The sequence below is a fragment of the Piscinibacter gummiphilus genome, assembly GCF_002116905.1.
In the GTDB taxonomy this organism is placed as follows: Bacteria; Pseudomonadota; Gammaproteobacteria; order Burkholderiales; family Burkholderiaceae_C; genus Rhizobacter; species Rhizobacter gummiphilus.
Map to the genome: position 1 here is coordinate 2478179 of NZ_CP015118.1, position 55987 is coordinate 2534165.

The following is a 55987-nucleotide window of genomic DNA, read 5'->3' on the forward strand; positions in this document are numbered from 1 at the left end:
CTGGGCCCTTCGACGATCACGACGCGGCGGGTCGACAGCGCCTTGTCCATGTCGCCCAGTTCGCGTTCGCGCTGCAGCAGCGGTCGCGGCGCCGGGCTGTCGGCCGGCGCGCCGTGGTCGTCGCGCACACGCAGGATCGAGCGGTGCAGCGCGGTGGTCTGCGGGTCTGGCGCGGTCCCCAGGTGTTCCTTGAGTTCGCGGCGGCAGCGTTCGAAGGCGGCGAGGGCACCTGCGCGGTCGCCGCGTTCGACGTGGATGCGCATCTGCTCGCGGTAGCCGATCTCGCCGAGCGGGTCGATCGACACGAGCGACTCCGCCACCGCCGCCGCCCGCGCCAGATGTTCCGAACCGCGGTGGGTCTCGAGCCACGCGACGTGGCAGCGAACGACGCGCTGCTCGAGTTGGCGCCGCGCGTCCGACAGCCAGCGGCTGGCCTCGGGCAGGTCCGCCATGTCGACCCCGCCCAGCAGCCCGACGTTCGACGGTCCGAGGTCCAGGCAGCGGTCGACGAGGTCGGCATCGCTGCCCGCGAGGTCGACGGTCACGTGCGGCAGCAGCGTCAGGCGGTCGCCCGGCGCGAAGAGCCGCCCACCCATCGCGTGTTGCACGCGGTGCAGCAGCACGCGCAGGTTCGTGCGGGCCTTGCCCTCCGAACGCGGCCAGAAGATCTCCGCGGCGCGGGTGCGCGGCAGCGGGCCGTCGAGCACGATCATCGCGACGAGCACGGCGGCCCGCGGATCCGCGATGGGGGCGAACGAACCGTCCACGGCCCAGCCGGGGGTGCCGAGCAGGCGGATGTCGAGGGTGTCCGTCGTCATGGCGAACTCGCGAGGCCTTCACGCACGAGGCGCAGCAGCGCCCGGCGCGTGAGCGAATGGGAGCGGCCGCCGGCATCGTCCTCGAACGTGAAGAGGCTGCTGGTGGTGTCGATCGACGTGACGCGGGCTTCGAACCAGGCGCCGAGCAGGAACAGCTCGACGACGGTACCGACGCGCAACGAGTCGATCCAGTGCAGGGCGTCGCCGGCCGGGATCGCCGACGTCAGCCCGGTGGTGGACGGCCCCGCGTCGGACGGTTCGTGCGCTTCACCGCGTACGCTCCAGTAGGCCCGGCGCGAGGTCGCGCGCGCGTCGCCGCCCGTGGCCGGCACGTGCAGCTCGCTGTCGGCCCAGTCGCGCACCGCGGGGCGTTGCAGCGCGGACGCGAGTTCGTGTTTCTCGACACTGGGCATCGCGACACTCGCCATCCCGCGCTCGAGCACGGCCAGCAGCGGCTGCACGTCCTCCGGCGTGGCGGGGCCGCGCCCGCCGGGTTCGCCGCCGCTGCGCATGCGGTCGATCACGCGGCGTGCGGCGTGCAGGTATTCGGCGTACGCGCCCGAATCGGGACCTTCGGCGAGTTCGGTGCGCGCGAGCACCTCGGCCCAGTCGGCCAGCAGGAACTGGCGAAGGCGGAAGGGCATGTCGGTGCCGCCGATGGCTTCGCTGATGCGCTCGCGGTGCCGGTTCAGCGCGACGCCGAGGATCTTGCGGCGGCTGTTCTCCAGCCGCGCGAAGTGCTGCATCGCGGTGTGTTCGTTCTCGATCAGCTGCTCGGAGCGCGTCTGCGTGAAACGGTCGAACGATTCGAGGTGCGGCCGGAGGTCCCACACCGCCTTCTCGTCGAGCTGCATCAGCGTGCGGATCTTGTCGTCGGCGAACAGCACGAAGTCGTCGTGCGCGAGCCGGTCGCGCACGCAGTGGTTCAGCGCGTACTCGGCGAGCGTGCGCACGACGGACCAGATCGGGTGGTCCGGGGCGTAGAGGATCTCGGGCGAACCGAGCGCGAAGCGCATCGTCGCCATCTGCAGGCCGCTCAGCACGCGCTTGAGTTCGGGCGTGAGCCGCGGGTCGCTCAGCACGCGCTCGATGTTGGCGATCACGCCCTGGAACACATGGTCGCGCGCCTGCAGCGCCGGCGGTTCGGCCGTCAGGGCGGCCGGGGTGGTCTGCGCGAAGAGGGCGGCGGGGACGGTGTCGGGCGAGGTGTCCAGCGACACGTCGACGGGGATGGCCGTCGACGCCATCGCCTCGCTGCGCTTGATGACGAACGACGAGGACGCACTCAGGCCGCCGCTCCAGCGCGTGGCGCAGGCGTAGGTCGTCCGGGCGAACTCGGCGATGGACGACAGCCCGGCGCGCAGGCACGCGGCACGTTCTTCCGGGTTGAGCAGGATGTCCTCGGTCAGGCGCCACACGGCACGGGCGAAGGCTTCCGGATGGAACGGGCTCGACCGTTCACCGTGGACCGCCTGGCCCAGCTGGCGGGACAGGGCGTCCTCGGCCGCCCGGATCTCCCATTCGGCGTCGAGCTGGATGCGGCCCACGATGCGGGAGACCTCGATCGACTCGTTGACCACGTCGTCGTCGACCAGGGCCATCTCGTCGGGGGTGGCGCGGCGGCGCCGCACGGGCGGTGTGCCGCCGGCCCGCTCGATCATGCTGAACTCGAGCAGCTGCACCAGGCGCCGGCGCAGGAAAGGCTGGGCGCGGTCGAGCGCACGCTGGGCGTGGAAGAGCCGGCTGGCGGACTGCAGGCTGTCGGCCGCGGTCTGGGCCGCGTCCAGTTCCGCGATGGTTTCCTGCCGCCACCGCTCCGCGGCGTCCTCGAGTTCGGCCCGGTGCGTGTCGAACAAGTGGCTCAGGAACTTCCCGTCATCCATGCGAATCGGTCCGGACCTTCCAGTCCGATCAAAAGGGGGCGCCGGCGGCGAAAGGGGGGACTGTGCCTCAAGACCGTTACGAGGGGGTTTCCCAGGATGCCGGAACCGGTCCGCGGATGCCCAAATCCGTCACTTGTTGGCACTCCTTCGGCCGGGTTCTGTAACGGTCGGGTAACGCCGGCCCCGAACAATCCGCCCACTTGAAACGATCGCCCCGCCGGCCGTCCGACGCGCATGCCCGTGACCAAACCGACCCCGTTCACCGCCCTCGGCCGGCTGGCCCTCGCCACGGTCAAGCTCGCCCGGGCGCCGTTCGCCCGGCGCGAGGATGGTGGCGGCCCGGAGCAGGGATTCGGGTTCCTGCCGACGGTGCCCAGCGGCCGGTCCGTGCCGCTGCCGGTGCTGGCCCTGACGCGGCTGCTCGACCAGCACCCGTCGGCCCGCCACCGCCTGAAGCACCTCGCGCTGATCGAAACCTCGTGCCGCCTGTCCCCGGGCGACCCGCTGGCACACGTGCCGCCGCGCACGCTCGAGATCGCGATCCGCCAGCTGGAGCCGGTGGTGGACCAGCACCACGGCCTGCACGTGCTGCGGCTGCAGCTGGAGCGCCGTCTGCAGCACCACCGCGCCCGGGTGGATGCGGCCTTGGCCCTCGACGACCGCCGCTGGCGCCCTGACGCTGCGGCCAGCACCTTCGGTCCGCTCGAACTCGACGGCAACGGCCAGCTGGCCTTCGCCGAAACGTTGCCCCTCGAGACCACCGCCCGCGGCTGACCGGTCAGGGCGGGGTCTGCTCCCGGGCCTGACGCAGGGCGTCGTCCATCTGGCGGCTGGACCACTCGGCCTCGGCGAGCAGGTCGCCCACCAGCCGCGACATCTCGGCCGGGCTGATGGTCTCCTCACCCGGCTTGGCCGCCTGGAACAGGCGCAGCGAGATGCGCTCCTGGAGGCGTTTCAGGAACGCGGGGGGCAGGAAGGGGTGGGCCTAGTCGAGCAGCTGCTGGGTCCGGATCACCTCGCTCGCCCGTGCCAGCGAGTCGGAGCCGGCGCGCTTGCCCGCCATCGCGCGGTGCCACTGCAGCGCCGCGGACTCGAGGTCGCTCCGGTAGGCCTGGAACATCTCGTGGACCAGGCGGCCGTCGTTCAGTCGGATCATCTCAGCCCGGATCGGAGAGGGTGTCCGCGAACGCGGGATGGAAGTCCGACAGCCTCACGCCGTTGTCGGCCGGCGGCAACTCCGCGAGCAGGATGGCGTCGACCAGCGCGTCGAGGAGGCGCAGGCACATCTCCATCGAGGCATCGGGCACGGCCAGGCACAACTGGCGGACCTCGAGTGCGTACTCGGCGTTGCGGGCGAGCCAGTCGACATCGATCTGGCGGTGGTACGCCGCCAGCCGGGCCTGCACGTGAACGGCGGCGTCGATCCGGGCGGTGAGGGTCATCGTCTCTCCAGGGCGGGCACGTGAAACGCGCACTGTGCCGCAGGGGCGTTTCCCTGGTGTTTCATGCATCGGCCGTCTCGACCGACCACACGGGTCCCTCCCTGCCCAATCCTGTCGGTCAGGTGACCGTTAACGTCAACTTTTTCGCGATTCGAAGACCCGCTGCAGCACGCAGAAGGCGAAGAGCAGGGCGCCGATCACGATCTTGGTCCACCACGAGCTGAGCGTGCCGTCGAACATGATGAGCGTCTGGATGACCCCGAGGATCAGCACGCCGAACAGCGTCCCGGCGAGGTAGCCCACGCCGCCGGTCAGCAGCGTGCCGCCGATCACGACGGCCGCGATGGCGTCCAGCTCCAGCCCCACGGCGTGCAGCCCGTAGCCGGACAGCATGTAGAAGGTCAGCACGACCCCGGACAGCGCCGAGCAGAAGCCGCTGAGCGTGTAGACGCCGATCACGGTGCCGCGCACCGGCAGGCCCATCAGCACCGCGGAGTGTTCGCTGCCGCCCACCGCGTACACGGTGCGGCCGAACTGCGTGCAGTGGGCGACGAAGATGCCGATGGCCACGACCCCGAGCGCGATCACCGCGCCGATGGACACCGAGGCGTCGCCCCACACCGGGATGCGCAGCTGCGCGAGTTCCGAGTAGCCCGGCTCGGTGATGCTGATGGAGTCGATGCTGATGAGGTAGCACAGGCCCCGCGCGAGGAACATGCCGGCCAGGGTCACGATGAACGGCTGCAACCGGAAGCGCTGGATCAGGAAACCCATCAGCGCGCCGAAGGAGGTGCCCATCAGCAGCACGAGCGGGATCGCGACCCACGGGCTCCAGTGCTGCCGCTCGATGGCCCATGCGAGCACCATCGTGGTCAGCGCGATCACCGATCCCACCGACAGGTCGATCCCGCCGGACAGGATCACGAAGGTCATGCCAACCGCGACGATGCACAGGAACGCGTTGTCGATGAGCAGGTTGAGGAACACCTGCAGCGAGAAGAAGCCGGTGTACGAGACCGAGCCCATCGTGGCCATCGCGACGAAGAGCGAGATGGTGACGGCGAGCGGCAGGTACTTGCGGTCGAAGCGCCAGGCGGCGGGCCTGGCCGGCGGAGCGGGCGTGGCGTCGAGGCTCATGGGGGTGGCGGCCGTGTTCATGCGGAGGCTCCTCCCACCGGCGGACGCTGCACCAGCTGGCGGAGGCTCGCGCGGAACTCGGCCGACTGCAGCAGCATCACCGCGAACACCACCGCGGCCTTGACCACGAGGTTGACCTCGGGCGGCACGCCCAGCGAGTAGATCGCGTAGGTGAGGGTCTGGATGATCAGCGCGCCGATCACGCTGCCGGCGAGGCTGAAGCGACCGCCGGTGAGCAGCGTGCCGCCGAGCGTGACCGCGAGGATGGCGTCGAGTTCGAGCAGCTGGCCCGCGTTGTTGCCGTCCGCGCTCTTGACGTTCGAGCTGATCAGCAGCCCGGCCACGCCGGCGCACACGCCGCAGAACGCGTACACCCACACCGTGATGCTGCGGGCCTTGACCCCGGCCACGCGCGCGGCCGCCGGGTTGATGCCCACCGACTGGATGAACAGGCCGAGCGCCGTGCGCGACATCGCGAGCGACACCAGCAGGTAGACGGCCGCGACGATGAACACCGAGAACGGCAACCCGAGCAGGTAGCCGCTGCCGATGAAGAAGTAGGGCCCGTAGTAGATCGTGATGATCTGGCCGTTGGTGATCAGCTGTGCGATGCCGCGGCCGGCCACCATCAGGATCAGCGTGGCGATGATGGGCTGCATACCCACCTTCGCCACGAGGAACCCGTTCCACACGCCACACACCAGCGCGACGCCGAGCGCCGCGGCGATGGCCACGGGCATGGGGAAGCGGCTCACGTGCGTGGCCACGCCGTCGTTCACGACGAGCGTGCCGCCGATCATCCAGGCGGCCAGCGCCGCGGAGATGGCGACCACCGCGCCCACGGAGATGTCGATGCCCCGCGTGGCGATCACGAGCGTCATGCCCAGCGACACGAGCACGAGCGGTGCGGCGCGGTTGAGGATGTCGATCAGGCTGCCGTAGAGGTGGCCGTCGCGCCAGGACAGGTGCAGGAACTGCGGGTTGAACGTGGCGTTGATGGCCAGCAGCAGCACGAGCGTGACGATCGGCCACACGAGCCGGTGTTTCATCAGCGAGTTCATGGGGTCTCTTCGGCGATCAGGTGGTACACGGCGTGTTCGCCGCTGCCGGCGGGCAGTTCGCCCACCTTGGCGCGGTCGCGCAGCACGGCGATGCGATGCGACACCCGCACCACCTCGGCCATCTCGGACGAGATGAACAGCACCGCCATGCCCTCCTGGGCGAGGCGCAGGATCTCGTCCATGATCTCCTGCTTGGCCGCCACGTCGATGCCGCGGGTGGGTTCGTCGAGGATCAGCACCGACGGTCCGGTGGCCAGCCAGCGCGCGAGCAGCGCCTTCTGCTGGTTGCCGCCGGACAGCAGGCCGATGGGGGTGTCGATGTCGGCCGTCTTGATGCCGAGCGCCTTCACGTACTTGTCGGCCAGCGCGCGTTCCTGGGCCGCCGACAGGCAGCGCTTGAGGCCGGTGCGGGCCTGCAGCGCGAGCACGATGTTCTCGCGCACCGACAGTTCGGCCACGATGCCGTCGGTCTTTCGGTCTTCCGGACACAGCGCGAGGCCGTGGGCCACGGCGTCGGCCGGGGAGTCGAGCTTGACCGCCTTGCCGCGCATGCGCAGTTCGCCCGAGTCGGGCGTGGCCAGGCCGAACAGCAGCCGGGCGAGTTCGGTGCGGCCGGAGCCGAGCAGGCCGCCCAGGCCCACCACCTCGCCCGCGCGCAGCGCCAGGTCGAGCGGCTTGAGCTGGCCGCGCTGGCCGAGGCCGCGGGCCTCGAGCACGGGCTCGCCGTCGGCCGCGGGCACCTGGTCGGGGTCGGCGGTGGCGGCGTCCGCCAGTTCCCGGCCCACCATCGCGGCGATCAACGCCTTCGGTCCCAGGTCTTCCACGCGGTACTCGCCCACGAGGCTGCCATTGCGCAGCACCGTGATGCGGTCGGAGATGGCGTAGACCTGGTCGAGGAAGTGGGTGACGAAGAGGATGGCGAGGCCCTCCTCGCGCAGCCGGCGCAGCACGTCGAACAGCTGCTGCACCTCGCCGGTGTCGAGGCTCGACGTGGGCTCGTCGAGGATCAGCACGCGCGACTCGACGCTGAGCGCGCGGGCGATGGCCACCATCTGCTGCACGGCCACCGGGAACGTGGACAGCGTGCGGGTGACGTCGATGTCGAGGTTCAACCGGCCGAGCAGGTCACGGGCGCGCCGGTTCATGCCGGCCCAGTCGATGCGCCACGCGCCCAGCGGGCCGAGGCGGGGGTAGCGCCCCGCGAAGATGTTCTCGGCCACCGACAGGTTGGGGCAGAGGTTGACCTCCTGGTACACCGTGCTGATGCCGAGCGCCTGGGCCTGCTCCGGCGAGGCCGGCCGCACCGGCTGGCCCGCGAGGGTCATCGCCCCCGCGTCGGCCGCGTACACGCCCGTCAGCACCTTGATGAGGGTGGACTTGCCGGCGCCGTTCTGGCCCATGAGCGCGTGCACCTCGCCCGCGCGCAGGCACAGGCCGGCCTGCTTCAGCACGGGCACGCCGAAGAACTGCTTGTCGATGCCGGAGAGTTCCAGCAGCACGGGGAAGGTGGCGATGGTCATTTGTTCTTGTTGTACACGTCGACGAACACCGCGGCCAGGAGGACCAACCCCTTGATGACCTGCTGGTAGTCGATGCCGATGCCGAGGATGGACATGCCGTTGTTCATCACGCCCATCACGAAGGCGCCGATCACCGCACCCATCACCTTGCCCACGCCGCCCGAGGCCGACGCGCCGCCGATGAAGCAGGCCGCGATGACGTCCAGCTCGAAGCCCACGCCGGCCTTCGGCGTGGCCGTGTTGAGGCGCGCGGCGAACACGAGACCGGCCAGTGCCGCCAGCACGCCCATGTTCACGAAGGTGAGGAAGGACAGGCGTTTCGTGTCGATGCCCGACAGGCGCGCGGCCTTCTCGTTGCCGCCCAGCGCGTAGATGCGCCGGCCGATCGTGGTGCGGCTCGTGACGAAGTCGTAGGCGAGCATCAGCACGGCCATCACGATCAGCACGTTGGGCAGCCCGCGGTACGACGACAGGATCCAGCTGATCAGCACGATCAGCGCGGCGAACACCAGCGTGCGGCCGAGGAAGAAGAAGTAGGGCTCCTCCTCCATGCCGTGCTTGTTCTGGCGGGCCCGGCTGCGCACCTTCGCGGCCACCCAGGCCAGCGCGGCCAGCACGCCGATCGCGAGCGACAGCACGCGCACCGACTCGCCGCCGAACGGGTCGGGCAGGAAACCCGAGCTGATGCGCTGGAAGCCCTCGGGGAACGGACCCACCGACTGGCCCTGCAGCAGCGCGAGGGTGAGGCCCTTGAACACCAGCATGCCCGCGAGCGTGACGATGAACGACGGGATGCGGAAGTACGCGACGAACGCGCCTTGTGCGCCGCCGATCAGTGCGCCGGCCAGCACGCTCAGCACGATGGTGACGAGGAAGTGCACGTGGTACTCGACCATCAGCACCGCGGCGAGCGCGCCGACGAAGCCGACCACCGACCCCACCGACAGGTCGATGTGGCCGGCGACGATCACGAGCAGCATGCCGAGCGCCATGATCACGATGTAGCTGTTCTGCAGGATCAGGTTCGTGAGGTTCAGCGGGCGCATCAGCGTGCCGTCGGTCATGAACTGGAAGAAGCCCATGATGACGATCAGCGACGCGAGCATGCCGTACTCGCGGAAGTTGTTCTTCAGGAAGCCGGCGTAGGAGCGCGCGGGCGGCTGCTGCGCGGGGGAAGGGGAGGGGATGGCGTTGTCCATGATGTCAGTGGCTCGAGGTGACGATCGCGCGCATGATCTTTTCCTGGGTGGCTTCGGCCGCGGGGAATTCGCCCACGAACCGGCCCTCGTTCATCACGCAGATCCGGTCGCACATGCCGAGCAGCTCGGGCATCTCCGACGAGATCATCACGATGCATTTGCCCTGCGCGGCAAGCTCGGCCACGAGGGAGTAGATCTCGTACTTGGCGCCCACGTCGATGCCGCGCGTGGGCTCGTCGAGGATGAGCACCTCCGGCGTGGTGAACAGCCACTTGCCGAGCACCACCTTCTGCTGGTTGCCGCCCGACAGGTTCACCACCTTCTGCATCACGCTCGCGCAGCGGATGCGCAGGCTGCGCTTGTAGTCCTGGGCCACGCCGAACTCGCGGGCCGCGTCCACCACGCCGTGGCGCGACACGCCGGAGAGGTTCGCGAGGCTGATGTTCTCGCGGATGGGTTCCTCGAGCACGAGGCCGAGGCCCTTGCGGTCTTCGGTGACGTAGGCGATGCCGTGCTGGATGGCCTTGCGCACGGTGGAGACGTCGATGACCTGGCCGCCCAGCCGCACCTCGCCCGTGATGTGCTGGCCGTACGAACGGCCGAACACGCTCATCGCGAACTCGGTGCGCCCGGCGCCCATCAGGCCGGCGATGCCCACGATCTCGCCGCGGCGTGCGTGGAAGTCCACGCCGCGGATCACCTCGCGGTCGGCGTGCACCTCGTGGAACACGCGCCAGTCGCTGACCTCGAACACGACGTCGCCGACGTTCGGGGTGCGCTTCGGATAGCGGTCGGCCATCTCGCGGCCCACCATGCTGCGGATCACGTGGTCCTCGCTCGCGGGGGCCTCGCGGCAGTCGATGGCGTCCACCGTGCGGCCGTCGCGCAGCACGGTGATCGAGTCGGCCACCTTGGCGATCTCGTTGAGCTTGTGCGAGATCAGGATGCAGGAGATGCCCTGGGACTTCAGGCCCAGCAGCAGCGCGAGCAGCGCGTCGCTGTCGCTTTCGTTGAGGCTCGCGGTGGGTTCGTCGAGGATGAGCAGGCGCACGTCCTTCGACAGCGCCTTCGCGATCTCGACCAGCTGCTGCTTGCCCACGCCCAGTTGCGTGACCGGCGTGGCGGGCGACTCGGCCAGGCCCACCTTGCGCAGCAGGTCGCGGGTGCGGGAGAAGGTGGCCTCGGCGTCGATCACGCCGTACCGCTGTTGTTCGTTGCCGAGGAACAGGTTCTCGGCGATGGACAGGAGCGGCACGAGCGCCAGCTCCTGGTGGATGATGATGATGCCGAGGGCTTCGCTCTCGGCGATGTCGCGGAAGTGGCGGTCCTGGCCGTCGAAGCGGATCTCGCCGCTGAAGCTGCCGCTGGGGTAGACGCCGCTCAGCACCTTCATCAGCGTGGACTTGCCCGCGCCGTTTTCGCCGACCACGGCGTGGATCTCGCCGGGCTGCACGCGCAAGTCCACCCCGTCCAGCGCCTTGACGCCGGGGAAGGTCTTGCGGATGTCCCGCATCTCGAGCAGGGCTTCGGTCATCTCGCCTCGGGGTCCTTCGATGAGGGGCTTCTGGAAAAAAGCCCGCCCGCGCGGGGGCGCGGAGCGGGCATGTGGAACACGGTTACTTCAGTTGGCTTTCCGTGTAGTAACCGCTTCCCACCAGCACTTGCTTGTAGTTGGCGACGTCCACGCTCACCGGCTTGAGCAGGTACGACGGCACGACCTTGACCCCGTTGTTGTAGGTCTTCGTGTCGTTGATGGGCACCGTCTTGCCGGTCAGCATCGCGTCCACCATCTGCGCCGCCACCTTCGCGAGCTCGCGGGTGTCCTTGAACACCGTGGCCCGCTGTTCACCGCGGAGCATCGACTTCACCGAGGCGATCTCCGCGTCCTGCCCGGTCACCACCGGGAACGGCTGCTGCGGCGTGCCGTAGCCCACGCCCTTGAGCGACGACAGGATGCCGATGCTCAGGCCGTCGTACGGCGACAGCACGGCGTCCACGCGGCCCTTGGTGTAGAAGGCGCTCAGGATGTTGTCCATGCGCGCCTGCGCCACCGCGCCGTCCCAGCGCAGCGTCGACACCTTCTGCATGCCGACCTGCTTGCTGCCGACGACGAGCTTGCCGCTGTCGATGTAGGGTTTCAGAACCGACATCGCGCCGTCGTAGAAGAAGAAGGCGTTGTTGTCGTCCGGCGAGCCGCCGAACAGCTCGATGTTGAACGGACCCTTCTTGTTCTTCAGGTCGAGCGCGTGTTCGATGTAGCCGGCCTGCAGCACGCCCACCTGGAAGTTGTCGAACGTGGCGTAGTAGTCCACGTTCTTCGACCCCTTGATGAGCCGGTCGTACGAGACGACCTTGATGCCGCGGTCGGCCGCCTTCTGCAGCGCGTCCGACAGCGTGGTGCCGTCGATGGCGGCGATCACCAGGACCTTCACGCCCTTGGTGATCATGTTCTCCACCTGGGCCAGCTGGTTCGGGATGTCGTCGTCGGCGTACTGCAGGTCGGCCTTGTAGCCCTTTTCCTTCAGGGCCTTGACCATGCTGTCGCCGTCGGCGATCCAGCGGGCGGAGGACTTGGTGGGCATGGACACGCCGATCGTGCCCTTGTCCTGGGCCGCGGCCGGCAGGCTCGCGGCGCCGAAGGCGAGCACGAGCGCGGCCAGCGCGGTGCGGCGCTGAAACTTCTTCATGATGATCTCTCTCCAGGGATGCTCAGTACTTGCGCTTCGGGAACTCGCGGGCGGCCACTTCCATCGGGAAGATGGTCTCCTCGGTCACGATGCGCTTCGGCAGCGACTTGCCGGCCACGAGGTCCTTCGTGGCGCTCATCAGCTGCGGGCCCAGCAGCGGGCTGCATTCGACGGTGACGTCGAGCTTGCCCGCCATCATGGCCTCGAAGGCGCCCTTGACGGCGTCGATCGAGATGATGGTGATGTCCTTCGACGGCTTCATGCCGGCTTCCTCGATGGCCTGGATGGCCCCGATCGCCATGTCGTCGTTGTGCGCGTAGAGCACGTTGATCTTCTTGCCCTCGGCCTTCAGGAAGGCTTCCATCACCTCCTTGCCCTTGGCGCGGGTGAAGTCACCGGTCTGCGAGCGGATGATCTTGATGCGCGGGTCGGCCTTGATGGCTTCCTCGAAGCCCTTCTTGCGGTCGATGGCCGGCGCGGAACCCACGGTGCCCTGCAGCTCGACGACGTTCACGTCACCGGTCTTGCCCTTGACCTTCTCGACGAGCCAGCGGCCCGCCTTGCGGCCTTCCTCGATGAAGTCCGAACCCATGAACGTCACGTACAGCGACGTGTCCTTGCTGTCGACGGCGCGGTCGGTGAGGATCACCGGGATCTTCGCGGCCTTGGCTTCACGCAGCACGGTGTCCCAGCCCGACTCCACCACCGGCGAGAAGGCGATCACGTCGACCTTCTGCGCGATGAACGAGCGGATCGCCTTGATCTGGTTCTCCTGCTTCTGCTGCGCGTCGGAGAACTTCAGCTCGATGCCCGCTTCCTTGGCCGCGGCCTTGATGGATTCGGTGTTGGCGGTGCGCCATTCGCTCTCGGCGCCGATCTGACTGAAACCAAGCACGATCTTCTTCTGCGCGAAGCCAGTCAGGGGCCACGCGGTGGTCAACGAAGCAGCGGCGAGCGCTGCAAACAGGGTGCGTCTTTGGAATTTCATGGAAGTCCTCGCAAGGGTTTGGATGGCCTGCGGTCTCGTGCCGCAGTGTCGAACGGGGTCGGGGGTGGGGCTCTCTCCTTCGTGAACGGAAAACGGGTCGCGCGTCAGGCCAGGGTGTAGGCCGTCTTCACGGTGGTGTAGAACTCGGCCGCGTAGCGGCCCTGCTCGCGCGACCCGTGGCTGGACTCCTTGCGTCCGCCGAAGGGCACGTGATGGTCGACGCCAGCGGTGGGGAGGTTGACCATCGTCATCCCCACTTGTGCATGGCGCTTGAAATGCGTTGCGTGTTTCAGCGACGTGGTGCAGATGCCGGCGCACAGACCGAACGGGGTGTCGTTGGCGAGGGCCAGCGCATGCTCGTAGCCTTCCGCTCGGATCACGCAGGCGACGGGGCCGAAGATCTCCTCGCGCGCCACGCGGTGTTGCGGCTGGGCGAGGAAGAGGGCCGGGCTCATGTAGTGGCCGCGCGTCTGGCGCTGCAGCGTGTCGCCGCCCACGAGGTGTTCGGCGCCTTCCTCGCGGGCGATGGCGAGGTAGCCGAGGTTCTGCTCGAGCTGGTGTTCGTCCGCCACCGGGCCGATCTGCGTGTCGCGGTGCAGCGCGTGGCCCACCTTGAGGGCGGCGGTGCGTTCGCGCAGGCGGGTGACGAAGCGGTCGTGGATGGGGGCGTCGACGATCAGGCGGCTCGACGCCGTGCAGCGCTGGCCGGTCGAGAAGAAGGCGCCCTGCAGCGCGCAGTCCACCGCCTGTTCCAGGTCGGCATCGGCCATCACGACGAGCGGGTTCTTGCCGCCCATCTCGAGCTGCACCTTCGCACCGCGTTCGGCCGTGCCCTTGAGGATCTGGCGGCCCGTGCCCACCGAGCCGGTGAAGCTGATGGCGTCGACCAGCGGACTGTCGACGAGCGCCTGGCCCACCTGGCGGCCGCTGCCCATCACGAGGTTGAACACACCGGCCGGCAGCGATGCGCGGCTGATGATCTCGGCCAGCGCCCAGCCGCAGGCAGGCACCAGTTCGGCCGGTTTGAAGACCACGCTGTTGCCGAAGGCCAGCGCCGGGGCGATCTTCCAGGCGGGGATCGCGAAGGGGAAGTTCCACGGGGCGATGATCCCGACCACGCCCACGGGCTCGCGGGTCACCTCCACGTCGACGCCGGGGCGCACCGACGGCAGCCGCTCGCCACCCAGCCGCAGGGCCTCGCCGGCGAAGAACTTGAAGATGTTGCCCGCGCGGGCCACTTCGCCGATGCCTTCCGGCAGTGTCTTGCCTTCCTCGCGCGCCAGCAGTTCGCCGAGTTCGGTGCGGCGCGCGAGCAGTTCGGTGCCGATCTGGTCGAGCGCGTCGGCGCGGCGCTGCGGCGTGCTGAGTGCCCACGAGGCGAGCGCGTCGGCCGCGGCGCGGATCGCGTTGTCGGTCTGGCTGCGGTCGGCCCGCGCGTACTCGGCCACCACCTCGTCGAGGTCCGACGGGTTCGTGCTGATGCCGGTGGTGACCCCGGTCTCCCAGCGGCCGTTGAAGTAGTTCTTGCAGGCGAGGGTGGCCATGGTCGGCTCGCTCAGAGGGCCTTCACGCCGCCGATGCCGAACCCGGCGTCGGCCACGGCCAGCGGATTCACGAGCGCGGCGCCCAGGTCGGGCAGGTCGATCTCGAAGCGGTCGCCCGGTTCGACGCGGATGCCGTCGGCGAAGCTCAGCGTCGAGGTGCCGAAGAAGTGCAGGTGCACGTCGCCGGGGCGGCGGTGGGCCGCGTACTTGAAGTGGTGGTACTCCAGGTTGGCGATCGTGTGGCTCATGTTCGCCTCGCCGGTCAGGAAGGCCTTCTCCCAGACCACGATGTCGCCGCGGCGCACGCGGCTGGTGCCGGCCAGGTGGTCGGGCAGGGCGCCGGTGCGAAGTTCGGGGCCCACGGCGCAGGCGCGCAGCTTCGAATGGGCGAGGTAGAGGTAGTTCTGGCGTTCGGTGACGTGGTCGGAGAACTCGTTGCCGATGGCGAAGCCGAGGCGGTGCGGCGTGCCGTCGGCGCCGATCACGTACAGGCCCACGAGTTCGGGCTCCTCGCCGCCGTCGAGTGCGAACGACGGGCTCTCGAGCGGGGCGCCGGGGGCGGCGACGATCTGGCCGTCGCCCTTGTAGAACCACTCGGGCTGCACGCCGGGCTCGCCCCCCTTGGGCTTGCCGCCGTCGAGGCCCCACTTGAACATGCGCATCGAGTCGGACAGCGTCGTCTCGTCGGAGGACAGCTTGTGGTGCATCGCGTCGCGGGTGGCGGCGCTGCCGAGGTGGGTGAGGCCGGTGCCGGTGACGAGGCAGTGGGCCGGGTCGCGGTGGGTGAGGGGCGGCAGCACGCGGCCGTCGGCCAGCAGGCGGGTGTAAGGCAGTTCGCCGCCGGCCGTTTCGGTCACGGCCTCGAGCGTGGTGCCGCGGGCCAGGGCCGCCATGGCCAGGTCGTAGGTGCTGCGGTGGTGGGCGACACGCCGCAGGGACCGGCCGGACGTGTCCACCTGTCCGAGGTTCGGGGCGCCGTCGTCGTCGATGAACTGGATCAGTCGCATGGGGTTCGGGAAAGCCATCAGATCAAGGTGGCGCATCGTACGAACCGCTGGGATATCTTTCTAATAGAAATTTGCTCGCTTCCGATATACGATCTTGAATCGACGTAAACCCTTATGACGAACTACACCCACTGGTTCATCCGTGCCCGCCTCAAGACGCGCCAACTGCTGCTGCTCGTGGCCCTGGCGGAGGAGGGCAACATCCATCGCGCCGCCCAGGTGCTGAACATGACCCAGCCGGCGGCCTCCAAGCTGCTGAAGGACCTGGAGGACGTGCTCGAGGTGTCGCTCTTCGAGCGGCTGCCGCGCGGCATGCGGCCCACCTGGTACGGGGAAACCATGATCCGGCACGCCCGCGTCGCGCTCGCGAGCCTGAACCAGGCCCACGACGAGGTCGAGGCGCTGAAGGCGGGGCGGTTCGGGCAGGTGAGCGTCGGGTCCATCACGGCGCCGGGGCTCGTGCTGCTGCCGCCGGCGGTGGCGCTGGTCAAGCAGGAGCATCCGAGCCTGCGGGTGTCGCTGCAGATCGAGACCAGCGACGTGCTGATGGAGCGGCTGGTGCACGGCAAGCTCGACATGCTGGTGTCGCGCCTCTTCGCCCAGCACGACAAGAGCGACCTGCGCTACGAGGTGCTGACCGAGGAGCCCGTGAGCGCCATCACCCGGCCGGGCCACCCGCTGCTGAACGTGGCCAACCTGACGCTGCGCGACGCGTTGAGCGCCGGCTGGATCGTGCCGCCGGTGGGCAGCATCCTGCGCCATCGGTTCGAGCTGATGTTCCAGGAGGTGGGGCTCGAGCCGCCCATCAACGTCATCGAGACGTCGGCCCTGCTGTTCACCACGAAGATGCTGCAGCAGAGCGACATGATCGGTGTCGTGGCCACCGACGTGGCGCGCTACTACGCGGCGCACGGCATCGTCTCCATCCTCCCGATGGAGCTGCCGTGCCACATGGACACCTTCGGCATCATCACCCGCACCGACAAGCTGCTGTCACCCGCGGCGAAGGTGATGCTCAAGGCGCTGAAGACCACCGCCACGAGCGTGTACGGCAGCCGGTTCGATCCGCTGTCGGTGGACTGAGCCGGCTCAGCTCCAGCCCGCGTCCACCTTGAACTCCTGCGCGGTGCACATCGCCGCGTCGTCGGAGGCCAGGAACAGCACCATGCGTGCGACGTCGGAAGGTTGCAGCTTGTCGGGCAGGCACTGGTTGCGCGCCAGGGCGGCCTCGCCCTCGGCGTCGAGCCACAGCTTGACCTGCCGCTCCGTCATGACCCAGCCCGGCGACACCGTGTTGACGCGGATGCGGTCTGCCCCCAGGCTCGCGGCGAGCCCGCGCGTGAGCCCGTTCACCGACGACTTCGCGATCGCGTAGCAGGGGTAGCCGCCGCTCTTGGTCTGCCAGCCGGTCGAGCCGAGGTTGATGACGGAGCCGCCGCCCAGGCGCCTCATGCCGGGCGCCACCGCCTGGATCGCGAAGAAGGCCGGGCGTTCGTTGATGGCGACCCGCTCGTCGTAGTACGCCGGCGTGACCGATTCCAGCGTGTGCCGGTCGTCGCTCGCGACGTTGTTCACCAGCGCGGCGAAGTCGCCGCCCAGCGCGGCTGCGCCATCGGTCACCGCCTGCTGCAGCGCGGTGACGTCGCGCACGTCGCACACGCGCCACCACGGGGCGGGATGCCCGGCGACGGCGAGGGATGCCGCCAGGTCGCGGCTCGGTGCCTCGGCGATGTCGACGAACGCGACGTGAGCACCCTGCTCGGCGAAGGCGGACACCATGGCGGCGCCGATGCCGGTGCCGCCCCCGGTGATGAACACGCGGCGGCCCTGCAGGCTGGGGTACCGGGCGAGGCTGGAAGTGAGGTTCGAGGCCATGAAATCCTGTAGCTATTGCAAAGTAGGTATGTCAGGGTGTTAATTTCTTATTTTTCTATCATCAATGTGCCTTGCTAGGATCCGCCGCGTCAAGGGGCTTGTGAATGTGAGCCGCCGCCCACCGATCCGAAGGACACGCACGCAATGGATTCCCAGAAGCCCAAGCCCAAGTACCCGTTCCGCCGCAGCCAGGCCTGGTTCGGCAAGCAGGACCGCGACGGGTTCATGCACCGCAGCTGGATCAAGAACCAGGGTTACCCGCACGACGAATTCGATGGCCGTCCGGTCATCGGCATCTGCAACACCTGGAGTGAACTGACCCCCTGCAACGGCCATTTCCGCCAGCTGGCCGAGTTCGTCAAGCGCGGCGTCTACGAGGCCGGCGGGTTCCCGCTCGAGTTCCCGGTGATGTCGCTCGGCGAGACGCAGCTGCGTCCCACCGCGATGCTGTTCCGCAACCTCGCGAGCATGGACGTCGAGGAGTCGATCCGCGGCAACCCGATCGACGGCGTCGTGTTGCTGATGGGCTGCGACAAGACCACGCCGTCGCTGATGATGGGCGCCGCCAGCTGCGACCTGCCCACCATCGGCCTGTCGGGCGGGCCCATGCTCAACGGCAAGTTCCGGGGCAAGGACATCGGCTCGGGCACCGGGGTGTGGCAGATGTCGGAGATGGTGCGGGCCGGCGAGATGACGATGGACGAATTCACCGCGGCGGAGTCGTGCATGCACCGTTCGAGCGGAACCTGCATGACAATGGGAACCGCTTCCACCATGGCCAGCATGGTGGAAGCGCTCGGGATGTCGCTGCCGGAAAACGCGGCGATCCCGGCCGCCGACACCCGGCGCAACCGCCTGGCGCAACTCACGGGTCGCAGAATCGTCGAGATGGTCAACGAAGATCTCCGCATGTCGAAGATCCTGACGCGTCAGGCCTTCGAGAACGCCATCCGCACCAATGCGGCCATCGGCGGATCGACCAATGCGGTGATCCACCTGCTGGCCATCGCGGGCCGCATCGGCGTGAAGCTCACGCTCGACGACTTCGACCGCCTCGGCGCCGAGGTGCCGTGCCTGCTGAACCTGCAGCCATCGGGCAAGTACCTGATGGAAGACTTCTACTACGCGGGCGGCCTGCCCGCGGTGCTGCGCGACATCACGCCGCTGCTGCACACCGAGGCGCTCACGGTCAACGGTCACACGATCGGCGAGAACATCGCCGACGCGCCGAACTACAACCGCGAGGTGATCCAGTCGCCCGAGTCGCCCTTCATGCCGGCGGCCGGCATCGCCGTGCTGCGCGGCAACCTCGCGCCCGACGGCGCGGTGATCAAACCGTCGGCGGCATCCGCCCACCTGCTCAAGCACCGAGGCCGCGCCGTGGTGTTCGAGAACGCGGAAGACTTCCACGCGCGCATCGACGACGAGGAACTCGACGTCGACGAACACTGCGTGCTGGTGCTGAAGAACTGCGGCCCGAAGGGCTACCCCGGCATGGCCGAAGTGGGCAACATGCCGCTGCCACCGAAGGTGCTGCGCAAGGGCATCACCGACATGGTCCGCATCTCCGACGCCCGCATGAGCGGCACGGCGTACGGCACCGTGGTGCTGCACACGTCGCCCGAAGCCGCGGCCGGCGGGCCGCTCGCGCTCGTGCGCAACGGCGACATGATCGAACTCGACGTGGCGGCGCGACGGCTGCACGTCGAGGTCTCCGACGAGGAGTTCGCGCGCCGGCGTGCCGAGTGGGTCGCCCCCGAGGTGCCCAAGCGCGGCTGGTACAAGCTCTACGTCGAACACGTCCAGCAGGCCCACCTGGGCGCCGACCTCGATTTCCTGGTTGGCGGCAGCGGGGCCGGCGTTCCCAGGGAATCTCATTGAACACGCCTCTCTCCTCCCCGAATATTCTCGGCGCCGTGCGGTGCCTGTGGCCCGCCGGCGCGACGCTCGGCGAGGGCACGATGTGGTCGCCCGGCGAGCAATCGCTCTACTGGGTCGACATCCTCGAACGCACGCTGTACCGGTACCACCCGGCCACCGGCGCGCGCGCGAGCTGGAAGTTCGAGGAGGAGATCTCGGCGCTGGCCGAACGTGCGAACGCGCCGGGCCTGATCGTCACGCTGCGTCGTGGTTTCGCGTTCTTCGATCCGTCCACCGAGCGGTTGACGAGGCTGCACGAACCCGAGCCGGACCGGGTGGGCAACCGCTTCAATGACGGCAAGTGCGATGCCCAGGGCCGCTTCTGGGCCGGCACGATGGACTTCGGCGCGACCCATCCCACCGGTGCGATGTATCGCTACGAGGCCGATGGTTCGTGCACGCGGCTCGACGACGGCTACGCGGTGTCGAACGGTCCCACGTGGTCGGCCGACGGCCGCACGATGTACTTCAACGACACGGTCCACCAGCAGGTCAACGCGTTCGACCTCGACCCGGCCACCGGCGCGGTGTCGAACAAGCGGCCCTGGCTGAAGTTCGGCCCGGGGGAGGGCTATCCCGACGGCATGACCACCGATGCGGCGGGCCGCCTCTGGATCTGCCACTGGGGCGGGTCGCGCGTGACGTGCCATGATCCCGTGACCGCGCAGGAGCTCGCCCGCGTGGACCTGCCGACGGCCCACATCACCAACGTCGCGTTCGGCGGCCCTGACTTCCGCACCCTGTTCATCACCAGTGCCCGGTACGAACTGACCGAGGCGCAGCTCGCCGAGCAGCCGCTGGCGGGTTCCCTGTTCGCCGTCGAGATCGACAGCCCGGGGCAGGCGCCCCATCGTTTCGCGGGTTGATCCCGCGGGGAGGTTCCCTGTCATGTTCGCCACTGCCGAGCCGCGCCACGACGCGGCGTCCGACACCGCCGCGTCCCGCCACGAGACCGTGTGGCTCCACCACGCCGGACAGCGCCTGGGCCTCGTCCCGAGCCTCGGAGGCGGCGTGGCCGCGTGGCAGCTCGAACGCCCCGAGGGCCTGCTGGACCTGTGGCGGCCGTGGGACGGCCGGACCGAGGACCGCTACACGCTGGCCTCGTTCGCGATGGTGCCGTGGTCGAACCGCATCAGCGCGGGCGGCTTCGAGCACAACGGCAAATTCCATCCGATGGAACCCAACCGCGAGGGCGAGCCGTACCCGATCCATGGCGACGGCTGGCTGCAGCCGTGGACCTTCACGCAGCGCCGCTGCGACACCATCGAGATGTCGCTCGAATCGCATGGCCACGGCGGCAACCCGTACGACTACCACGCGGTGCAGACGTTCACCCTGGTGGACGGCGGCCTCGACCAGGCGGTGCAGGTCACGCACATGGGCCGGCAGCCGCTGCCCTACGGCCTCGGCCTGCACCCGTGGTTCCCGCGCACGCCCGGCACGCGCCTGACGGCACCCGTACGGGGCGTCTGGCTGAGCGGCGACGATCCCATCCCCACCCGGCACACCGAGGACTTCCCCGCGACGTGGGACCTGCGGGACGCGGCCGACGTGAACGGCAGCCTGATCGACAACGCGTACAGCGGCTGGCCCGGCGAGGCGCTGATCCAGTGGCCCGAGCGGGGCCTGGAGATGACGATGGTGGTGACGTCGCTGCAGCGCTACTGCGCCGAAGGTCACTGCCTGCTGTACCGCCCGCCGCACGGCGAGTCGTTCTGCTTCGAGCCGGTGACCCACCCGATCGACGCGTTCCATCTGCCCGGACGGCCCGGGCTCGAATCCCTGCGGATGGGCGACAGCCTGAGCCTGTCGGTGCAATGGCGCGTGCGCCCGACGACCCGCGGCTGAATCCCGCAAATGAAAATTATTCGCATTGGCGGCTATACTGGAACACCGCTGCGGTGACCGCAGGAGGGGCCCGATGAGGCCCGGCCCGCGGCGGAGCATCGTGCACTCATTCCAGAACACCACCAGGCCATGGACAACCACCCCTTCGACCTGAAACAGAACGGCCTCAAGGCCACCGCACCGCGGGTCAAGATCCTCGAACTCTTCCAGGCGAGCGACCGCCGCCACCTGTCGGCCGAGGACGTGTACCGCCTCGTGCTGGCGGAAGACGCCGACCTGGGCCTCGCCACGGTCTACCGCGTGCTGCACCAGTTCGAGGAGGCCGGCCTGCTGAAGAAGAGCCAGCTGGGCAACAGCAAGGCCGTCTACGAACTCAACGATGGCGAGCGCCACCACGGCCACCTCGTGTGCACGCGCACCGGCGAGGTCAAGGAGTTCTTCGACCCGGCGGTCGAAGCGCGCTTGAAGGAGATCGTCACCGAACTCGGCTACGACCTCTCCGACTACGTCATCACGGCGTACGGCCTGCCGAAGCGGGCCTGAGGGCGATCAGCTCCCGAGGCGGAACACCGACATCGCCTGCGAGAGCGACTGCGCCTGGTGCTTCAGGCTCTCGGCGGCCGCCGCGGATTCCTCGACCAGCGCAGCGTTCTGCTGCGTGACCTGGTCGAGCTGGGACACGGCCAGGCCCACCTGGTCGATGCCCTGCGACTGCTCGACGGTGGCCGCGGTGATCTCGGACACGAGGTCGCCCACGCGGCGCACCTGCTGGATGATCTCCTGCATCGTGGCGCCGGCGTCCTCCACTTGGCGCGAGCCGTCGGCGACGCTGGACACGCTGGTCTCGATCAGCGCCTTGATCTCCTTGGCCGACTGCGCGCTGCGCTGGGCGAGGGTGCGCACCTCGCCGGCCACGACCGCGAAGCCGCGGCCCTGCTCGCCGGCGCGAGCGGCTTCCACCGCGGCGTTCAAGGCGAGGATGTTCGTCTGGAACGCGATGCCGTCGATCGTGCCGACGATGTCGGCGATGCGGCGCGACGACTCGGTGATGCCGTTCATCGTGCTCACGACACCGGCCACCACGTCACCGCCCTTCGCCGCCACCTGCGTGGCCTGTTCCGCGAACTGCGAGGCGGCACGGGCGTTGTCGGCGTTGTGGCGCACGGTGGCGGTCAGCTGTTCCATCGAGGCCGCGGTCTGCTGCAGGTTCGACGCCTGCTCCTCGGTGCGCTGGCTCAGGTCGAGGTTGCCGGTGGCGATCTCCGACGAGGCATGCGAGACGGCGTCCACGCCCTTGCGCACGTCGCCGACGACGTTGCGCAGCTGGCCCACCATCTGGCCCAGCGCCACCGAGAGCTGGCCCACTTCGTCGCGGCCCGCGGCGGACGACGTGGTGGCCGAGCGGCTGAGGTCGCCGTCCGCGACGGCCTTCGCGAGGTCGACGGCATCACGCAGCGGCACGGCGATGGCGCGGGTCAGCAGCAGGCCGAGCGCCGTGGCGATGCCCGCGGCGACGACGATCAGGACGGCCATGCCACGCAGGCTGCCTTCGTAGGCGGCCTTCGCGGCGGCGGCGTCCTCCTGGGACAGCCGGTCGTTGTATTCACCGAGCGCCCGCACGGCGTTCAGCGCGGCCTCGAAGGCCTTGCCGCTGCCGTCGACGATCTGGCGCGCCTCGTCGAGGCGTCCGGCCTTCGCGGCCGCGATCAGCGGTGCGTCGATGGCGATGTAGGCGCCCCACGCCGACTGCGCAGCCTCGAACAGCGCGCGTTCCTCGGGCGTGGCGATGGCTTCCTCGTAGATCTTGCTGTACTTCGCGAACTCGTCCTGGGATGCCTTCACGCGTTCGGCGATGGCGTCCACCTTGTCCGGCGCGGCCGTGGTCAGCGCCATCTCGCGGGTGCGCAGGCGCGGCACCCATTCGAGCATGTGGCCGCTGTCGCGGATGCCCGTGAGACGGTACTTCATGATCTCGTCGGTCCGTTCGAACACCTTCGAGAGCTGCCAGCCGGAGAAGCCGGCGAGCAGGAGCATCGTGACCAGCACACACGCGAACGCGCAGGTGAGCTTGGCCCGGACGGACAAGGTGTGGAAGAACATCATGGGGGGTGGGTTTCGCAGGAGGGGAGGGACACACGACGCCCGGACCACGCGGCGCCGTAGGGATTTTCCGGACGACAGGGCCGTGTGCATGGCCCGAAAAGCGGGTTCCGATCCCGCCAGTTCTCGGCAGACCGGTGGCTTGCACCGCCATGGACACCGTCGACAATGGCCGCCATGCCGACCTCCCGCATCCTCCCGTTCCGCCGCCGATGGCTGGCCTCCCTGGGCGCCGTCACGCTGACCTCGCTGCTGCCGGGCCTCGCCCGCGCGGCGCCCGTCTGGGGGGCACCCCGCTCCAGCCCGGTGGACCTGCCCCCGGCCGAACTGAAGGCGGGCCAGTGGATCTGGGCCGGTGACAGCGGGCCGGCCAGTCCGATGGTGGTGGTCGTGAGCCTGAACGAGCAGCGGGCCTACGTCTACCGCAACGGCCTGCTCGAGGCGGTGAGCACGGTCAGCACCGGCAAGCCCGGGCACGCGACGCCCACCGGGGTGTTCACCATCCTGCAGAAGGATCGGAACCACCGCTCGAGCCTCTACAACGACGCGCCGATGCCGTTCCAGGAGCGGCTCACCTGGGACGGCGTGGCGCTGCACGCGGGCGGGCTGCCCGGCTACCCCGAATCGCACGGCTGCGTCCACCTGCCGACCGAGTTCGCCCGCCGCCTCTTCGAGACCACCGCGCTCGGAGTGACCGTCGTGATCGGCAAGGACGGCGTGTCCCCGGCATCGGTGGTGCATCCGACGATGCTGTCGCCCGTGGCCGCCCGCGGGGCCTTCGACGTGGCGCCCGGGCCGCTGGCGGCCGACGAGAACAGCCGGTGGACCCCGGAGGTGGCCCCGGCCGGCCCGGTGTCGCTGGTGCTCAGCAGCCGCGACGAACGGCTGGTGGTGCTGCGGGGCGGCGTCGAGATCGGCCGCACACGCTTCCGGCTGCGGCAGCCCGGTGCGTGGACGGGCACCCACGCGTTCACGATGGCGGCGGCCACAGCAGACGGCGGCGAGCCTCGGTGGATTGCGGTCGGCGTGCCCGGCCACGAGGGCGAGGCGGGTCAGGCGCTGGACCGGGCCGCGATCGACAACGTGGAGATCCCGCCCGCGTTCGTGGCGAGCGTGCTGCCGCTGCTGCAGCCGGGGAGTGTGCTGGTGGCCACCGATGCCCCCATCCTGCCGGGCAGCACGGGCCCGCGGCAGCGTGTGGTGGACGCGGAGCCACCCACCTGAAGATACGAATTCCGACGTAGCGCATTCGGACTCCGCGCGGCGCCGAGCCGCGTCATGCCCCGTGCGCATTCGGAGGCTCCAATCGACCGGACTTTCCGCTTCGAGTCCGCCCATGAATTCTCTCGACGTCACCGCGCCGCTGGGCAGCGAGGTTCCCGCCGCCGCGCCGAGGCCGCTCGCCACGAGCCGGCCCGTGCACCGGCATTCGCTCGAAAACTTCCGTGCCCTCGCGATCCTCTGCGTGATGGTGTGCCACCTGGAATCGATCCGGGACTTCGGCGAGGCGGGCCGGCTGTTCCTGTTCGTGTTCGGCGGCGGCACGACGCTGTTCATCTTCATCTCGGGCTACCTGTTCCATCACACCGAGCACGCACGCTTCGACCACACGGCCTACCTCGGCCGCAAGCTGCGCCACGTGATCTGCCCCTACCTCGTGCTGTCGGTGCCGGTGATCACCGCCGGGTTGCTCGAGTCGCGGGCCGAGGCGTTCGACCTGTCCGCGCCGGCCTATGTGCTGTGGTCGCTGCTGGTCGGCGGATCGCTGGTCAAGACGCTCTGGTTCATTCCCATGATCAGCGTGATCTTCGTGATGACCCCGCTGTTCCACCGCCTCGCGCAGGGGGCGTGGCTGCTGCCGGTCGTGCTGGCGGCCCTCGTGTTCAGCCTGTCTTCGGGACGCCCGGTCGGCAGCCTCAACCCGTTCCTCGGCGCGGCCCACTACCTGGGCTTCTACTTGCTCGGCATCGCCGCGTCGGTCCACGCCGGGCGCATCGCGCGCCTGGCGGAGGGGCGATGGTTCTGGGCGCTGGTGCTGGGCGGCGCTGGGGTGCTCTCGGGCGCGCTGGCGCTCGACCTGGCGCGGGACCCGGGGCCGATGGGGTTCGGCGACGCGCTGGGAACCCTCAACACGGTGCAGTCCGGAAAGCTCGGCCTGCTGGTGGCCGCCTTCCTGCTGATCCACCGGTTCCTCGATCGCCCGAGCGCGGCCTTGAGCCACCTGGCCGACATCAGCTTCGGGCTCTACTTCCTGCACGGTATCCTGGCGGCCGGCCATGGGCGGCTCCTGCGGGGCACCGCGTGGCACCCGCTGCTGGCGCTGGCGGTCGAAGCGGCCGTGGTCATCGGCGTGTCGGTGGTGCTGGTGCACCTGGTGCGCCGGCAGTTCGGACGCCGAAGCCGGTATGTGGTCGGTTGCTAGGGCGGCCTGCCTCGTGGCCGCTGGCCTGCTGGCCGGCACGGCGCATGCGGGCGAGATCCGCATCCTCGTGATCGGGGGCGCGCTGGCCTCGAACTGCAACGCGCACGCGTTCCAGCCCGCGGCCGGTGTCTACCAGCTCGGGCTGGACGGCGCCGAGAAGCCCGCCGGCGACCCGTTCGACTGGGCCGACTGCCAGGGTGGCGCCCAATGGGTGCCGCTGGGCGAGGCCCTGCTCCGCCTCGGCCGGGCGGACCGCGTCGTCTTCCTGCCGGTGGGCGTGCAGCGGGCACGCGCGGCCGACTGGCTGACGGACTCGCCGGCCCGCACGCGGCTGCAGGCTGCGCTCGCGATGGCCCGTGCGCACCACATGCGCTTCGACTACGCGCTGTGGCAGCAGGGCATGGCCGACGCCGGCACCCCGCGCAGCGAACACGCGACCCAGGTCGACGCGGTCATCAAGTCGATCAACCGCCAGGTGCGGATCGGCAAGTGGCTGATCGCCCGGCAGTCCGGGTGCGCGGGCCAGCCCGACCCGGACATCTCCAGCGCCCAGCTCCAGGCCGCGCGCGACCCGCTGCACCGGCGGTTCCCGGGCCCCGACGTCGATGCGCTCGGCGCGGCCTACCGGGTCGACGGGTGCCGTCTCAACCGCGCCGGGCAGGAGGAGATGGCGCGCCGGTGGGTGCGGGCCATGGGCGAGGCGGATGCCGAATACACCCGCTATCAGAAGGAATCGCTGCTGCACTATTTCCGGTGACGGGCCGCGGCGGCGGCAACCTGCGAAAATGGCGGGTGACGTCCCTTTCGTGACCCGATGCAAGTTTCTTCCCCCTCGCGTCCGCCCAGCCCCCATCCGATGCACCGCCTGAGCGTGGCTCCGATGATGGACTGGACCGACCGCCACTGCCGGTACTTCCACCGCCTGCTCACCCGCCACACGCTGCTCTACACCGAGATGGTGACCACCGGCGCGCTGATCCACGGCGACCGGCCGCGCCACCTCGACTTCAACGACGAGGAGCATCCGGTGGCGTTGCAGCTCGGCGGCAGCGAGCCGGCCGACCTGGCCACCTGCGCGAAGCTGGCCCAGGACTGGGGCTACGACGAGGTCAACCTCAACTGCGGCTGCCCGAGCGAGCGCGTGCAGCGCGGGGCATTCGGCGCCTGCCTGATGAACGAGGCCCCGCTGGTGGCCGATTGCGTGAAGGCGATGCGCGACGCGGTCGACATCCCCGTCACGGTGAAGCACCGCATCGGCATCGACAAGACCGAGGACTACGGGTTCGTGCGCGACTTCGTCGGCACCGTGGCCGATGCGGGCTGCGAGGTGTTCCTCGTGCACGCGCGCAACGCGTGGCTCAAGGGCCTGAGCCCGAAGGAGAACCGCGAGATCCCGCCGCTGCGCTACGAGTACGCGCACCAGCTCAAGCGTGACTTCCCGCACCTGACCATCGTCATCAACGGCGGGGTCGGCACGAACGAGCAGATCGCCGAACACCTGCAGCACGTCGACGGCGTGATGCTCGGCCGCGAGGCGTACCACAACCCGTGGCTGATGGCCGATTGGGACGAACGCTTCTTCGGCCAGGCGCCGTCGGGCATCACGCGCGAATCGATCGAGGACGCGATGGTCGAGTACATGGAGCGTTTCGCCGCCACCGGCGCTCCGTTCACGCACGTCTCGCGCCACATCCTCGGCCTGTGGAACGGCCTGCCCGGCGCGCGCCGCCGCCGCCAGGTGTGGTCGGACCCGACGTACCGTGCGCTCGGTCCGCGTGGTGTCTCGCGGCTCGCGCGGAGCCCGTCGGCCGGCGCCCAGCCCGTCGCCGCCTGATCCGCCCGCTCAGAAGCTCGTCTTCGTCTTGATCAGGAACTGCACCTTCTTGATGTCCGACGTGGCATTGAGGGGGACGGCGAGGTCGACGTGCAGCACGTTGCTGAATGCCGACCGCGTGCTGACGAAGCGCAGCCCGAGGCCCACGTCGTTGAGCCAGCCGGGGTTCACCGTGTTGGTGTTGTGCCCGCCCCAGGCCCGGCCGGAATCGAAGAACGCCGCACCGCCCACGCGGAACATGCGGTACAGGTACCAGTCGGTGAAGAAGCGCTCCTCCAGCGTGAACAGCGCGCGCCGGTCGCCGCTCTGGTAGCGCAGCGGATAGCCGCGCAGGCCGTTGTCGCCACCGAGCAGCAGCTCGTCGTTCACGTCCGGGCGGGTGAGCACGTCGCCCGCGGCCGAGGCGTAGAACAGCCAGCGCTTGTTGTCCTGCGGCAGGTAGTACTGGGCCTGCGCGCCGGCCCGCTGCCGGCGGATCTTGCCCCCCGAGAACTGGCCGGTGATCTGGCCCGAGGTGATGAGCCGGTGGGCGCCGTACGGCTCGAAGCCCCGGCTGATCCGGCCGTCGTACAGCACGGTGTTCTCGGTCGAGCCCAGCCTGGCCGGCGCGAAGCCGATCTGCAACGACGTGGTCAGGCCCAGCGCGAAGAACTCCGGCCGCCCGATCAGGTTGCGGTTCAGCTCGCGTTCGTAGCGGTCCTCGATCAGCTCGACCCGCACGAACGGCCCCACGAGCGTTTCGTCCTGGGGCAGCAGGGATGGCGCGACGAGTCCGGGGTCGGGCGTGTAGATGTCGTCGCTGTAGCTCACCCCGGCCGAGTACCGCTGCACCCAGCCGTTGCGCAGCCCGGGCGACCACCCGCCGAACACCTCGGCGCGATCCTGCCGGTGGCGGTACTGGCTCGTGAGGACCCCGGCGTTGTAGATCGAGTCGACCCGGTTGTCCTTCGACAGGCTGGCGCCAGCGGCCCAGCGGGCGTCGAGCGCATAGAACGGGCGCATGACGGAGGCGGTGTCCTTGGTGCCGTCGCTGTTGCTCGCGTGGCTGTACGCGAGGTTGGTCCACGTGCCCAGCGTGCGTTCGCTGAGGAGGCTCAACTCGTTGCTGCTGCGGTCGACCCCTTTGCCGTGGCCCAGGCTCGCGGCGATGCCCGTGCCGAAGAGGTTGTATTCCTTCAGGTGGATCCCGCCCGTGTTGACACCCCCCGAGCGGCCGAAGCTCACGCCGGGGTCGAGCGACCAGGTGTCGTGGGTCACGACCTCGATGTCGACGAGCCCGTCGTGGACCGCCACGGGGGTGATCTCGACGTCGCGGAGGTAGCGGTTGGCCCGCAGCAGCCGTTCGGTCTCCTCGAGCAGGCGGACGGAGAGCAACTCGCCGCTGTGGAACAGCAAGGCGCGCTCGATCACCGCCGGCCGGGTCTGGATGTGGAGCGCGTTCGCCCAGCGGTAGAGCCGCCGGTCCTCGGTCAGGTCCTCGGCGTCGAAGATGTCGCGGGTGACGACGCGGACCTCTCCGATGCGGGTCCCGGCGGCCTCCAGTTCGGCGAACGAAGGAAGGGGCGAGGTGTCCTCTCCGGCCGTCGCGGCATCGCCTCCCGCCAGGGCCAGCACGAGGGCCAGCCGGCCGATCACCCGGCGGGGGGCGGGATTTCTCGGCGTGGCGGTCTTGCTCATGGCCGCGAATCTGCGCGGCCTGCCTTAAACGAGGCTTAAGAACCGTTGATGCGGATCCAGGTGGTCTTGAGTTCCGTGTACTTGTCGAAGGCGTGCAGCGACTTGTCACGGCCGTTGCCGCTCTGCTTGACTCCGCCGAACGGCACGGTGATGTCGTCCTCGTCGTATTGATTCACGTGCACGGTGCCGGCGCGCAGCGCGCGGGCCACGCGGTGGGCGCGGTCGACGTGGCTGCTCCAGACGCTCGCCTGCAGGCCGTAGGGGCTGTCGTTCGCCAGGCGCACGGCTTCGTCCTCGGTCCGGAAGCGGATCACGCTCAGCACGGGACCGAAGATCTCCTCGCGGGCAATGCGCATCGTGTTCGTCACGCCACCGAACACGGTCGGTTCGACGAACCAGCCGCCGCTGTCCGCACGCGCCTGCCGGCCGCCGGCGAGCAGGCGCGCGCCCTCGGCCTCGCCCGACGCGATGTAGCCGAGCACCGTGCGCATCTGCCCTTCGTCGACGAGCGCGCCCATCTCGGTGCCGGCCGCCAGCGGGTCGCCGGGCTGGTACTTCGGTGCTTCCTTCACCACCTCGGCGACGAACGCGTCGGCGATGTCCTCGTGCACGAACACGCGTGACGGCGCGTTGCAGGACTCGCCCTGATTGAAGAACATCGCGCCGGCCACGGTCTGCGCGGCGCGCGGCAGGTCGTCGAAGTCGGGGAACACGAGGAAGGCCGACTTGCCGCCCAGCTCGTTGTAGACACGCTTGAGGTTGCTGCGGCTCGCGTACTCGAGCATGCGCCGCCCCACGCGCGTCGAGCCGGTGAAACCCACGGCGTCGACGTCCATGTGCAGCGCGAGGGCCTCGCCCGCTTCGCCGCCGTGCCCCGGCACGACGTTGAACACCCCTTCGGGCAATCCGGCCTCGAGCGCGAGTTCGGCCAGGCGCATGGCCGTCAGCGGCGACTTCTCGCTGGGCTTGAGCACCACGCTGTTGCCCGCGGCCAGCGCGGGCCCGAGCTTCCAGGCCGACATGATCATCGGGTAGTTCCACGGCACGATGGCACCGATCACGCCCATGGGCTCGCGCGTGATCAGCGCGAGGCCCGAACGCGGCGTGGGGGCGATCTCGTCGTAGACCTTGTCGACGGCCTCGGCGTACCACGCGATGCACCGCGCGGCGGCCGGCACGTCGACGCTCGTGCTGTAGCGCACCGGCTTGCCCATGTCCATCGTCTCGACGAGCGCGAGTTCGTCGCGCGCCGCGAGGATCTTTTCGGCGAACCGCTGCAGCACGCGCTTGCGCGCGGCCGGGGGCTGATGCGCCCAGCGGCCGTCGTCGAAGGCCGCGCGGGCCGAGGCCACGGCCGCGTCCACGTCCGCCTCGCGACAACGGGCCACGGTGGTCAGCACGCGGCCGTTGAGCGGCGAGACGCAGTCGAACGTGGCGCCGTCGGCGGCGGCCACGCGGCGCCCGCCGATGAAGGCGCGGCCGTCGTAGCCCTGCTGCGCGGCACGGGCATGCCAGTCGATGTCCATGAGGGCCTCCGTGAGGTCAGAACCACCCGCGCGACCGCAGGTCGGCGAGGGTGAGGTCGAGGCACTGGCGGATCAGCGCACCCATCTCGTCCAGTTGCGCGATGGACATCACGAGGGGCGGGGCGACGATCATGCGGTCGCCCACGGCGCGCATCACGAGGCCGTTGCCGAAGCAGTGCGCGCGGCACACCATGCCCACCTCGAGCGTCGGGTCGAACACCTCGCTCGTCGCCTTGTCCTTCACGAGCTGCAGCGCGGCCATCATCCCGCAGGTCTGCACCTCGCCCACCAGCGGGTGGTCGGCCAGCTGCTCGAAGTGCCACGCGAGGTGGGGCGCGAGTTCCTCGCGCACACGCTCGACGACGCCCTCGCGCTGCAGCAGCCGGAGGTTCGCGAGCGCCACCGCGCAGGCCACCGGGTGGCCCGAGTACGTGTAGCCGTGGTTGAACTCGCCGCCCTCGTCGATCAGCACGCGCGCGAGGCGTTCGCCCACCATGACGCCGCCGAGCGGGATGTAGCCCGACGTGACGCCCTTCGCGAACGTCATCAGGTCGGGGCGGAAGCCGAAGGTCTCGCAGCCGAACCACTGCCCGGTGCGGCCGAAGCCGCAGATGACCTCGTCGGAAACGAGCAGGATGCCGTACTGGTCGCAGATGCGCTGGACCTCGGGCCAGTAGGTGTCCGGCGGCACGATCACGCCGCCCGCGCCCTGCACGGGCTCGCCGATGAAGGCGGCCACGCGGTCCGGTCCCACCTCGCGGATCTTCGCTTCGAGCCACCGCGCGGCGGTCAGGCCGAACTCGTCGCGCGTGTGGCCGCGGCCCTGTTCGAACCAGAAGGGCTGCTGGATGTGTTCAATGCCGGGGATGGGCAGGCCGCCCTGCTGGTGCATGCCGCTCATGCCGCCGAGCGACGCGCCGGCCATCGTCGAGCCGTGGTACGCGTTGTGGCGGCTGATGATGACGTCCCGCTTCGGCTGGCCCATCAGGTCCCAGTAGCGGCGCACGAGGCGCACCACGGTGTCGTTGCCCTCGGAGCCCGAGCCGCCGAAGAACACATGCTTGAACTGCGGCGGCGTGATCTCGGCCAGCAGCTCCGCGAGTTCGATGGCCGGCGGCGTGGTGGTCTGGAAGAACGAGTTGTAGAAGGGCAGGGTCTCGAGCTGTTTCGTGGCCGCGTCGATCAGCTCGCGGCGGCCGTAGCCCACGTTCACGCACCACAGGCCCGACATGGCGTCGAGCAGCCGGTGGCCCTCGCTGTCCCACACGTAGATGCCGTCGCCGCGCACGATGACACGCGTGCCCTTGGCCGAGAGCGACTTGAAGTCGGTGAACGGGTGCAGGTGGTGGGCGGCGTCGGCGGCCTGCCACTGGGCGGTGGTGCGGGTCATGGCGTCTCCTCGGTCACGGGATCAGACGTGGAGCAGGAGGTGCTCGCGCTCCCAGGGCGAGATCACCTGCATGAATTCGCTGTGTTCGATGTCCTTGATCTCCGAGTACACGGTGATGAAGTCCTTGCCGAGCACCGAGTGCAGTTCGGTCTCGTCGGCCAGCCAGCCGAGCGCCTCGCTGAGCGAACGCGGCAGCTGGTATTCGGAGAGGTACGCGTCGCCCTTGCACTCGGGCGAGGGTTCGATGCGGTTCTTGATGCCCAGGTAGCCGCACGCGAGCGTGGCGGCCAGGGCCACGTACGGGTTCGCGTCGGCGCCGATCACGCGGTTCTCGATGCGCCGCGCCGCGGGCGTGGCCACCGGTGAGCGGATGCCCACGGTGCGGTTGTCGGTCCCCCACTGGATGTTGATGGGGGCGGCGGTGGAACGTGCGAGGCGCCGGTACGAGTTGACGTAGGGCGCGAAGAGCGCCATCGCCGCGGGCGTGTACTTCTGCAGGCCGCCGATGTACCAGAGGAACTCGCGCGAGGGCGAGCCGTCCTCGTTGCTGAACAGGTTGCGGCCGCTGACCGTGTCGGTGATGCTCTGGTGCACGTGCATCGCGCTGCCCGGTTCGTGCGCCATCGGCTTGGCCATGAACGTGGCGTACATCTCGTGCCGCAGCGCGGCCTCGCGGATCGTGCGCTTGAAGAAGAACACCTCGTCGGCCAGGCCCAGCGGGTGGTCGTGGAAGAAGTTGATCTCCATCTGGCCGGCGCCCACCTCGTGGATCAACGTGTCCACGTTGAGCTCCATCTTCTGGCAGTAGTCGTAGATGTCCTCGAAGAGCGGGTCGAACTCGTTGACGGCGTCGATCGAGTACGCCTGGCGCGAGGTCTCCGCGCGCCCGCTGCGGCCGCGGGGCGGGCGCAGGGGCTGGTTCGGGTCGGTGCTGCGCTCGATCAGGTAGAACTCGAGTTCGGGCGCCACCACGGGGGCCCAGCCCTCGGCCGCGTACAGGTCGCACACGTGGCGCAGCACCGAGCGCGGGGCGTAGGGGATCAGCGTGCCGTGGCGGTCGAAGCAGTCGTGAATCACCTGCGCGGTGGGGTCGGCCGCCCACGGGACGATGCGCACGGTGCTCGGGTCGGGCCGCAGGTGCATGTCGCGGTCGGTCGCGTGGATGACGTCGTAGTACGGGCCTTCCGACGGGAACTCGCCGGTCACGCCGATCGCCACGATGGCCTCCGGCAGGCGCATGCCGCGGTCCTCGGTGAACTTCTCGCGCGGCAGGATCTTGCCGCGGGCCACACCGGTGAGGTCGGGCACGAGGCACTCGATCTCGGTCACCCGGTGGTCGTTGAGCCACTGCTCGAGGTCCGCGAAGGAAAAGTTGCTGTTGTCTCGGGCCACCATGGTTCACCTGTTGTCGTGGAACGTGGACCGGGAGACGCCCCGGCGTGCGGCGGATCGAACCGGGTGGCAACTAACGATCGGGTGCGGGCTGGCGGCGTCGGTCGTGGTAGGCCTGGCATGCGGCGCCGAAGGCCTGGAAGAGCTTGGTGGAGATGGGGTTCTGCGCGGCCTGCCACTCGGGGTGCCACTGCACGCACAGGTTGAAGGTGTCGCCGGGCAGCGAGAAGGCCTCGATGAGGCCGTCCGGTGCACGGGCCTCGACGCGCAGCCCCGGCGCGAGGCGGTTCACGCCCTGGCCGTGCACCGAATTGACGCGGAAGATCCGCTGGTCGAGGATCGCGTCGAGCGCGCCGCCCGGGATCACCTCGACCTCGTGGGCGAAGTCGTACTGGATCTCGGCCGTGCCGTCGGTGCGGCCGCGGTGGTCGTTCTGCCCGGGCACTTCCTGCACGGCCTGGTGCAGGCTGCCGCCCAGCGCCACGTTGGCCTCCTGGAAGCCGCGGCAGATCGCGAAGAGCGGGATGCCGCGCGAGAGCGCGCGGGGGATCAGGGGCAGCGTCCAGCCGTCGCGCACGGGGTCGAGGGGCAGGGACTCGTCGTGCACGGTTTCCCCGAAGTGGCTGGGGTGCACGTTGGACGGGGAGCCGGTGAGCAGGATGCCGTCGGCCATGTCGAGCAGCGCGTCGATCTCCTCGATGGGCACCGACGGCACCACCAGGGCGATGGCACCGGCCAGGCGCGCGGCGTCCACGTATTTCTGTCCGGCCACGAAAAACGGGTGATAGCCCAGCATGCGGTTGCACGCGGGAATCAGCACGAGCGGTTTGCGTTGTGTTCTCAGGAACGATGGGCCGGTGGAGGGCAGAGGGGCTTTCATTCGGCTTGCTGTGCCCCGGTTATTGGCCGCGGCACGTTGGGCTTGCTGGTCACCTGATCAAGCATTCAGTGTGCCCAGTGGAAGGATGAAGTCAAATCATGCGGCGGATCGGATCGCCTCCGTCAGGGTCTTGAAGATCTGGTCGACGTGCTCGGGTTCGATGATCAGCGGCGGCGACAGCGCCACGGTGTCGCCGGTGGTGCGCACGAGCACGCCGCGTTCCCAGCAGTCGAGGAACACCTTGAACGCGCGCGCGCCGGGCTGGCCGTCGAGGGGCGCGAGCTCGATGCCGGCCACGAGGCCCATCGTGCGCACGTCCACCACGTTCGGCAGCTCGCGCATCGCGCGCGCCGCCGCGCCGAACGGCTCGGCCATCGTGGCGGCCCGGGTCAGCAGGCCTTCCTCGGCATAGGTGTCCAGCGTGGCGATGGCCGCGGCGCAGGCGAGGGGGTGTCCCGAGTAGGTGTAGCCGTGGAAGAACTCGATCACGTGCTCGGGGCCGGTCATGAACGTGTCGTGGATCTTCTGGGTCGTGAACACCGCCCCCATGGGCACGGTGCCGTTGGTCAGGCCCTTGGCCGTGGTCATCAGGTCCGGGGTGACGCCGAAGTGCGTGGCCGCGAAGGGCGAGCCCAGGCGGCCGAAGCCGGTGATGACCTCGTCGAAGATCAGCAGGATGCCGTGCTTGTCGCACAGCGCCCGCAGTCGCTCGAGGTAACCCTTCGGGGGCAGCAGCACACCGGTGGAGCCGGCCACGGGCTCGACGATGACCGCGGCGATGGTGGACGCGTCGTGCAGCGCGACGAGTCGTTCGAGGTCGTCGGCGAGGTCCGCCCCGTGCTCGGGTTGTCCGGGCGAGAACAGGTTGCGCGGGTCGTGGGTGTGGCGCAGGTGGTCGACGCCGGTGAGCAGCGTGCCGAACATCTTGCGGTTGGCCACCATGCCACCCACCGAGATGCCGCCGAAGTTGACCCCGTGGTAGCCGCGCTCGCGGCCGATCAGCCGGGTGCGCTGGCCCTCGCCGCGGGCGCGGTGGTAGGCGATGGCCATCTTGAGGGCCGTTTCCACCGACTCGGAACCCGAGTTCGTGTAGAAGACCTTGTTCAGCCCCTTCGGCGCGATCTCCACCAGTCGCCCGGCCAGCTCGAAGGCGAGCGGGTGGCCCATGTTGAAGGGCGGGGCGAAGTCGAGTTCCGCGGCCTGGGCCTGGATCGCCTGCACGATGCGCGGCCGGGCGTGGCCGGCATTCACGCACCAGAGGCCCGCGATGCCGTCGAGCACCGGGCGGCCCTCGGGGGTCCAGAAGTGCATCCGGTCGGCCCGGGCGAGCAGCCGGGGCGCCTGCTTGAACTGCCGGTTCGCGGTGAACGGCATCCAGTACGCATCGAGCGAGGCCTGGGTCAGGGGAGAGGACATCGGCAGCTCCGGGGTGGCAACGGACGTCTCCAGTCTAGGCCGACTCGGACGCCGGTGGTGTCGGACGGACACTTGCCGACGATCTTTCCACATTCAGAAATGGGTCTTTCACGAAGTGAAATCATGCCGTGTTGCAGCGCGACATTTTTTGCCTGATGGAGAAATCGGATTTCACATCCGGAAATGTGCATGCTAAGTATTTGATTTCATTGGTGTTGCGTCTTGGTCTTATATAAGACATAAGTCTTCCCGCGCTTCGGCTTCTTCTCTATGCTTGAGGCACAGGATTGCAAGTTTTCTCATCTGTCTCTCACCCTTGGAGGTCTTCATGACGAACCTGACCCGCGAACAGCAAATCGCCGCCCTCGAGAAAGACTGGGCTGAAAATCCCCGTTGGAAGGGCATCAAGCGCGGCTACACCGCCGCCGACGTGGTCCGCCTGCGTGGCTCGCTGCAAGTCGAGCACACCCTGGCCAAGCGCGGCGCCGAGAAGCTGTGGCACCTGATCAACACCGAGCCGTTCATCAACTCGCTCGGCGCCCTGACCGGCAACCAGGCCATGCAGCAGGTCAAGGCCGGCCTGAAGGCCATCTACCTGTCCGGCTGGCAAGTCGCCGGCGACGCCAACAGCAACGGCGAGATGTACCCCGACCAGTCGCTGTACTCGGTGGACTCGGTGCCCAAGGTCGTCAAGCGCATCAACGCCACGTTCGCCCGCGCTGACCAGATCCAGTGGTCGGAAGGCAAGAACGACATCGACTACTTCGCCCCGATCGTCGCCGACGCGGAAGCCGGTTTCGGTGGCGTGCTGAACGCCTTCGAACTGATGAAGGCCATGATCGACGCGGGCGCCGCCGGCGTCCACTTCGAAGACCAGCTGGCCTCCGCGAAGAAGTGCGGCCACATGGGCGGCAAGGTGCTCGTCACCACCCGTGAAGCCGTCGCCAAGCTCGTGGCTGCCCGCCTGGCCGCCGACGTGTCCGGCGTGCCCACCGTGCTGCTGGCCCGTACCGATGCCGAAGCCGGCGACCTCGTGACCAACGACGTCGACGACAACGACAAGCCGTTCCTGACCGGCGAGCGCACCGTGGAAGGCTTCTTCCGCACCCGCAACGGCCTGGAGCAAGCCATCAGCCGCGGCCTGGCCTACGCCCCGTACGCCGACCTGATCTGGTGCGAAACCGGCAAGCCGGACCTGGCCTTCGCCAAGGCCTTCGCCGACGCCATCCACGCCAAGTTCCCGGGCAAGCTGCTGTCGTACAACTGCTCGCCGTCGTTCAACTGGAAGAAGAACCTCGACGACGCCACGATCGCCAAGTTCCAGCGCGAGCTGGGCGCGATGGGCTACAAGTACCAGTTCATCACGCTGGCCGGCTTCCACAGCCTGAACTACTCGATGTTCGACCTGGCCTACGGCTACGCTCGCAACAACATGAGCGCCTTCGTGGAACTGCAGGAGAAGGAATTCGTCGCCGCCGAGCGTGGCTTCACCGCCGTGAAGCACCAGCGCGAAGTGGGCACGGGTTACTTCGACGCCATCACCACGACGATCGAACGCGACGCGTCGACGGCCGCCCTGAAGGGTTCGACCGAAGACGAACAGTTCTTCGACGACAAGCACTGATCGCGCAGGGGGACCACGCGGCGCACACCGCGCCGCGTGCTTGAGGAGACAGAAGGAAAGCCCGGCAGACGCCCCGTCTGCCGGGCTTTTTCACGAGGGGGACGGACCGGCCGTGGAACACTCGGTATGCTTCGCCCCGAACTCCGCCCCGATCCTTCCGTGACACCGCCTTCCCTGAGCCCCGCGATGCGCGGCCTCCTCGACCGCATCCGGCGCGCGGCCCAGCCGCCGTTCCACACGCTGACCGCCGTCGAGGCACGCGCTCTGTATGCCCGTGGCGCCGAGGTGCTGGACCTGCCGCGCGCGCCGCTGCCGCGTGTCGAGGACCTGACCCTCCCCGCCGACGACGGCACGCCGCTGCCGGCGCGCCTGTACGCCCCGTCGTCCGATCGCCTGCCGGTGATGCTCTACCTGCACGGCGGCGGCTTCACCATCGGCGGCATCGAGACCCACGACAGCCTGTGCCGCCAGCTCGCGCTGCGCAGCGGCGCGGCCGTGCTGTCGCTCGACTACCGGCTCGCCCCCGAGCACCGTTTCCCGGTCGCGGTGGACGACACCTGGGCCGCACTGCGCTGGCTGCACGCGCGGGGCGCCGCCTCGCTCGGGCTCGACGGCACGCGCCTGGCCGTGGGCGGCGACAGCGCCGGTGGGACGCTCGCGGCGGTCACGGCCATCCGGGCACGCGACCAGGGCATCCCGCTGCGCCTGCAGCTGCTGATCACGCCGGGCACCGCCGACGGTCCGTCCGGGATGCCGTCGCGTTCCACGTTCGCCGAGGGCTACCTGCTCGACGCCCGCACCATCGACTGGTTCTTCGGCCACTTCGTCACGGCCGAGGAACGTGCCGACTGGCGTTTCGCCCCGTTGAACGCCGATGATGTCGAGGGTGTCGCGCCGGCCTGCGTCGTGCTGGCGGAGTGCGATCCGCTCGTGGACGAGGGCGTGGCCTACGCCGACCGCCTGCGGGCGGCCGGCGTGCCGGTGGAACTCGACATCCACCGCGGCATGACGCACGATTTCATCAAGATGGGCCGCGCGCTGCGCGAGGCCCTCGTGGCGCAGGCCGTCGCGGCCCGCGCCCTCCAGACCGCATTCGAGGCCCCATGAAACGAAACGAATACCGATTCACCGAACGCCTGCGCGTGCGCTGGGCCGAGGTCGACATGCAGAAGATCGTGTTCAACGGTCACTACCTGATGTACTTCGACACCGCCGTCTCCGGCTACTGGCGGGCCATGGCCGCGCCGTACGAGGACACGCTGAAGTACCTCGGCGGCGACCTCTTCGTGCGCAAGTCCACCCTCGAGTACCACGGCTCGGCGCGCTACGACGACGTGCTCGACGTCGGCGTTCGCTGCGGCCGCATCGGCAACTCCTCGATGGTGTTCAACGGCGTGGTGTTCCGCCAGGACGAGGCGCTCGTCAGCGCCGAGCTGGTCTACGTCTTCACCGACGCCGAGACGCGCGAGCCCAAGCCCGTGCCGCAGGAGCTGCGCGAGCTGCTGCAGAACTTCGAGGCCGGCAAGCCCATGACCACCGTGCGCGTGGGCTCGTGGGACGAGCTGGGCGAGGACGCCCATCGCATCCGCAGCACCGTGTTCATCGAGGAGCAGGGCATTCCCGCCGACATGGAATGGGACGAGGCCGACGCGGGCTGCGTGCACGCGGTGGCCTACAACCACTTCGGCGCGCCGCTCGCCACGGGCCGCCTGCTCGAGCACGTGCCGGGGGTCGCGAAGATCGGCCGCATGGCCGTCTCGCAGTCCATGCGCGGCAGCCGCGTGGGCAAGGCCGTGCTGGACGCGCTGATGAAGACGGCCCGCGAACGCGGCTACCGCGAGGCGGTGCTGCACGCGCAGGTGTCGGCCTCGCCGTTCTACGTGCGTTCGGGGTTCGTGCCGCGCGGCTCGGTGTTCGACGAGGTGGGCATCCCCCACGTCGAGATGGTGTGCGTGCTCTGACCTGAGCGCGTCAGGCCGCGGCGCGCTTGCGCCGCGACGGCTCGGGCTTGAGCAGCGTGCGCACGCGGGTGCGCCGCACCGGGTGGTTCGGCGCCTGCGTCTCGGTGCTCTCGAGCACCACTTCCTGCTGGCTCACTTCGGGTGGCGGCGCCTCGGTGTAGCGGGGCGGCCAGTCCTTCACGGTGGAGCGGCGCAGCAGCGCCATGCCCCCCGTGGGGCTGAAGGTGCGTTCCAGCACGTGCGTGACGAGGCGCTTGTTCACGCGTTCGGTGATCACGAGCGTGGAGCAGCGGGTGCCGTAGGTGCCGTCGGCCGTGCGGATGAACGCCGACGACAGCACCTTCTCCCACTCGCGCGACACGCCGGTGCTCGGCAGTTCATCGTCCTCGGCCGGCGTCTTGTCGGCCAGCGCGTCGAACAGGCGGGCCGCCAGGGCGTCGACGGTGTCGCACGACTCGAGGGCCTCGCGGGTCGCCTCCTTGAGCGCTTCCACCTTCGGCCACGGCGAGTCGAGCGTGCCGTTCGAGAGTCCGTACAGGCCGCGTTCGAGCCGTTCGGGGTTCGGACGCTGGTTCGAGGCGTAGAAGCAGTCGCCGCGCTGGAAATCGGCGGCGATCAGGTTGAAGCCGTTGTAGCCGCTGAGCGCGGTGCGCATCCAGAAGCGATCGGTGGAAGCGTCGCCGGCGAGCCAGCGCTGCACGATCTCGCCACGCGACGGGGCCTTCGGGTCGCGCGGCGCCGTGGGCGCGCGCACGTTGGTCACCATCGCGAGGCGGCCCTGGGCCGTGAGGCCGAGCCAGGTGCCGCCGGCCTCGAGGTCGCGCCCCCCGAGGACGTCGGGCAGGCCGTCGCCCGGCGACCACCACGCCAGGCGGGCGGCGGGGCGGTTGAAGAATTCATCGCGGTTGCCGGCGACCACGAGGGGGAAGCGGCGCGACTGGTCGATGGCGACGGTCAGCAGGCACATGGCACGAACACCTCCACATGGCGCGCGGGACTCCACCGCGAAAGCGTTTCAGCCGCGAGCCGTTCGATCGTGTGTTCGAGCGCCTCGGAAACCCCGTCGGGGTGCCCGGGCAAAGCGTACGTTTCCATCCAGGTCTGCCAATCATCTGCCGGTTCAGGTCGGCGCAGCAGACGGGCTTCGAGCCCCGGTTGAAGGGCCCTCAGGCGTCGCTGGAGCGCCAGCACCTCGGACTGCAGCGCATGGGCGTCCGCCGTCCTCGCTCGATAGTAGATGAACAACTCGCGGGCGGCGGGCATGGCGGATGGCAGTGGATGTGAACTATTGGGGCAATGGTGCCGGATCAGCCCGCGGGCGTGAACTGCGCCACACCCGGTCAGTCCGCGGCCTCGGTGGTGACCTCGTAGGGCATCGGCGTGGCGGCCAGCAGCGGGCCGTCGGCGCGGCCCAGGTGCAGCGTGCCGTCGCCCATGGCCGCGAGCTTCATCTCCGCCAGCACGCTGCTGCCGCCACCCTCGCCGGGCAGCGTGGCCGCGTTGACCACCATGCCGGCCGGCTGGCCGGGGTCGGCGCTGTGGAAGATCTCCTGGCCCGGTGCGGCGGGCTCGGCGCCGGCGAAGAGGTACGTGCGCCGCTTGATCGTGCCGCGGTACTGGCTGCGGGCCACGATCTCCTGGCCGGGGTAGCAGCCCTTCTTGAAGTCGACGCCGCCCAGCAGCTCGTAGTTCAGCATCTGCGGCACGAACTGGTCGACCGTGGCCGTTTCGATGGAGGCGATGCCGCTCTGCACCTCGCTCCAGCGCCAGGCCGCGGGATCGAGGGCGGGCAGGGCGGGCGTGGCGGCGCCGGCCGGGGCCACCCACAGGTAGCGGGCCGCGCCGGCCACGTCGGGCAGGCGCACGATGGTGGCGCCGTCGCGTTCCGTGCGGCCCCACACCACGGCGGGTGCGGCGTCGCCCAGCCACGCGGTGGCCGACGGGCCGGCGAGGCCCATGCGCTGCAGTTCGGCGGTGGCGTCGGTCAGCTTGCACTTCGCGCGCAGCACGAACATCGAGAGGCGCTTGAGCGTGGCCGGCAGCACGTCGGCGCTGCACAGCAGCTGCACCTCCTCGGGCGACGTCTTCCAGGCGATGAAGCTCGCGAGCAGGCGGCCCTTGGCCGAGCAGTAGCCCGCGAGGCGGGCACGCGCCGTGTCGAGCAGGGCGACGTCGCTGGTGAGCTGGCCGTGCAGGAAGGTGGCCGCGTCGGCGCCGGCGGCGCGGATCAGGCCGAGGTGGGCGAGGGGTGCCGCGCCGTCGAGGGTGTAGTGGCTGGTCATGTGGCGATTATGATCACGGCCCCGACCTCGTCTCGTCCCTGGGGTCTCCCACTCGTTCCTGCCCGTGAAGTTCCTGCGCCGCTGCCTGTTGCTGATCGTGTTCGCCGCTCTTGCGGCGGGGGGCGCGGCCGCGTGGTGGCTGCAGGCGCCGCTGTCCCTCGCGGCCGATTCCATCGAGGTCTCGATCGAGCCCGGCACGTCGCCCCGCGAGGTGGCCAACCTGTGGGCCCAGGCCGGCGTGCGGTCCAACACCTTCCTGCTGTACGAATGGTTCCGCTGGTCGGGCCAGGCGCGCAAGATCCGCGCGGGCAGCTACCAGATCGGGCAGGGCGCGACGCCCCGCTCGCTGCTCGACAAGATGGTGCGCGGCGACGAGGTGCTCGCCACCGTGCGCCTGATCGACGGCTGGACCTTCCGCCAGTTCCGCGCCGAACTCGCGAAGGCGCCCGACCTGAAGCAGACCACCGCGGCGATGACCGAGGCCGACCTGATGGCCGCCATCGGCGCGCCGCCGGGCCAGCGTGCCGAAGGCCGCTTCTTCCCCGACACCTACGCCTTCAGCAAGGGCGCGAGCGACGTGGCCGTGCTCAAGCGCGCCCACCGCGCGATGCAGCGGCAGCTCGAGGCCGCCTGGGCCGAACGCGCGCCCAACACGCCGCTGAAATCGCTCGACGACGCACTCACGCTCGCGTCCATCGTCGAGAAGGAAACCGGGGCCGCGGCCGAACGCGGGCTGGTCGCCGGCGTGTTCGTCAACCGCCTGCGCATCGGCATGCCGCTGCAGACCGACCCCACCATCATCTACGGCCTCGGGGAAACCTTCGACGGCAACCTCCGCAAGCGCGACCTGCTCGCCGACGGCCCGTACAACACGTACCTGCGCGCCGGCCTGCCGCCCACCCCCATCTCGATGCCCGGCAAGGCGTCGCTGCTGGCGGCGGTGCGGCCCGACGCCACCAAGGCGCTCTACTTCGTCGCGAAGGGCAATGGCGCGAGCCATTTCAGCGACAACCTCGCCGACCACAACCGCGCGGTCAACCAGTACCAGCGCTGAACCGGAGACCACCGTGGGCGGACGATTCATCAGCTTCGAAGGCATCGACGGTGCGGGCAAGTCCACGCACATCGACGCGCTCGCGGCCCGCTGGCGCGCCGCGGGCCACGAGGTCGTGCTGACCCGCGAGCCGGGCGGCACCGACCTCGCCGAACGCCTGCGCGAGCAGGTGCTGCACACCGGCATGGACGCGCTCACCGAGGCGCTGCTGGTGTTCGCCGCCCGCCGCGACCACCTGCGCCAGGTCATCCGCCCCGCACTGGACGCCGGCCACGTGGTGCTGTGCGACCGCTTCACCGACGCCACCTTCGCCTACCAGGGCGGCGGCCGCGGCTTCGACCCGCACGTGCTCGCCACGCTGGAGGGCTGGGTGCAGGAAGGCCTGCAGCCCGCGCTGACCGTCTGGTTCGACCTGCCGGCCGCAGTCGCCGCCGAACGCCGGGCCGCCGCGCGGTCGCCCGACCGGTTCGAGAGCCAGGACACCCACTTCTTCGAACGCGTGCGGGCCGGTTACGAGGCCCGCCGCGAGCAGGACCCCGGCCGCTTCCTGCAGCTGGACGCATCGCTGACCCGCGAGGCCGTGTGGGCCCAGCTGGTCGCCGGCCTGGAGGCGCGCGGATGGTAGACGCCGAAGGCCACCTGCCGCTGCCCTGGCTCGCCGGGCCCCTCGCCGAGGCGCTGCGCACCCAGAAGGGCCATGCGCTGCTCGTGCACGGGCCGCAGGGCATCGGCCAGTTCGAACTGGCGCTGTCGCTCGCGCAGAGCTGGCTCTGCGAGGACCTGACGGGTGGGCACGCCTGCGGCCGCTGCGCCAGCTGCCACCTCGTGCAGGCGCGTTCGCACCCCGACCTGCTGGTGCTGCTGCCCGAGGCCCTCGCCGAGGCGCTGGGCTGGACGAACGAGGAGACCACGTCCGACAAGGCGTCGAAGGCCAAGCCCAGCAAGGAGCTGAAGGTCGAGGCCATCCGCGCGGCCGTGCTGTTCGCGCAGACCACGTCGGCGCGCGGGCGGGGCAAGGTCGTGCTGGTGCACCCGGCCGAGCGCATGAACATGATCTCGGGCAACACGCTGCTGAAGACGCTCGAGGAACCGCCGGGCGAGGCCCGCTTCATCCTCAGCTGCGGCGCGCCGCAGGACCTGCTGCCCACCATCCGCAGCCGCTGCCAGGCCGTGCCGCTCGCGCTGCCCGACCCCGAGGTGGCCCGCCGCTGGCTCGCCGACCACCAGGTGGCCCAGCCCGACGTGCTGCTCGCCGCGGCCGGCGGCCAGCCGCTGGAGGCGCTCGCCTGGTCGAAGGACGGGCTCGACGCGGTCGCGTGGACGCGCCTGCCACGCCAGGTGGCTGCCGGCGATGCCGGCAACCTCGCCACGTGGCCGCTGCCGCGCCTGCTCGACGCGCTGCACAAGCTCTGCCACGACGCGCTGTGCGTCGCCTGTGGCGCGCCCCCGCGGTACTTCCCGCCGGCCGCGCTGCCGCAGAAGCCGGCGGCCGTGGCGGCGCTGAACGTGTGGTCGAAGGAACTCGGCACCACGCTGCGGCATGCCGAACACCCGTGGAGCGGGCCGCTGATGGTCGAATCGCTGGTGCTGCAGGCCCGCACCGCCCTCGCACCGCGCGCGAATTAATGCCGCGGACCGGCGGGAGCAAGCCTCCCGCGCCTTCGCTACACTCCCGTTCATGAGCGAACCTACCGCCACCCCCCGCCCGCTGGGCAGCACGCTCGCCGCGGCCAACGCGCCCCGGCCCAGCGTCATCCAGCTCGTCTTCCGCGAGAAGGGTGCTCTGTACGCGGCGTACATCCCCGTGTTCACCGACGGCGGGCTGTTCGTGCCCACCACGCGCGAGTACAAGCTCGGCGAGGACATCTACCTGCTGCTGTCCCTCCCGGACGACCCGCAGCGCTACCCGGTGGCCGGCAAGGTCGCCTGGATCACGCCGGCCAACGCGTCCGGCGGCCGCACGCAGGGCGTGGGCGTGCGTTTCCCGAGCGACGAGAAGACGCGCCTGCTGCGCGTGAAGATCGAGGAAGTGCTCGGCACGTCGATCGCCTCGTCCAAGCCCACCCAGACCATCTAGGAAGGTGCGAACGAACCCGGCATGGCCGATCAGCCCGCCCAAACGGCCTCACTCGTCGTTGCAAATGCTCGCCGTAGCCCGGGCTACGGCTGCGCTTTGCGCCTAGATTGAGACCGTTTGGACGGCCTGCTCGACCACGCCGGGTCCGTCCGCACCTTCCACGCCCTCGCGCCATCCCCATGTTCGTCGATTCCCACTGCCACCTCGCCTTTCCCGAACTGAAGGCGAAGCTGCCCGAGATCCGTGCCGCCATGGCCGAGGCCTCGGTCGACCGTGCGCTGTGCATCTGCACCACGCTCGAGGAGTTCGACGAGGTGCACGGCCTGGCGGTCGAACACGACAACTTCTGGTCCTCGGTGGGCGTGCACCCCGACAACGAGGACGTGCGCGAGCCCGACGTGGCCACGCTCGTCGAGCTGGCCGCGCGCCCGCGCGTGGTGGCCATCGGCGAGACCGGCCTCGACTACTACCGCCTGAACGGCCGCTCGGTGGCCGACATGGAATGGCAGCGCGAGCGCTTCCGCGTGCACATCCGCGCGTCGAAGCAAACGAAGCTGCCGCTCGTCATCCACACCCGCAGCAGCTCCGACGACACGGTGCGGCTGCTGAAGGAGGAGGGCGCCGAAAGCGGCGTCTTCCACTGCTTCACCGAGACCATGGACGTGGCCCGCGCCGCGCTCGACCTCGGTTTCATGATCTCGTTCTCCGGCATCCTGACCTTCAAGAATGCCGCCGACCTGCGCGAGGTGGCCGGGTTCGTGCCGCTCGACCGCTGCCTGATCGAGACCGACAGCCCGTACCTCGCGCCGGTGCCGTACCGCGGCAAGACGAACAACCCGTCGTACGTGCCCTTCGTGGCGAAGCAGATCGCCGAGCTGAAGGGGGTGCCGGTCGAGACCATCGCCCAGGCCACCAGCGAGAACTTCGAGCGGCTGTTCCCGGTGCGCGAGCGCACCTGAGCGGGTGTTCGACGACCTGACCCGGCTCGCCGCGGCGGTGTCGCGCCAGGAAGCCGCGGCACCGTCACCGGCGTTCGTGCTGTGGCGGACCCTCTGGATCGCCGCGAACGGACCGCTCGGCCGCAAGAAGGCCGTTGCGCTCGACGGCCTCCCCGACCCGTACGTCTACCTGTTCGGCGTGGAATGTGCGCTGGTGTTCGTCGCGCACGAGCTGGCGGCGGTGTGTGGCGGCCGGCTGGCGGCCAGCGAGGCGGCCGGGCTGTTCGACGGGTGGCGCGTTGCGCCGTCCCCCGACACCACCGACTCCGCCACGGCCCTGTCCCGCCACCTCGCCACGCTGACGGCCGACGAGCGCCTCGCGTTGCTCGCCGGCGATCCCTTCCGCACGCTGTACCACGCGCTGCTCCCGAAGGCGATCCGGCACACGCTGGGCGCGTACCTCAGCCCGCCGGACCTCTGCGCGCACGTGCTCGACGGCGTGTCCGCCGACCGCCTCTTCGAGTCGGCCGAGGTCCGTTTCGTCGAACCCAACTGCGGGCTCGGGGCCTTCTTCTCGGCGCTGCTGGCGCGGGGGCTGCCGCGGGCGCACCTCGGGCACACCTTCGCCCGGCAGGTGTTCGGCGTCGAGAAGAACCTCGGCTCGTGGGCGGTCGCCCGTGCGTTGCATGCGGCCATCGTCGCGGAACTGGGCGGCGAGGCCGCCCCGCACAACGTCGTGTGGGCCGATTCGGTGTTTGTCGACGAGGCGGCCATCGCCGCCGCACTCGGCACCGAACGGCCCGCGGGCGGACGCACGCTGGTGCCGGGCCACCTCAAGCTGGCGCTGCCGGCCGACCGCGTCACGCCGGCGGCCCTGGCCCACACCGCCGAGGTGCGGGAAGCCTTCGACGGCGAGGCCTGGCAGCCGGTGGACCGCCCGCTGCGGGACTGGCTGGCGGAGCAGCCGCCGCTGACGCAGGGCGTGCTGCGGGACGCCCTGGACGGCGTGGCCCGCCTCGAATCGATGGGGGGCTTCGAGCTCATCGTCGGCAACCCGCCCTGGGTCAACTGGGAGAACCTGGACCCGGCCTACAAGGCGCTGATCCTGCCGTCGTGGCCGCCGCTGGGCCTGTTCGCGATGGTCGGGCGCGACCGGGCCTTCGCCAAGGAAGACCTGAGCGTGCTGGCCACGTACGCCGCGTGCCTGCGCTTCGGCCGTGCCGGTACGCGCGTGGGCCTGCTGCTGCCGCAGGGGCTGTTCCAGTCGCGCAAGAACGCGAAGGGCTTCCGCCGCTTCCGGCTGGGAGACAGCGGCATCCACCTGCGGGTCGACGGGGTGACCGACTTCTCCGCCTACGCCGCCTTCGGCGACGCGAAGAACCGCACCGCGGCGCTCTTCTGCACGCTGGGCGGCGAGCCCGCGACGTACCCCGTGCGGTACCGGCGGTTCGCTCCGGGTGGCGCCTTCGAGGTGCTGCGCGCCATGCCGTCGGCCCCGGACGACCCGACGTCCAACTGGGCGCTGTACGCCGAGGACGAGGCCGCGGCCCCCGCCGCCGTGAGCGTCCGCACCTACCGCGCCCGCACCGGCGTCTTCACCGGCGGCGCGAACGCGGTGTTCTACCTGCGCGTGCTGGACGGGGAGGGGCCGCTGCTGCGGGTCGAGAACGACACCGACCGGGCCAAGGTGAAGGTCGAGCGTGTGGAGGCGCAGCTCGAACCCGAATGGCTGTACCCGTTCGCGAAGGGCCGGGACCTGGGCCCGTGGACCGTCGACCGCCCCCCGGGCAACGCCATCGTCGTGCCCCACACCGTCGAGACGAAGATGCGCCCGGTGCCGCCGGAGGCGCTGGGCGGCACGGCCCCCCGCACGCTCGCCTACCTCGCCCGCCACGAGGCCCTGCTGCGCGTGCGCCCGAGCCTCACCGGCATGGACAAGGCCAGCGTCGCCGAGGGCTTCTACGCGCTGTTGCGGGTGGGCGACTACACCTTCGCGCCGTACAAGGTGGCCTGGAAGTACATCTCGCGCACCTTCTGCTGTGCGGTGGTCGGCCCGTCTTCCCTGGCCGGGACGCTGCGGCCCACCGTGCTGCAGGAGAAGCTGATCTCGATCGCGTTCCACGACGAGGCCGAGGCGTTCTACGTCTGCGCCTTCCTGAGCACGACCCCCGTGCGCCGGGACGTGGAGCGTCGCATCGTCGGCACCCAGGTGTCGGTGCATGTCATCGAGGACATCCACATCCCCCCGTACGACGCCGCCGACCCCGTCCACCGGCAGCTGGCCGCGGTGTGCCGGGAAGGGCACGCGGACGGGGGGCTGACCCCCGCCCGGCAGGCCCGGCTGGACGCCTTGCATGGTTCGCTGGCCGGCGGGGTAGGAAGGCACCCTTGTCAGTGAACTTCTGACAGGCCCTTTGGCGGGCGGACGACTTATCGGAAACGGCCCCGGTCCCTACAGTTCATGCATCGACTTCCCCTGTTCACCGGAGAATTCACATGCAGACCCAAGACCTCGTCGCGAACCCGTTTGCCCTGATGCTGAACCCGGCCGAAGTGATCCAGGCCATGGAACGCTCGGACCGCCTGGAACGCCTGCAGCGCCGGGTCTGCCGTCCGCTCGACAAGCCGCTGATCGCCCACGTGCCGGCCGCCTTCGACGACTACGACCACGCGATCGACGCCGAACCCGAGACCGACCTCGGCGAGTGATTTCCTGACGCGGGGGGAAACCCTCGCCGCGGCCTGACCCCGGCGCCTCCGCGCCGTGGGGCAGAATCCAGGCCGCCATGCTGACCTTCCACGACCTCGCCTGCGCCAAGGGCGAACGCCTCCTCTTCAAGGGCGTGCACTGCACGCTCGAACGCGGCGCATGGCTCCACGTGTCGGGTGCCAACGGCATCGGCAAGACGAGCCTGCTGCGCCTGCTGTGCGGCCTGTCCCCGCCCGCCACCGGCGAGATCCGCTGGGACGGCACCCCCATCCGCACGCTCGGTGACGCCTGGCGCCGCCAGCTCCTCTACATCGGCCACGACAGTGGCCTGCAGGGCATGCTCAGTGCCCGCGAGAACCTGCGCCTGCTGGCGCAGCTGGCCGGTTTCCATCCCTCCGACGCGCAACTGGCCGACGCCCTCGGGCAACTGGGCCTGGCCGCCCGCGCCGAACTCCCCACCCGGTTCCTGTCCCAGGGCCAGAAGCGCCGCGTGGCGCTCGCCCGGCTGGTGTTCAGCACCGCGCCGGTCTGGGTGCTCGACGAACCCTTCGTCGCGATCGACGGCGGCGCGCTCAAGCTGCTGTCGTCGCTGATCGCCGGCCACCTGGACCGCGGCGGCCTGGCCGTCCTGACGAGCCACCAGCCCGTGGAAATCGGCGCCCACCCCGGCCGCACGCTGGAGCTGACCCGGTGAGCGGCGACCTGGGGGTGTTCTTCGCCGTGCTGCGGCGCGACCTGCAGATCGCGATGCGGCAGAAGAGCGACGTGCTGATGTCGCTCGTGTTCTTCGTGATGGTGGCCAGCCTGTTCCCGCTGGCCATCGGTCCCGAGACCGCGTTGCTGCGGCGCATCGCGCCCGGCGTGCTGTGGGTGGGGGCGCTGCTGGCGGCCGTGCTGTCGCTGCAGCGCATGTTCGCGAGCGACCACGCCGACGGCAGCCTGGAGCAGATGGTGCTGTCGCCCACGCCGCTCGTGGTGACGGCGCTGGCCAAGACGCTGGCGCACTGGCTGCTGGCCGGGTTGCCGCTGGTGCTGGTGGCCCCCGTGCTCGGGCTGCAGTTCGACCTCGACGGCCGGGCCCTGGGCCTGCTGACCCTGTCCCTGCTGCTGGGCACGCCGGTGCTGAGCCTGGTCGGGTCGGTGGGGGCGGCGCTGACGCTGGGCGTGCGCGGCGGCGGGGTGCTGCTCGCGCTGCTGATCCTGCCGCTGTACGTGCCGGTGCTGATCTTCGGCGCCGGGGCGGTGGAGGCGGATGCGGCCGGGATCGACCCGTCCGGCCACCTGATGCTGCTGGGGGCGATGTTCGCCCTGGGCGGGTTCTTCGCCCCCTGGGCCACCACGGCTGCGCTGCGGATCTCGTTGGAATAGACGATCACGCTTGCGCGGGAGCAACTGTTATAAGTTGAAACCCCGACGAATCGGCCTCTCGGGGCGCGCGCTCCCACAGTACATTCCGAGGCTGATTTTTCCGAACGACCGTTCTCAGGCAGCCGAATGTCTTCCGCCACCAAGATCAACTGGTTCCGGTTCGCGTCACCTCCGGCCTTCTACCCGCTGGCCGGCCGGTTGTGGACCCTGTTCACCGTGCTGGCCGTCGGCTTCGCCGCGGTGGGGCTGTGGATCTCCTTCTTCGTCGCGCCCACCGACGCCCAGCAGGGCGAGGGCTACCGCATCATCTTCATCCACGTGCCCGCGGCCTGGATGGCGATGCTCCTCTACGTCGTGATGGCGTTCTGGTCCGCGGTGGGGCTCGTCTTCAACCTGCGGCTGGCGAGCATGATGGCCTCGGCCATCGCGCCCACCGGCGCGTTGTTCGCGCTGCTGTCGCTCTGGACCGGCGCCCTCTGGGGCAAGCCGATGTGGGGCGCCTGGTGGGTGTGGGACGCGCGGCTCACGTCCACGCTGATCCTGTTCTTCCTGTACCTGGGCTTCCTCGCGCTGCAGGCGGCCATCGACGACCCGCGCCGGGCCGACCGGGCCGGGGCCGTGATCGCGCTGGTGGGCGTCGTGAACGTGCCCATCATCTATTTTTCGGTGAAATGGTGGAACACATTGCACCAGGGCGCCTCTGTATCAGTGACACGATCTCCGTCAATGGCCAGCCTGATGCTCTGGGGCATGCTGCTGATGGTGATGGCGTGCTGGATGTACGCGGCGGCCGCCGCCATGTCGAGGGTGAGAAGCATCATCCTCGAACGGGAACGACACGCGGATTGGGTGAAAGATGCAGTGGCACAGTCTCGGTGAGTTTTTCGCGATGGGCGGGTACGCCGTCTACGTGTGGGGCAGCTTCGGCGCGGCCGTGGCCGCGCTCGTGGCGGAGGCCGTGCTGCTGCGCGCGCGCCGCCGCAAGGCGCTGCGCGTTGCCGCCATGCCACAGGACCTGATGCCATGACGCCGCGCCAGAAACGCCTCGCGTTCATCGTGGGCGGGGTCGCGAGCCTCGGCATCGCCACCGCGCTCGTGCTCAACGCGTTCCAGAGCAACCTCGTCTTCTTCTTCACGCCGTCGCAGATCGCCGCGGGCGAGGCGCCAAAGGACCGCACCTTCCGCATCGGCGGCATGGTCAAGGCCGGCAGCGTGCAGCGCAAGGACCTGACGGTGAACTTCGTCGTCACCGACACCGTGCAGGAGACGCCGGTCACGTACACCGGCATCCTGCCCGACCTGTTCCGCGAGGCGAAGGGTGTGGTGGCGCAGGGCCGGCTGAACGCCGAAGGCCTGTTCGTGGCCAACGAGGTGCTCGCCAAGCACGACGAGAACTACATGCCGCCGGAAGCGCAGCATGCCGTGGACCAGGCCCAGAAGGCCGCGAAGACGCTGAAGCCATGATTCCAGAACTCGGTCACTTCGCGCTGATCCTGGCGCTGCTGGTCTCCATCGTGCAGGGCACCTTCCCGCTCGTGGGCGCGCACCGCCAGCGGGCCGACTGGGTCGCGCTCGCGCGTCCGGCGGCGCAGCTGGTGTTCGTCCTCGCCGCGGTGTCATTCGGCTGCCTCGCGTGGTCATTCATGGCGAACGACTACTCGGTGCTGTACGTGGCCCAGCACTCGAACTCGAAGCTGCCCGACATCTACCGCTTCGCCGCGGTGTGGGGCGGCCACGAGGGTTCGCTGCTGCTGTGGGTGCTGATGAGCTCCATCTGGGGCCTGGGCGTGGCCACGTTCTCGCGCCAGCTGCCCGACGACATGGTGGCGCGGGTGCTCGGCGTGCTGGGCCTGCTGGCCGTCGGCTTCCTGCTGTTCATCCTGGCCACGTCCAACCCGTTCACGCGCCTGGTGCCGGCCGCCGCCGACGGCCGCGACCTGAACCCGCTGCTGCAGGACCCGGGCCTCGTGTTCCACCCGCCCATGCTCTACATGGGCTACGTGGGCTTCTCGGTGGCCTTCGCGTTCGCCATCTCGGCGCTGCTGTCGGGCCGGCTCGACGCGGCGTGGGCGCGCTGGTCGCGCCCCTGGACCACGGCCGCGTGGATCTTCCTCACCTTCGGCATCGCGCTCGGCTCGTGGTGGGCGTACTACGAGCTGGGCTGGGGCGGCTGGTGGTTCTGGGATCCGGTCGAGAACGCGTCGTTCATGCCGTGGCTCGTGGGCACCGCGCTGATCCACTCGCTGGCCGTGACCGAGAAGCGCGGCACGTTCAAGAACTGGACCATCATCCTCGCGATCAGCGCGTTCTCGCTGTCGCTGCTGGGCACGTTCCTCGTGCGCTCGGGCGTGCTGACGTCGGTGCACGCGTTCGCCACCGACCCCACGCGCGGCGTGTTCATCCTGATCTTCCTGTGCATCGTGGTGGGCGGCTCGCTCGGCCTGTTCGCATGGCGGGCGGGGGCGGTCACCACCGGCGGCCACTTCGCCGTCGTCTCGCGCGAGGCGCTGCTGCTGCTCAACAACGTGCTGCTGATGGCCGCGGCCGCCAGCGTGCTGCTGGGCACGCTGTACCCGCTGATCGTCGATGCGCTGAACCTCGGCAAGATCTCCGTGGGCCCGCCGTACTTCAACAGCGTGTTCGGGCCGCTGATGATCCCGCTGCTGATGCTGATGCCGCTCGGGCCGCTCGCGCGCTGGAAGGCGGCCGACTGGCGCGAGGTGATGGCCAAGGTGTCGCCGGCGTTCGTGCTGGCGCTGGTGGCCGGCATCGCCGTGCCGCTGCTGATGGGCGGCTGGTCGTGGCTGGCCGCGCTGGGCGCGTTCCTCGCCACCTGGATCGTCGTCAGCTCGGCGCTGCACATCGTCCACCAGACCCGCCGCGGCACCGTGAAGGCGCCCATCTCGTTCTGGGGCATGCACCTCGCGCACTGCGGCATCGCGGTGTTCGTCGTGGGCGCCACGCTCGTGTCCAGCTACCAGACCGAGCGCGACGTGCGCATGGCGCCGGGCGACACCGTCTCGGTCGGCAGCTACACCTTCCGCCTCGTGGGCGTGAGCGAGGTGCAGGGCCCCAACTACGTGGCGCAGCGTGGCGATGTCGAACTCTCGCGCGACGGCCAGGTGCTGCGTTCGCTGCACCCCGAGAAGCGCAAGTACTTCTCGTCGTCGATGCCCATGACCGAGGCCGCGATCGACGCCGGCCTCACCGGCGACCGCTACGTCGCCCTCGGCGAGGCGCTCGACGGCGGCGCGGCGTGGAGCCTGCGCGTCTACAGCAAACCGTTCGTCGACTGGATCTGGGGCGGCTGCCTGCTGATGGGCCTGGGTGGCGTGCTGGCCGCGGCCGACCGCCGCTACCGCCTCGGCAAGGCCCGTGCGGCCGCCGCGGTGGTCCAGGGAGCCCCCGCATGAAAAAGCGCTTCCTGTGGCCGCTGGGCCTCTTCATCGTGCTCGTGGGTTTCCTCGCCGTCGGGCTGAACCGTGATCCGAGCGTGGTGCCGTCGCCGCTCGTCGGCAAGCCGGCCCCTGCCTTCGAGTTGCCGCGGCTGGAGGGTGACCAGCGTTTCGCCCCGAAGGACATGCTGGGTCAGGTGTGGATGTTCAACGTGTGGGCGTCGTGGTGCGTGGCCTGCCGCGAGGAACACCCGGTGCTGGTGGCGCTCTCGCGCGAGAAGCTGCTGCCCATCGTGGGCCTGAACTACAAGGACCAGCCGGCCGACGCCACGCTGTGGCTGCAGCGGCACGGCAACCCGTACGGCCTGTCGGCGGTGGACGCCGACGGCCGCGTGGGCATCGACTACGGCGTCTACGGCGTGCCCGAGACCTACATCGTCGACAAGGCCGGCGTGATCCGCTTCAAGCAGATCGGGCCCGTGACCCGCGAGGTGCTCGACAAGAAGATCCGCCCGCTGGTGCAGGAGCTGCAGCGATGAAGCGGCTCTGGATGGCGCTCGTGCTGGTGTTCGCCTGCAGCCTTGCCGCCGCGAACGAGGCGAAACCCCTGGCCGAGGACCCGGTGGTGGAGCAGCGGCTGATCCGCATCTCCGAGGACATCCGCTGCCTCGTGTGCCAGAACGAATCGCTCGCCGGCTCGCGCGCCGACCTCGCGAACGACCTGCGCCGCGAGATCCGCAAGCTGATCCGCGAAGGCAAGACCGACGCCGAGATCACCGACTTCCTCGTGAGCCGCTACGGCGACTTCGTGCTGTACCGCCCGCCGGTCAAGCCGCTGACCTGGGTGCTGTGGTTCGGCCCGTTCCTGCTGCTGCTGGGCGGGGTCGTGTTCCTGATCCGGTTCCTGCGGCAGCGCCAGCAGGCCCACGCCGCGGTGGCCGAGACACCGCTCTCCGACGAAGAACGCCGCCGGGCGAAAGCCTTGCTCGATGCCACGGAAAACTGACCGATGACCGCCTTCCTGTCACTCGCCGCCGTCCTGACCCTGCTCGTCGTGGTCCGCCTGCTGTGGCCGCTGTGGCGCGGCACGCGGCGCGACACGCTGACCGTCGCGCAGCTCAACTCGAAGGTCTACCGCGATCAGCTGCAGGAACTCGAGCGTGACCTGGCGCGCGGCCAGCTGACCGAGGCCACCTACGGCGAAGCCCGCGACGAACTGCAGCGCCGGCTGCTGCAGGACGTGACGCCTGGCGCCGACAAGCCCGCAGCCGCCGCGCCCGCGGGCCGCTGGACCGCGGTGCTGCTGGCCGTGCTGGTGCCGCTGGGCGCCGCCGGTCTCTACACCCGGGTGGGCAATGCCGCCGCCATCGACGCGGCCACCCGTCCCGCCGCCCCCGAGAACGTGCTGGCCGCCGTGGCCAACCTCGCCGAGGCGCTGCGCAAGAACCCCGACAACCCGCAGGGCTGGCTGCTGCTGGCCCGGTCGTACCGCAAGATGGAGCGGTTCCCCGAGTCGGTCGCCGCGTACGAGCACGCGAAGGCGCTGGTCGACCAGGACCCGGACCTGCTGGTGGAGCAGGCCGACACCATCGCCGCGGCCACGGGCGACAACATCGAGGGCCGCCCGATGGAACTCGTGCACAAGGCCCTGGCGCTCGATCCGAAACACCCGATGAGCCTGATGCTGATGGGCATGTCGGCGTACCGCAAGGGCGACTTCGCGGGCGCCATCGGGCAGTGGCAGGTGCTGATGACCGTGCTGCCGCCGGATTCGCCCGAGGCGCAGCAGGTGCAGGCCAACATCGACCAGGCGCGCCAGGAGGGCGGGCTGCCCGCCCAGGCCTCGGCCGCACCCGCGCCCGCGGTGAAGCAGGCCCCCGCGGCCCAGGACACGCCCGCGCCGTCCGCGCCGGCGCAGGCGGCGGGCAACGGCCGCGTGATGGGCGAGGTGACGCTGTCGCCCGCGCTCGCGGCCCAGCTGCGTCCCGACGACGTGCTGTTCGTGATCGCGCGCCCCGACGACGGCTCGCGCGCGCCGCTGGCCGTGCTGCGCAAGCGCGCCGGCGACCTGCCGCTGCAGTTCACGCTCGACGACACGCTCGCGATGATGCCGGACCGCACCATCTCCAAGGCCAAGGGCGTGATCCTCGTCGCCCGCATCTCGAAGTCCGGCCAGCCCATCCCGCAGCCGGGTGACCTGACCAGCGAGGCGTCCACCCCGGTGCCCCCGGGCACCACCGGCATCCGGCTGGTCATCGACCGTCAGTTGTGATGTGGTTCACGAATCCCGTAGCACACGGGCGTGTCATTGGGTAGGTGGGGCCACTAGGGATAAGCGCCAATCCGGGGAAATGAACGCTGGTGCAGCATTGACGCGCCAGCGATTGCGGGGTTTGCCCTCGTGTCGAAGCCAGCAACGCATGGCGGTCGTCTTCGGACGATCACACAAAACACACGTTGCTGGACAACGAGGAGACAAACCATGAAGTTCCCCAGAGGAGCCGCCTTCCGGCGGCTCGTCGGCTCGGTCTCGTGCGCGGGATTGGGCCTGTGCGCCCTGGTCGCGCCGGCTCACGCCGCCACCATCTTCCAACAGAGTTTCGCGAGCGGCCTCGGCACGTTCACGTCCGCCGGCACGGTGGCCACGAGCAGTGCCGGCGCGAAGATGACGGCCGCGTTGCTGAGCACCGACGGCGCCATCACGTCGGCGGCCATCAGCACCGTCAACTACACCAACGTCACCGTGTCGTACGACCGCGTGACCGTGGGCCTCGAGTCCACCGAGGGCGGCATTGCCGAGTTCTCGGTGAACGGGGGCACCACCTACAGCCAGCTCGAGTCCACCCGTGACACGGCCAGCGCGCGCGTCACCTTCGCGCTGCCCAGCGGAGCGTGGGGCCAGGCCAACGTGCGGCTGCGCTTCCGCGTGAACGCCAACAGCGCCACCGAGTCCTACACCGTCAACAACCTGTCGGTCGACGGCACGGGCGGCGGCACCGACCCCGGCACCCC

The 55987-nt window shown here is 69.8% G+C and carries 54 protein-coding genes (2 of these 54 cut by a window edge); 30 read left to right on the top strand and 24 right to left on the bottom strand.

Annotated features, from left to right (window positions below; all coding sequences use genetic code 11):
- Window positions 1-818 carry the start of an ATP-binding protein gene (locus A4W93_RS11045; protein WP_085750655.1) on the bottom strand. 1552 nt of this gene lie to the left of the window's left edge, so the window shows 818 of its 2370 coding nt (coding positions 1-818); the start codon lies at window positions 816-818; its stop codon lies off the left edge, out of view.
- Window positions 815-2701 carry a DUF1631 family protein gene (locus A4W93_RS11050; protein ID WP_085750656.1) on the bottom strand — a complete coding sequence of 629 codons (1887 nt, stop codon included), beginning with the start codon at window positions 2699-2701 and terminating at the stop codon, window positions 815-817. Before A4W93_RS11050 ends, A4W93_RS11045 begins: the two co-directional genes overlap by 4 nt.
- 240 nt (window positions 2702-2941) lie before the next feature.
- Between A4W93_RS11050 and A4W93_RS29620 the strand changes: the two genes are divergently transcribed.
- Window positions 2942-3475 (top strand): hypothetical protein, encoded by a 534-nt coding sequence (locus tag A4W93_RS29620; RefSeq protein ID WP_157131632.1) that lies wholly within the window; start codon window positions 2942-2944, stop codon window positions 3473-3475.
- 211 nt (window positions 3476-3686) lie between these two features.
- Here the strand turns inward: A4W93_RS29620 and A4W93_RS29625 are convergent, their stop codons facing one another.
- The 11 genes from A4W93_RS29625 to araD1 form a co-directional block, all read right to left on the bottom strand.
- Entirely contained in the window at window positions 3687-3857 is a 171-nt protein-coding gene (locus A4W93_RS29625; protein WP_157131633.1) for a hypothetical protein, read from the bottom strand.
- Between the two features lies 1 nt (window position 3858).
- Window positions 3859-4143, bottom strand: coding sequence for a hypothetical protein (locus tag A4W93_RS11065; RefSeq protein ID WP_085750659.1), 285 nt, complete (start codon window positions 4141-4143; stop codon window positions 3859-3861).
- A 135-nt stretch (window positions 4144-4278) separates the two neighbouring features.
- On the bottom strand, window positions 4279-5280 hold the full coding sequence (yjfF, locus tag A4W93_RS11070) for a galactofuranose ABC transporter, permease protein YjfF (RefSeq protein ID WP_085754125.1): 1002 nt from the start codon (window positions 5278-5280) through the stop codon (window positions 4279-4281).
- 17 nt (window positions 5281-5297) lie between these two features.
- On the bottom strand, window positions 5298-6341 hold the full coding sequence (locus A4W93_RS11075; protein WP_237357759.1) for an ABC transporter permease: 1044 nt from the start codon (window positions 6339-6341) through the stop codon (window positions 5298-5300).
- Window positions 6338-7861 carry a sugar ABC transporter ATP-binding protein gene (locus A4W93_RS11080; protein WP_085750660.1) on the bottom strand — a complete coding sequence of 508 codons (1524 nt, stop codon included), beginning with the start codon at window positions 7859-7861 and terminating at the stop codon, window positions 6338-6340. The genes A4W93_RS11075 and A4W93_RS11080 overlap by 4 nt, the downstream gene beginning before the upstream one ends.
- Window positions 7858-9060, bottom strand: coding sequence for a multiple monosaccharide ABC transporter permease (gene mmsB, locus A4W93_RS11085; protein ID WP_085750661.1), 1203 nt, complete (start codon window positions 9058-9060; stop codon window positions 7858-7860). Before mmsB ends, A4W93_RS11080 begins: the two co-directional genes overlap by 4 nt.
- 4 nt (window positions 9061-9064) lie before the next feature.
- A complete protein-coding gene (gene mmsA / locus A4W93_RS11090; protein ID WP_085750662.1) occupies window positions 9065-10594 on the bottom strand; it encodes a multiple monosaccharide ABC transporter ATP-binding protein in 1530 nt (509 codons plus the stop codon).
- Window positions 10595-10676: 82 nt separating this feature from the next.
- Window positions 10677-11747 (bottom strand): multiple monosaccharide ABC transporter substrate-binding protein, encoded by a 1071-nt coding sequence (gene chvE / locus A4W93_RS11095; protein ID WP_085750663.1) that lies wholly within the window; start codon window positions 11745-11747, stop codon window positions 10677-10679.
- Window positions 11748-11769: 22 nt separating this feature from the next.
- Window positions 11770-12735, bottom strand: coding sequence for an ABC transporter substrate-binding protein (locus A4W93_RS11100; RefSeq protein WP_085750664.1), 966 nt, complete (start codon window positions 12733-12735; stop codon window positions 11770-11772).
- Between the two features lie 104 nt (window positions 12736-12839).
- Window positions 12840-14279, bottom strand: coding sequence for an aldehyde dehydrogenase family protein (locus tag A4W93_RS11105; RefSeq protein WP_085750665.1), 1440 nt, complete (start codon window positions 14277-14279; stop codon window positions 12840-12842).
- Between the two features lie 11 nt (window positions 14280-14290).
- The gene (araD1, locus tag A4W93_RS11110; protein ID WP_085750666.1) at window positions 14291-15286 is read right to left on the bottom strand and encodes an AraD1 family protein; all 996 of its coding nucleotides are present in this window, start codon (window positions 15284-15286) and stop codon (window positions 14291-14293) included.
- A 114-nt stretch (window positions 15287-15400) separates the two neighbouring features.
- Here araD1 and A4W93_RS11115 point away from each other — a divergent pair, with 114 nt between their 5' ends.
- Entirely contained in the window at window positions 15401-16369 is a 969-nt protein-coding gene (locus A4W93_RS11115; protein ID WP_085750667.1) for a LysR family transcriptional regulator, read from the top strand.
- 6 nt (window positions 16370-16375) lie between these two features.
- Here the strand turns inward: A4W93_RS11115 and A4W93_RS11120 are convergent, their stop codons facing one another.
- Window positions 16376-17161, bottom strand: a complete 786-nt coding sequence (locus tag A4W93_RS11120) for an SDR family NAD(P)-dependent oxidoreductase (protein WP_085750668.1) — start codon at window positions 17159-17161, stop codon at window positions 16376-16378.
- 144 nt (window positions 17162-17305) lie between these two features.
- On the opposite strand from A4W93_RS11120, the gene araD reads away from it, so the two are divergent.
- The 4 genes from araD (at window position 17306) to A4W93_RS11140 (ending at window position 21472) form a co-directional block, all read left to right on the top strand.
- Window positions 17306-19042, top strand: coding sequence for an L-arabinonate dehydratase (gene araD / locus A4W93_RS11125; protein WP_085750669.1), 1737 nt, complete (start codon window positions 17306-17308; stop codon window positions 19040-19042).
- Window positions 19039-19947 (top strand): SMP-30/gluconolactonase/LRE family protein, encoded by a 909-nt coding sequence (locus A4W93_RS11130; RefSeq protein WP_237357760.1) that lies wholly within the window; start codon window positions 19039-19041, stop codon window positions 19945-19947. The genes araD and A4W93_RS11130 overlap by 4 nt, the downstream gene beginning before the upstream one ends.
- Window positions 19948-19969: 22 nt before the next feature.
- Window positions 19970-20929: an aldose 1-epimerase gene (locus A4W93_RS11135; RefSeq protein WP_085750670.1), complete on the top strand. Its 960-nt coding sequence runs from the start codon at window positions 19970-19972 to the stop codon at window positions 20927-20929.
- Between the two features lie 129 nt (window positions 20930-21058).
- Window positions 21059-21472: a Fur family transcriptional regulator gene (locus tag A4W93_RS11140; RefSeq protein ID WP_085750671.1), complete on the top strand. Its 414-nt coding sequence runs from the start codon at window positions 21059-21061 to the stop codon at window positions 21470-21472.
- A 6-nt stretch (window positions 21473-21478) separates the two neighbouring features.
- On the opposite strand, the gene A4W93_RS30685 is transcribed toward A4W93_RS11140, so the two are convergent.
- On the bottom strand, window positions 21479-23032 hold the full coding sequence (locus A4W93_RS30685) for a methyl-accepting chemotaxis protein (protein WP_169726530.1): 1554 nt from the start codon (window positions 23030-23032) through the stop codon (window positions 21479-21481).
- A gap of 174 nt (window positions 23033-23206) precedes the next feature.
- Between A4W93_RS30685 and A4W93_RS11150 the strand changes: the two genes are divergently transcribed.
- The 4 genes from A4W93_RS11150 (at window position 23207) to dusA (ending at window position 27285) form a co-directional block, all read left to right on the top strand.
- Complete coding sequence (locus A4W93_RS11150) at window positions 23207-24253, top strand: L,D-transpeptidase (RefSeq protein WP_085754128.1); 1047 nt, start codon at window positions 23207-23209, stop codon at window positions 24251-24253.
- Window positions 24254-24365: 112 nt separating this feature from the next.
- On the top strand, window positions 24366-25451 hold the full coding sequence (locus tag A4W93_RS11155) for an acyltransferase family protein (RefSeq protein WP_157782145.1): 1086 nt from the start codon (window positions 24366-24368) through the stop codon (window positions 25449-25451).
- On the top strand, window positions 25435-26208 hold the full coding sequence (locus tag A4W93_RS11160) for a hypothetical protein (protein ID WP_157131634.1): 774 nt from the start codon (window positions 25435-25437) through the stop codon (window positions 26206-26208). The genes A4W93_RS11155 and A4W93_RS11160 overlap by 17 nt, the downstream gene beginning before the upstream one ends.
- A 57-nt stretch (window positions 26209-26265) precedes the next feature.
- The gene (gene dusA / locus A4W93_RS11165) at window positions 26266-27285 is read left to right on the top strand and encodes a tRNA dihydrouridine(20/20a) synthase DusA (RefSeq protein ID WP_085750675.1); all 1020 of its coding nucleotides are present in this window, start codon (window positions 26266-26268) and stop codon (window positions 27283-27285) included.
- A 9-nt stretch (window positions 27286-27294) separates the two neighbouring features.
- Here dusA and A4W93_RS11170 read toward each other — a convergent pair whose 3' ends face one another.
- The 6 genes from A4W93_RS11170 to A4W93_RS11195 form a co-directional block, all read right to left on the bottom strand.
- Window positions 27295-28962, bottom strand: a complete 1668-nt coding sequence (locus tag A4W93_RS11170) for a BamA/TamA family outer membrane protein (RefSeq protein ID WP_157131635.1) — start codon at window positions 28960-28962, stop codon at window positions 27295-27297.
- Window positions 28963-28997: 35 nt separating this feature from the next.
- The gene (locus A4W93_RS11175; protein WP_085750677.1) at window positions 28998-30488 is read right to left on the bottom strand and encodes an aldehyde dehydrogenase; all 1491 of its coding nucleotides are present in this window, start codon (window positions 30486-30488) and stop codon (window positions 28998-29000) included.
- A gap of 16 nt (window positions 30489-30504) precedes the next feature.
- Window positions 30505-31878: an aspartate aminotransferase family protein gene (locus A4W93_RS11180; protein ID WP_085750678.1), complete on the bottom strand. Its 1374-nt coding sequence runs from the start codon at window positions 31876-31878 to the stop codon at window positions 30505-30507.
- A gap of 21 nt (window positions 31879-31899) precedes the next feature.
- Window positions 31900-33273: a glutamine synthetase family protein gene (locus tag A4W93_RS11185; RefSeq protein WP_085750679.1), complete on the bottom strand. Its 1374-nt coding sequence runs from the start codon at window positions 33271-33273 to the stop codon at window positions 31900-31902.
- 70 nt (window positions 33274-33343) lie between these two features.
- Complete coding sequence (locus A4W93_RS11190; protein ID WP_085750680.1) at window positions 33344-34150, bottom strand: gamma-glutamyl-gamma-aminobutyrate hydrolase family protein; 807 nt, start codon at window positions 34148-34150, stop codon at window positions 33344-33346.
- A 96-nt stretch (window positions 34151-34246) separates the two neighbouring features.
- Window positions 34247-35566: an omega-aminotransferase AptA gene (locus A4W93_RS11195; protein ID WP_085750681.1), complete on the bottom strand. Its 1320-nt coding sequence runs from the start codon at window positions 35564-35566 to the stop codon at window positions 34247-34249.
- Window positions 35567-35894: 328 nt separating this feature from the next.
- Here A4W93_RS11195 and aceA point away from each other — a divergent pair, with 328 nt between their 5' ends.
- The 3 genes from aceA (at window position 35895) to A4W93_RS11210 (ending at window position 39151) form a co-directional block, all read left to right on the top strand.
- Window positions 35895-37190 (top strand): isocitrate lyase, encoded by a 1296-nt coding sequence (gene aceA / locus A4W93_RS11200; RefSeq protein ID WP_407081707.1) that lies wholly within the window; start codon window positions 35895-35897, stop codon window positions 37188-37190.
- Window positions 37191-37376: 186 nt separating this feature from the next.
- Window positions 37377-38297, top strand: coding sequence for an alpha/beta hydrolase (locus A4W93_RS11205; RefSeq protein ID WP_085750682.1), 921 nt, complete (start codon window positions 37377-37379; stop codon window positions 38295-38297).
- Window positions 38294-39151: a YbgC/FadM family acyl-CoA thioesterase gene (locus A4W93_RS11210; protein ID WP_085750683.1), complete on the top strand. Its 858-nt coding sequence runs from the start codon at window positions 38294-38296 to the stop codon at window positions 39149-39151. Before A4W93_RS11205 ends, A4W93_RS11210 begins: the two co-directional genes overlap by 4 nt.
- A gap of 10 nt (window positions 39152-39161) precedes the next feature.
- On the opposite strand, the gene A4W93_RS11215 is transcribed toward A4W93_RS11210, so the two are convergent.
- From A4W93_RS11215 to ygfZ, 3 genes are all read right to left on the bottom strand, one after another.
- Window positions 39162-40118 (bottom strand): NRDE family protein, encoded by a 957-nt coding sequence (locus A4W93_RS11215; protein WP_085750684.1) that lies wholly within the window; start codon window positions 40116-40118, stop codon window positions 39162-39164.
- On the bottom strand, window positions 40106-40414 hold the full coding sequence (locus A4W93_RS11220; protein WP_085750685.1) for a DUF4936 family protein: 309 nt from the start codon (window positions 40412-40414) through the stop codon (window positions 40106-40108). Before A4W93_RS11220 ends, A4W93_RS11215 begins: the two co-directional genes overlap by 13 nt.
- A 77-nt stretch (window positions 40415-40491) precedes the next feature.
- Complete coding sequence (gene ygfZ, locus A4W93_RS11225) at window positions 40492-41433, bottom strand: CAF17-like 4Fe-4S cluster assembly/insertion protein YgfZ (protein ID WP_085750686.1); 942 nt, start codon at window positions 41431-41433, stop codon at window positions 40492-40494.
- Between the two features lie 64 nt (window positions 41434-41497).
- Here ygfZ and mltG point away from each other — a divergent pair, with 64 nt between their 5' ends.
- The 17 genes from mltG to A4W93_RS11310 all read left to right on the top strand — a co-directional run.
- Window positions 41498-42487, top strand: a complete 990-nt coding sequence (mltG, locus tag A4W93_RS11230; protein ID WP_237357761.1) for an endolytic transglycosylase MltG — start codon at window positions 41498-41500, stop codon at window positions 42485-42487.
- 13 nt (window positions 42488-42500) lie between these two features.
- Entirely contained in the window at window positions 42501-43112 is a 612-nt protein-coding gene (tmk, locus tag A4W93_RS11235; RefSeq protein WP_237357762.1) for a dTMP kinase, read from the top strand.
- Entirely contained in the window at window positions 43106-44113 is a 1008-nt protein-coding gene (holB, locus tag A4W93_RS11240) for a DNA polymerase III subunit delta' (protein WP_085750688.1), read from the top strand. The genes tmk and holB overlap by 7 nt, the downstream gene beginning before the upstream one ends.
- 52 nt (window positions 44114-44165) lie before the next feature.
- Entirely contained in the window at window positions 44166-44564 is a 399-nt protein-coding gene (locus tag A4W93_RS11245; RefSeq protein WP_085750689.1) for a PilZ domain-containing protein, read from the top strand.
- 179 nt (window positions 44565-44743) lie between these two features.
- Window positions 44744-45523, top strand: coding sequence for a TatD family hydrolase (locus A4W93_RS11250; protein ID WP_085750690.1), 780 nt, complete (start codon window positions 44744-44746; stop codon window positions 45521-45523).
- Window positions 45524-45527: 4 nt separating this feature from the next.
- Complete coding sequence (locus A4W93_RS11255; RefSeq protein ID WP_085750691.1) at window positions 45528-47900, top strand: hypothetical protein; 2373 nt, start codon at window positions 45528-45530, stop codon at window positions 47898-47900.
- A 98-nt stretch (window positions 47901-47998) separates the two neighbouring features.
- On the top strand, window positions 47999-48211 hold the full coding sequence (locus A4W93_RS11260) for a hypothetical protein (RefSeq protein WP_085750692.1): 213 nt from the start codon (window positions 47999-48001) through the stop codon (window positions 48209-48211).
- Window positions 48212-48288: 77 nt separating this feature from the next.
- Window positions 48289-48906, top strand: coding sequence for a cytochrome c biogenesis heme-transporting ATPase CcmA (gene ccmA, locus A4W93_RS11265; protein WP_085750693.1), 618 nt, complete (start codon window positions 48289-48291; stop codon window positions 48904-48906).
- Between the two features lie 53 nt (window positions 48907-48959).
- Window positions 48960-49580 carry a heme exporter protein CcmB gene (gene ccmB, locus A4W93_RS11270; protein ID WP_218919213.1) on the top strand — a complete coding sequence of 207 codons (621 nt, stop codon included), beginning with the start codon at window positions 48960-48962 and terminating at the stop codon, window positions 49578-49580.
- 126 nt (window positions 49581-49706) lie between these two features.
- A complete protein-coding gene (gene ccmC / locus A4W93_RS11275) occupies window positions 49707-50459 on the top strand; it encodes a heme ABC transporter permease CcmC (RefSeq protein WP_085750694.1) in 753 nt (250 codons plus the stop codon).
- Window positions 50437-50607 carry a heme exporter protein CcmD gene (gene ccmD, locus A4W93_RS11280; RefSeq protein WP_085750695.1) on the top strand — a complete coding sequence of 57 codons (171 nt, stop codon included), beginning with the start codon at window positions 50437-50439 and terminating at the stop codon, window positions 50605-50607. Before ccmC ends, ccmD begins: the two co-directional genes overlap by 23 nt.
- A complete protein-coding gene (ccmE, locus tag A4W93_RS11285) occupies window positions 50604-51044 on the top strand; it encodes a cytochrome c maturation protein CcmE (RefSeq protein WP_085750696.1) in 441 nt (146 codons plus the stop codon). The genes ccmD and ccmE overlap by 4 nt, the downstream gene beginning before the upstream one ends.
- Window positions 51041-52993: a heme lyase CcmF/NrfE family subunit gene (locus tag A4W93_RS11290; RefSeq protein ID WP_085750697.1), complete on the top strand. Its 1953-nt coding sequence runs from the start codon at window positions 51041-51043 to the stop codon at window positions 52991-52993. Before ccmE ends, A4W93_RS11290 begins: the two co-directional genes overlap by 4 nt.
- Window positions 52990-53514 (top strand): DsbE family thiol:disulfide interchange protein, encoded by a 525-nt coding sequence (locus A4W93_RS11295; protein ID WP_085750698.1) that lies wholly within the window; start codon window positions 52990-52992, stop codon window positions 53512-53514. Before A4W93_RS11290 ends, A4W93_RS11295 begins: the two co-directional genes overlap by 4 nt.
- Window positions 53511-53981 carry a cytochrome c-type biogenesis protein gene (locus A4W93_RS11300; protein WP_085750699.1) on the top strand — a complete coding sequence of 157 codons (471 nt, stop codon included), beginning with the start codon at window positions 53511-53513 and terminating at the stop codon, window positions 53979-53981. Before A4W93_RS11295 ends, A4W93_RS11300 begins: the two co-directional genes overlap by 4 nt.
- Before the next feature lie 3 nt (window positions 53982-53984).
- The gene (gene ccmI / locus A4W93_RS11305) at window positions 53985-55247 is read left to right on the top strand and encodes a c-type cytochrome biogenesis protein CcmI (protein WP_085750700.1); all 1263 of its coding nucleotides are present in this window, start codon (window positions 53985-53987) and stop codon (window positions 55245-55247) included.
- A gap of 210 nt (window positions 55248-55457) precedes the next feature.
- Window positions 55458-55987, top strand: the beginning of a protein-coding gene (locus A4W93_RS11310; RefSeq protein ID WP_218919193.1) for a YncE family protein. 2593 nt of this gene lie beyond the right edge of the window; only the first 530 of its 3123 coding nucleotides appear in the window; it begins with the start codon at window positions 55458-55460; its stop codon lies beyond the right edge, outside the window.

Excerpts from the sequence above, each read along its gene's own strand:
- A4W93_RS11050 (WP_085750656.1), bottom strand. The coding sequence starts at position 2,701 with ATGGATGACGGGAAGTTCCTGAGCCACTTGTTCGACACGCACCGGGCC.
- A4W93_RS29625 (WP_157131633.1), bottom strand. The coding sequence starts at position 3,857 with ATGATCCGACTGAACGACGGCCGCCTGGTCCACGAGATGTTCCAGGCC.
- A4W93_RS11065 (WP_085750659.1), bottom strand. The coding sequence starts at position 4,143 with ATGACCCTCACCGCCCGGATCGACGCCGCCGTTCACGTGCAGGCCCGG.
- yjfF (WP_085754125.1), bottom strand. The coding sequence starts at position 5,280 with ATGAGCCTCGACGCCACGCCCGCTCCGCCGGCCAGGCCCGCCGCCTGG.
- A4W93_RS11075 (WP_237357759.1), bottom strand. The coding sequence starts at position 6,341 with ATGAACTCGCTGATGAAACACCGGCTCGTGTGGCCGATCGTCACGCTC.
- A4W93_RS11080 (WP_085750660.1), bottom strand. The coding sequence starts at position 7,861 with ATGACCATCGCCACCTTCCCCGTGCTGCTGGAACTCTCCGGCATCGAC.
- mmsB (WP_085750661.1), bottom strand. The coding sequence starts at position 9,060 with ATGGACAACGCCATCCCCTCCCCTTCCCCCGCGCAGCAGCCGCCCGCG.
- mmsA (WP_085750662.1), bottom strand. The coding sequence starts at position 10,594 with ATGACCGAAGCCCTGCTCGAGATGCGGGACATCCGCAAGACCTTCCCC.
- chvE (WP_085750663.1), bottom strand. The coding sequence starts at position 11,747 with ATGAAGAAGTTTCAGCGCCGCACCGCGCTGGCCGCGCTCGTGCTCGCC.
- A4W93_RS11100 (WP_085750664.1), bottom strand. The coding sequence starts at position 12,735 with ATGAAATTCCAAAGACGCACCCTGTTTGCAGCGCTCGCCGCTGCTTCG.
- A4W93_RS11105 (WP_085750665.1), bottom strand. The coding sequence starts at position 14,279 with ATGGCCACCCTCGCCTGCAAGAACTACTTCAACGGCCGCTGGGAGACC.
- araD1 (WP_085750666.1), bottom strand. The coding sequence starts at position 15,286 with ATGCGACTGATCCAGTTCATCGACGACGACGGCGCCCCGAACCTCGGA.
- A4W93_RS11115 (WP_085750667.1), top strand. The coding sequence starts at position 15,401 with ATGACGAACTACACCCACTGGTTCATCCGTGCCCGCCTCAAGACGCGC.
- A4W93_RS11120 (WP_085750668.1), bottom strand. The coding sequence starts at position 17,161 with ATGGCCTCGAACCTCACTTCCAGCCTCGCCCGGTACCCCAGCCTGCAG.
- araD (WP_085750669.1), top strand. The coding sequence starts at position 17,306 with ATGGATTCCCAGAAGCCCAAGCCCAAGTACCCGTTCCGCCGCAGCCAG.
- A4W93_RS11135 (WP_085750670.1), top strand. The coding sequence starts at position 19,970 with ATGTTCGCCACTGCCGAGCCGCGCCACGACGCGGCGTCCGACACCGCC.
- A4W93_RS11140 (WP_085750671.1), top strand. The coding sequence starts at position 21,059 with ATGGACAACCACCCCTTCGACCTGAAACAGAACGGCCTCAAGGCCACC.
- A4W93_RS30685 (WP_169726530.1), bottom strand. The coding sequence starts at position 23,032 with ATGATGTTCTTCCACACCTTGTCCGTCCGGGCCAAGCTCACCTGCGCG.
- A4W93_RS11150 (WP_085754128.1), top strand. The coding sequence starts at position 23,207 with ATGCCGACCTCCCGCATCCTCCCGTTCCGCCGCCGATGGCTGGCCTCC.
- A4W93_RS11155 (WP_157782145.1), top strand. The coding sequence starts at position 24,366 with ATGAATTCTCTCGACGTCACCGCGCCGCTGGGCAGCGAGGTTCCCGCC.
- A4W93_RS11160 (WP_157131634.1), top strand. The coding sequence starts at position 25,435 with ATGTGGTCGGTTGCTAGGGCGGCCTGCCTCGTGGCCGCTGGCCTGCTG.
- dusA (WP_085750675.1), top strand. The coding sequence starts at position 26,266 with ATGCAAGTTTCTTCCCCCTCGCGTCCGCCCAGCCCCCATCCGATGCAC.
- A4W93_RS11170 (WP_157131635.1), bottom strand. The coding sequence starts at position 28,962 with ATGAGCAAGACCGCCACGCCGAGAAATCCCGCCCCCCGCCGGGTGATC.
- A4W93_RS11175 (WP_085750677.1), bottom strand. The coding sequence starts at position 30,488 with ATGGACATCGACTGGCATGCCCGTGCCGCGCAGCAGGGCTACGACGGC.
- A4W93_RS11180 (WP_085750678.1), bottom strand. The coding sequence starts at position 31,878 with ATGACCCGCACCACCGCCCAGTGGCAGGCCGCCGACGCCGCCCACCAC.
- A4W93_RS11185 (WP_085750679.1), bottom strand. The coding sequence starts at position 33,273 with ATGGTGGCCCGAGACAACAGCAACTTTTCCTTCGCGGACCTCGAGCAG.
- A4W93_RS11190 (WP_085750680.1), bottom strand. The coding sequence starts at position 34,150 with ATGAAAGCCCCTCTGCCCTCCACCGGCCCATCGTTCCTGAGAACACAA.
- A4W93_RS11195 (WP_085750681.1), bottom strand. The coding sequence starts at position 35,566 with ATGTCCTCTCCCCTGACCCAGGCCTCGCTCGATGCGTACTGGATGCCG.
- aceA (WP_407081707.1), top strand. The coding sequence starts at position 35,895 with ATGACGAACCTGACCCGCGAACAGCAAATCGCCGCCCTCGAGAAAGAC.
- A4W93_RS11205 (WP_085750682.1), top strand. The coding sequence starts at position 37,377 with ATGCGCGGCCTCCTCGACCGCATCCGGCGCGCGGCCCAGCCGCCGTTC.
- A4W93_RS11210 (WP_085750683.1), top strand. The coding sequence starts at position 38,294 with ATGAAACGAAACGAATACCGATTCACCGAACGCCTGCGCGTGCGCTGG.
- A4W93_RS11215 (WP_085750684.1), bottom strand. The coding sequence starts at position 40,118 with ATGTGCCTGCTGACCGTCGCCATCGACCAGTCGCGCCGCTTCCCCCTC.
- A4W93_RS11220 (WP_085750685.1), bottom strand. The coding sequence starts at position 40,414 with ATGCCCGCCGCCCGCGAGTTGTTCATCTACTATCGAGCGAGGACGGCG.
- ygfZ (WP_085750686.1), bottom strand. The coding sequence starts at position 41,433 with ATGACCAGCCACTACACCCTCGACGGCGCGGCACCCCTCGCCCACCTC.
- holB (WP_085750688.1), top strand. The coding sequence starts at position 43,106 with ATGGTAGACGCCGAAGGCCACCTGCCGCTGCCCTGGCTCGCCGGGCCC.
- A4W93_RS11245 (WP_085750689.1), top strand. The coding sequence starts at position 44,166 with ATGAGCGAACCTACCGCCACCCCCCGCCCGCTGGGCAGCACGCTCGCC.
- A4W93_RS11250 (WP_085750690.1), top strand. The coding sequence starts at position 44,744 with ATGTTCGTCGATTCCCACTGCCACCTCGCCTTTCCCGAACTGAAGGCG.
- A4W93_RS11260 (WP_085750692.1), top strand. The coding sequence starts at position 47,999 with ATGCAGACCCAAGACCTCGTCGCGAACCCGTTTGCCCTGATGCTGAAC.
- ccmA (WP_085750693.1), top strand. The coding sequence starts at position 48,289 with ATGCTGACCTTCCACGACCTCGCCTGCGCCAAGGGCGAACGCCTCCTC.
- ccmB (WP_218919213.1), top strand. The coding sequence starts at position 48,960 with ATGCGGCAGAAGAGCGACGTGCTGATGTCGCTCGTGTTCTTCGTGATG.
- ccmC (WP_085750694.1), top strand. The coding sequence starts at position 49,707 with ATGTCTTCCGCCACCAAGATCAACTGGTTCCGGTTCGCGTCACCTCCG.
- ccmD (WP_085750695.1), top strand. The coding sequence starts at position 50,437 with ATGCAGTGGCACAGTCTCGGTGAGTTTTTCGCGATGGGCGGGTACGCC.
- ccmE (WP_085750696.1), top strand. The coding sequence starts at position 50,604 with ATGACGCCGCGCCAGAAACGCCTCGCGTTCATCGTGGGCGGGGTCGCG.
- A4W93_RS11290 (WP_085750697.1), top strand. The coding sequence starts at position 51,041 with ATGATTCCAGAACTCGGTCACTTCGCGCTGATCCTGGCGCTGCTGGTC.
- A4W93_RS11295 (WP_085750698.1), top strand. The coding sequence starts at position 52,990 with ATGAAAAAGCGCTTCCTGTGGCCGCTGGGCCTCTTCATCGTGCTCGTG.
- A4W93_RS11300 (WP_085750699.1), top strand. The coding sequence starts at position 53,511 with ATGAAGCGGCTCTGGATGGCGCTCGTGCTGGTGTTCGCCTGCAGCCTT.
- ccmI (WP_085750700.1), top strand. The coding sequence starts at position 53,985 with ATGACCGCCTTCCTGTCACTCGCCGCCGTCCTGACCCTGCTCGTCGTG.